This is a genomic window from Shewanella sp. SP1S2-4, from assembly GCF_031932075.1.
Classification (GTDB): domain Bacteria; phylum Pseudomonadota; class Gammaproteobacteria; order Enterobacterales; family Shewanellaceae; genus Shewanella; species Shewanella baltica.
In genome coordinates this window covers 344,806-402,476 of record NZ_JAUOET010000001.1, presented here as the reverse complement: position 1 = coordinate 402,476, position 57,671 = coordinate 344,806, and the positions used below count along the sequence as shown (strand labels likewise).

50 protein-coding genes (2 of these 50 only partly in view) are annotated in these 57,671 nt (G+C 46.4%); 27 read left to right on the top strand and 23 right to left on the bottom strand.

Annotation, left to right across the window (positions count from 1 at the left end; all coding sequences use genetic code 11):
- Positions 1-120: the end of a putative RNA methyltransferase gene (locus tag Q4Q52_RS01790; RefSeq protein WP_311989689.1), read on the top strand. Its footprint begins 723 nt before the window's first position; 120 of the gene's 843 nt are visible here — the last part of the coding sequence; the start codon falls outside the window, past its left edge; the stop codon is at positions 118-120.
- 622 nt (positions 121-742) lie between these two features.
- On the opposite strand, the gene Q4Q52_RS01785 is transcribed toward Q4Q52_RS01790, so the two are convergent.
- Both Q4Q52_RS01785 and Q4Q52_RS01780 read right to left on the bottom strand, forming a co-directional pair.
- A complete protein-coding gene (locus tag Q4Q52_RS01785) occupies positions 743-1,009 on the bottom strand; it encodes an Lpp/OprI family alanine-zipper lipoprotein (protein ID WP_006080732.1) in 267 nt (88 codons plus the stop codon).
- A 233-nt stretch (positions 1,010-1,242) separates the two neighbouring features.
- Complete coding sequence (locus Q4Q52_RS01780; protein ID WP_311989688.1) at positions 1,243-2,493, bottom strand: multifunctional CCA addition/repair protein; 1,251 nt, start codon at positions 2,491-2,493, stop codon at positions 1,243-1,245.
- Positions 2,494-2,671: 178 nt separating this feature from the next.
- On the opposite strand from Q4Q52_RS01780, the gene Q4Q52_RS01775 reads away from it, so the two are divergent.
- Positions 2,672-4,345: an AAA family ATPase gene (locus tag Q4Q52_RS01775; RefSeq protein ID WP_311989687.1), complete on the top strand. Its 1,674-nt coding sequence runs from the start codon at positions 2,672-2,674 to the stop codon at positions 4,343-4,345.
- Complete coding sequence (locus tag Q4Q52_RS01770) at positions 4,345-5,445, top strand: general secretion pathway protein GspB (protein ID WP_311989686.1); 1,101 nt, start codon at positions 4,345-4,347, stop codon at positions 5,443-5,445. Before Q4Q52_RS01775 ends, Q4Q52_RS01770 begins: the two co-directional genes overlap by 1 nt.
- A 147-nt stretch (positions 5,446-5,592) precedes the next feature.
- Here the strand turns inward: Q4Q52_RS01770 and nhaD are convergent, their stop codons facing one another.
- Positions 5,593-6,840 (bottom strand): sodium:proton antiporter NhaD, encoded by a 1,248-nt coding sequence (gene nhaD, locus Q4Q52_RS01765; protein WP_311989685.1) that lies wholly within the window; start codon positions 6,838-6,840, stop codon positions 5,593-5,595.
- 552 nt (positions 6,841-7,392) lie between these two features.
- Here nhaD and Q4Q52_RS01760 point away from each other — a divergent pair.
- Positions 7,393-7,590: a hypothetical protein gene (locus tag Q4Q52_RS01760; RefSeq protein ID WP_311989684.1), complete on the top strand. Its 198-nt coding sequence runs from the start codon at positions 7,393-7,395 to the stop codon at positions 7,588-7,590.
- 110 nt (positions 7,591-7,700) lie between these two features.
- Here the strand turns inward: Q4Q52_RS01760 and hemL are convergent, their stop codons facing one another.
- The 3 genes from hemL to Q4Q52_RS01745 all read right to left on the bottom strand — a co-directional run bounded on the left by hemL (position 7,701) and on the right by Q4Q52_RS01745 (position 12,040).
- The gene (hemL, locus tag Q4Q52_RS01755; protein ID WP_311989683.1) at positions 7,701-8,993 is read right to left on the bottom strand and encodes a glutamate-1-semialdehyde 2,1-aminomutase; all 1,293 of its coding nucleotides are present in this window, start codon (positions 8,991-8,993) and stop codon (positions 7,701-7,703) included.
- 26 nt (positions 8,994-9,019) lie between these two features.
- Positions 9,020-10,039, bottom strand: coding sequence for an aspartate carbamoyltransferase (locus Q4Q52_RS01750; RefSeq protein WP_113940696.1), 1,020 nt, complete (start codon positions 10,037-10,039; stop codon positions 9,020-9,022).
- Between the two features lie 276 nt (positions 10,040-10,315).
- On the bottom strand, positions 10,316-12,040 hold the full coding sequence (locus Q4Q52_RS01745; RefSeq protein WP_006080740.1) for a chloride channel protein: 1,725 nt from the start codon (positions 12,038-12,040) through the stop codon (positions 10,316-10,318).
- Positions 12,041-12,114: 74 nt separating this feature from the next.
- Between Q4Q52_RS01745 and Q4Q52_RS01740 the strand changes: the two genes are divergently transcribed.
- Positions 12,115-12,918 carry a DUF6776 family protein gene (locus Q4Q52_RS01740; protein WP_011846148.1) on the top strand — a complete coding sequence of 268 codons (804 nt, stop codon included), beginning with the start codon at positions 12,115-12,117 and terminating at the stop codon, positions 12,916-12,918.
- Positions 12,911-13,261: an iron-sulfur cluster insertion protein ErpA gene (erpA, locus tag Q4Q52_RS01735; protein WP_006080742.1), complete on the top strand. Its 351-nt coding sequence runs from the start codon at positions 12,911-12,913 to the stop codon at positions 13,259-13,261. Before Q4Q52_RS01740 ends, erpA begins: the two co-directional genes overlap by 8 nt.
- 128 nt (positions 13,262-13,389) lie before the next feature.
- On the opposite strand, the gene Q4Q52_RS01730 is transcribed toward erpA, so the two are convergent.
- The 3 genes from Q4Q52_RS01730 to aqpZ all read right to left on the bottom strand — a co-directional run bounded on the left by Q4Q52_RS01730 (position 13,390) and on the right by aqpZ (position 15,104).
- The gene (locus Q4Q52_RS01730) at positions 13,390-13,839 is read right to left on the bottom strand and encodes a hypothetical protein (RefSeq protein WP_311989682.1); all 450 of its coding nucleotides are present in this window, start codon (positions 13,837-13,839) and stop codon (positions 13,390-13,392) included.
- A gap of 25 nt (positions 13,840-13,864) precedes the next feature.
- A complete protein-coding gene (locus Q4Q52_RS01725) occupies positions 13,865-14,245 on the bottom strand; it encodes a DUF2750 domain-containing protein (protein WP_006080744.1) in 381 nt (126 codons plus the stop codon).
- 163 nt (positions 14,246-14,408) lie between these two features.
- Positions 14,409-15,104, bottom strand: coding sequence for an aquaporin Z (aqpZ, locus tag Q4Q52_RS01720; protein WP_006080745.1), 696 nt, complete (start codon positions 15,102-15,104; stop codon positions 14,409-14,411).
- 677 nt (positions 15,105-15,781) lie between these two features.
- On the opposite strand from aqpZ, the gene Q4Q52_RS01715 reads away from it, so the two are divergent.
- Positions 15,782-18,805, top strand: coding sequence for a TonB-dependent receptor domain-containing protein (locus Q4Q52_RS01715; RefSeq protein WP_311989681.1), 3,024 nt, complete (start codon positions 15,782-15,784; stop codon positions 18,803-18,805).
- A gap of 658 nt (positions 18,806-19,463) precedes the next feature.
- On the opposite strand, the gene Q4Q52_RS01710 is transcribed toward Q4Q52_RS01715, so the two are convergent.
- Positions 19,464-21,866, bottom strand: a complete 2,403-nt coding sequence (locus tag Q4Q52_RS01710) for a prolyl oligopeptidase family serine peptidase (protein WP_311989680.1) — start codon at positions 21,864-21,866, stop codon at positions 19,464-19,466.
- Positions 21,867-22,174: 308 nt separating this feature from the next.
- On the opposite strand from Q4Q52_RS01710, the gene Q4Q52_RS01705 reads away from it, so the two are divergent.
- A complete protein-coding gene (locus Q4Q52_RS01705) occupies positions 22,175-24,325 on the top strand; it encodes a winged helix-turn-helix domain-containing protein (RefSeq protein WP_311989679.1) in 2,151 nt (716 codons plus the stop codon).
- 13 nt (positions 24,326-24,338) lie between these two features.
- Here the strand turns inward: Q4Q52_RS01705 and Q4Q52_RS01700 are convergent, their stop codons facing one another.
- Complete coding sequence (locus Q4Q52_RS01700) at positions 24,339-25,448, bottom strand: anhydro-N-acetylmuramic acid kinase (RefSeq protein ID WP_311989678.1); 1,110 nt, start codon at positions 25,446-25,448, stop codon at positions 24,339-24,341.
- A gap of 20 nt (positions 25,449-25,468) precedes the next feature.
- Positions 25,469-26,875: a peptidoglycan DD-metalloendopeptidase family protein gene (locus Q4Q52_RS01695; RefSeq protein ID WP_311989677.1), complete on the bottom strand. Its 1,407-nt coding sequence runs from the start codon at positions 26,873-26,875 to the stop codon at positions 25,469-25,471.
- A 126-nt stretch (positions 26,876-27,001) separates the two neighbouring features.
- Here Q4Q52_RS01695 and tyrS point away from each other — a divergent pair, with 126 nt between their 5' ends.
- The gene (gene tyrS / locus Q4Q52_RS01690; RefSeq protein WP_311989676.1) at positions 27,002-28,195 is read left to right on the top strand and encodes a tyrosine--tRNA ligase; all 1,194 of its coding nucleotides are present in this window, start codon (positions 27,002-27,004) and stop codon (positions 28,193-28,195) included.
- Positions 28,196-28,286: 91 nt separating this feature from the next.
- On the opposite strand, the gene Q4Q52_RS01685 is transcribed toward tyrS, so the two are convergent.
- The 8 genes from Q4Q52_RS01685 to gltB all read right to left on the bottom strand — a co-directional run bounded on the left by Q4Q52_RS01685 (position 28,287) and on the right by gltB (position 38,319).
- Complete coding sequence (locus Q4Q52_RS01685) at positions 28,287-28,715, bottom strand: hypothetical protein (RefSeq protein WP_006085051.1); 429 nt, start codon at positions 28,713-28,715, stop codon at positions 28,287-28,289.
- Positions 28,716-28,841: 126 nt separating this feature from the next.
- Positions 28,842-29,333 carry a nuclear transport factor 2 family protein gene (locus Q4Q52_RS01680; RefSeq protein WP_006080750.1) on the bottom strand — a complete coding sequence of 164 codons (492 nt, stop codon included), beginning with the start codon at positions 29,331-29,333 and terminating at the stop codon, positions 28,842-28,844.
- 1 nt (position 29,334) lies between these two features.
- Positions 29,335-29,961 carry a trimeric intracellular cation channel family protein gene (locus Q4Q52_RS01675; RefSeq protein WP_006080751.1) on the bottom strand — a complete coding sequence of 209 codons (627 nt, stop codon included), beginning with the start codon at positions 29,959-29,961 and terminating at the stop codon, positions 29,335-29,337.
- Positions 29,958-30,335, bottom strand: a complete 378-nt coding sequence (locus tag Q4Q52_RS01670) for a DUF2721 domain-containing protein (RefSeq protein WP_311989732.1) — start codon at positions 30,333-30,335, stop codon at positions 29,958-29,960. The genes Q4Q52_RS01675 and Q4Q52_RS01670 overlap by 4 nt, the downstream gene beginning before the upstream one ends.
- A 56-nt stretch (positions 30,336-30,391) precedes the next feature.
- On the bottom strand, positions 30,392-31,381 hold the full coding sequence (locus Q4Q52_RS01665) for a cobalamin biosynthesis protein (RefSeq protein ID WP_311989675.1): 990 nt from the start codon (positions 31,379-31,381) through the stop codon (positions 30,392-30,394).
- A gap of 22 nt (positions 31,382-31,403) precedes the next feature.
- A complete protein-coding gene (locus Q4Q52_RS01660) occupies positions 31,404-32,114 on the bottom strand; it encodes a 5'-methylthioadenosine/adenosylhomocysteine nucleosidase (RefSeq protein ID WP_259582913.1) in 711 nt (236 codons plus the stop codon).
- Positions 32,115-32,457: 343 nt separating this feature from the next.
- Positions 32,458-33,864: an FAD-dependent oxidoreductase gene (locus Q4Q52_RS01655; protein WP_311989674.1), complete on the bottom strand. Its 1,407-nt coding sequence runs from the start codon at positions 33,862-33,864 to the stop codon at positions 32,458-32,460.
- 6 nt (positions 33,865-33,870) lie between these two features.
- Positions 33,871-38,319, bottom strand: a complete 4,449-nt coding sequence (gene gltB / locus Q4Q52_RS01650; protein ID WP_311989673.1) for a glutamate synthase large subunit — start codon at positions 38,317-38,319, stop codon at positions 33,871-33,873.
- A 588-nt stretch (positions 38,320-38,907) separates the two neighbouring features.
- On the opposite strand from gltB, the gene Q4Q52_RS01645 reads away from it, so the two are divergent.
- From Q4Q52_RS01645 to oxyR, 3 genes are all read left to right on the top strand, one after another.
- Positions 38,908-39,837 (top strand): TIGR01212 family radical SAM protein, encoded by a 930-nt coding sequence (locus Q4Q52_RS01645; protein WP_311989672.1) that lies wholly within the window; start codon positions 38,908-38,910, stop codon positions 39,835-39,837.
- 204 nt (positions 39,838-40,041) lie between these two features.
- Positions 40,042-40,407, top strand: coding sequence for an Hpt domain-containing protein (locus Q4Q52_RS01640; protein ID WP_006080758.1), 366 nt, complete (start codon positions 40,042-40,044; stop codon positions 40,405-40,407).
- 286 nt (positions 40,408-40,693) lie between these two features.
- Positions 40,694-41,605: a hydrogen peroxide-inducible genes transcriptional activator OxyR gene (oxyR, locus tag Q4Q52_RS01635; protein ID WP_087486463.1), complete on the top strand. Its 912-nt coding sequence runs from the start codon at positions 40,694-40,696 to the stop codon at positions 41,603-41,605.
- Between the two features lie 73 nt (positions 41,606-41,678).
- Here the strand turns inward: oxyR and Q4Q52_RS01630 are convergent, their stop codons facing one another.
- The gene (locus Q4Q52_RS01630) at positions 41,679-42,746 is read right to left on the bottom strand and encodes an adenylate/guanylate cyclase domain-containing protein (RefSeq protein ID WP_006080760.1); all 1,068 of its coding nucleotides are present in this window, start codon (positions 42,744-42,746) and stop codon (positions 41,679-41,681) included.
- A gap of 122 nt (positions 42,747-42,868) precedes the next feature.
- Positions 42,869-43,540, bottom strand: coding sequence for a DNA mismatch repair endonuclease MutH (gene mutH, locus Q4Q52_RS01625; RefSeq protein WP_107402370.1), 672 nt, complete (start codon positions 43,538-43,540; stop codon positions 42,869-42,871).
- Positions 43,541-44,230: 690 nt separating this feature from the next.
- On the opposite strand from mutH, the gene rppH reads away from it, so the two are divergent.
- The 10 genes from rppH to Q4Q52_RS01575 all read left to right on the top strand — a co-directional run bounded on the left by rppH (position 44,231) and on the right by Q4Q52_RS01575 (position 52,928).
- Complete coding sequence (rppH, locus tag Q4Q52_RS01620; protein ID WP_006080762.1) at positions 44,231-44,755, top strand: RNA pyrophosphohydrolase; 525 nt, start codon at positions 44,231-44,233, stop codon at positions 44,753-44,755.
- A 23-nt stretch (positions 44,756-44,778) separates the two neighbouring features.
- Complete coding sequence (gene ptsP / locus Q4Q52_RS01615; protein WP_311989671.1) at positions 44,779-47,013, top strand: phosphoenolpyruvate--protein phosphotransferase; 2,235 nt, start codon at positions 44,779-44,781, stop codon at positions 47,011-47,013.
- Positions 47,014-47,072: 59 nt separating this feature from the next.
- Positions 47,073-47,873, top strand: coding sequence for a sulfite exporter TauE/SafE family protein (locus Q4Q52_RS01610; protein ID WP_311989670.1), 801 nt, complete (start codon positions 47,073-47,075; stop codon positions 47,871-47,873).
- A 42-nt stretch (positions 47,874-47,915) separates the two neighbouring features.
- Entirely contained in the window at positions 47,916-48,725 is an 810-nt protein-coding gene (lgt, locus tag Q4Q52_RS01605; RefSeq protein WP_311989669.1) for a prolipoprotein diacylglyceryl transferase, read from the top strand.
- The gene (thyA, locus tag Q4Q52_RS01600; protein ID WP_259566324.1) at positions 48,722-49,516 is read left to right on the top strand and encodes a thymidylate synthase; all 795 of its coding nucleotides are present in this window, start codon (positions 48,722-48,724) and stop codon (positions 49,514-49,516) included. The genes lgt and thyA overlap by 4 nt, the downstream gene beginning before the upstream one ends.
- 117 nt (positions 49,517-49,633) lie before the next feature.
- Positions 49,634-50,803: a Na+/H+ antiporter NhaA gene (nhaA, locus tag Q4Q52_RS01595; protein WP_106649846.1), complete on the top strand. Its 1,170-nt coding sequence runs from the start codon at positions 49,634-49,636 to the stop codon at positions 50,801-50,803.
- Between the two features lie 2 nt (positions 50,804-50,805).
- Positions 50,806-51,192: a hypothetical protein gene (locus tag Q4Q52_RS01590; protein WP_311989668.1), complete on the top strand. Its 387-nt coding sequence runs from the start codon at positions 50,806-50,808 to the stop codon at positions 51,190-51,192.
- A gap of 72 nt (positions 51,193-51,264) precedes the next feature.
- Positions 51,265-52,173 (top strand): transcriptional activator NhaR, encoded by a 909-nt coding sequence (nhaR, locus tag Q4Q52_RS01585; protein ID WP_311989667.1) that lies wholly within the window; start codon positions 51,265-51,267, stop codon positions 52,171-52,173.
- 85 nt (positions 52,174-52,258) lie between these two features.
- Positions 52,259-52,507: a succinate dehydrogenase assembly factor 2 gene (locus Q4Q52_RS01580; protein ID WP_106649849.1), complete on the top strand. Its 249-nt coding sequence runs from the start codon at positions 52,259-52,261 to the stop codon at positions 52,505-52,507.
- Positions 52,488-52,928, top strand: a complete 441-nt coding sequence (locus tag Q4Q52_RS01575; protein WP_259573931.1) for a protein YgfX — start codon at positions 52,488-52,490, stop codon at positions 52,926-52,928. Before Q4Q52_RS01580 ends, Q4Q52_RS01575 begins: the two co-directional genes overlap by 20 nt.
- A gap of 51 nt (positions 52,929-52,979) precedes the next feature.
- On the opposite strand, the gene nadB is transcribed toward Q4Q52_RS01575, so the two are convergent.
- Positions 52,980-54,593, bottom strand: coding sequence for an L-aspartate oxidase (gene nadB / locus Q4Q52_RS01570; protein ID WP_168823426.1), 1,614 nt, complete (start codon positions 54,591-54,593; stop codon positions 52,980-52,982).
- A gap of 189 nt (positions 54,594-54,782) precedes the next feature.
- Here nadB and rpoE point away from each other — a divergent pair, with 189 nt between their 5' ends.
- The 5 genes from rpoE to lepA all read left to right on the top strand — a co-directional run.
- Entirely contained in the window at positions 54,783-55,361 is a 579-nt protein-coding gene (rpoE, locus tag Q4Q52_RS01565) for an RNA polymerase sigma factor RpoE (protein ID WP_106649852.1), read from the top strand.
- A 41-nt stretch (positions 55,362-55,402) separates the two neighbouring features.
- Positions 55,403-56,017, top strand: a complete 615-nt coding sequence (locus Q4Q52_RS01560; RefSeq protein ID WP_107946833.1) for a sigma-E factor negative regulatory protein — start codon at positions 55,403-55,405, stop codon at positions 56,015-56,017.
- Between the two features lie 12 nt (positions 56,018-56,029).
- Positions 56,030-56,962, top strand: coding sequence for a MucB/RseB C-terminal domain-containing protein (locus Q4Q52_RS01555; RefSeq protein WP_311989666.1), 933 nt, complete (start codon positions 56,030-56,032; stop codon positions 56,960-56,962).
- A 10-nt stretch (positions 56,963-56,972) separates the two neighbouring features.
- Complete coding sequence (locus tag Q4Q52_RS01550; RefSeq protein WP_220776558.1) at positions 56,973-57,443, top strand: SoxR reducing system RseC family protein; 471 nt, start codon at positions 56,973-56,975, stop codon at positions 57,441-57,443.
- A gap of 169 nt (positions 57,444-57,612) precedes the next feature.
- Positions 57,613-57,671: the 5' end (the start) of a translation elongation factor 4 gene (gene lepA, locus Q4Q52_RS01545; protein WP_220592334.1), read on the top strand. It continues 1,732 nt past the right edge of the window; the window shows 59 of its 1,791 coding nt (coding positions 1-59); its start codon is at positions 57,613-57,615; its stop codon lies off the right edge, out of view.

Here is a 57,671-nt window from a genome sequence, read left to right as displayed (position 1 = left end):
CCTTATGCGTGGCGTGCAAATGACAAGATGAAGCACGATATTCAAGCTAATCATTTTGAGTCGTTGGAAATTGACTATGTATTAGTCTTAGCACATAAACGCGTGGTTGAATCGGTATAGGTTAAAACCTGCAGTTGATGCGGTTAATTTTAAGCCAATTCATAGGCTTAGTTCGATGGTTTTTAGATGCTTTAAAAGGCTATATTACTCAAGTCTATGATTCTGTTTGACGTTTTTATGTTGTTTTTATGTTGTATGGGCCGGAGTTGTTATTATTTTTAACTTTAGGCCTATTTGTTCTGTGACAAATACAACCTTCTTATTGCCTTTGTTTCCCATGTAGCCTCGGTTTTTGTCAATAGCTTTTCTTTAAAAGAGAAATATTATTATTTTATAAAAAACCATTTTTAAGATAAACGAGACTGACTTTTAAGAATACTTAAAAGTTTAAATGAGAAGCTTAGATTAATAACGAAGGTTTTAATTAAAAGACGAATGGGATCCGTTTATACAGGCGCATACAAAAGTTAACTTTTTAAGGAGATTGGGGGGGGAATCTTTAAAGATGCGTTTGGAGATTTAAAGTCAATTTAGCGTTTTGGTATTAGTAGATTGGTAATCTTGAGTATCAATACCTTGAATAACAGGCATAAAAAAAGGCTTAGATTGATGTGCTTAACGCTTTCATCTTTCTTAAGCCTTTTGTCTTAACTTACTAAATAGTAAGCTAAATTACCTTTCATTACTTCTTGTAACGAGAAGCAACGTTGTCTAAACGGTCGTTTGCGCGTTTAGCTTCTGCTTGTGCGTCCATAGATGCTGCTTTTGCATCTTTAACGTCTGCAGACAGTTTGCTTTGCTCTGATTTCAGAGAACCAACATCAGCTGACAATTGATCAACTTTGTTGCCCAGAGTTGCAACGCTTTCTTCCAGAGCAGTAGTGTTCGCGCAACCACCTAGTAGGGCAGTCATTGCTAAACCAGCAATCATCAGTACTTTTTTGTTCATTGTAAAAAATCCCTTAAAATAGGTTGGATTTGAATGTTTCGTTACTTTGTAAGCGAAACTGCCTAATTATGACATAGCTATTTTAATTTGCTACGAATATTAATGTGTTTAACCACTATAGGCATATAAATTTTTTTTAAAAGCTTTTTTTATAAGTTATATCGACATTTCTAATCGTAAAGGAGGGTATTTTTCACTATAAAGTGATGCGGCACTTACAAAGTCTTTACAAATTATCGTCCATCCTTCCCCAATGTAGTTTGCATTTTTTGTTTAAACTGACTGACCGCTTCTATCCGACGTAAATTTAACGCCTGCTTTATCTCTGCGCCTTGGAAACCTGCGGCAATAATGGCGGCAATATCGACATTATTGGCGGCAAGGAAGCATTGAGTTAAATATTCACCCTGAGGGTAGGGGGTGTTTTCAAATCCTGTGCGACCACGCATATCGGCGGTGCAGGCTAATATAAGCTGCGTTAATCGCTCTGGCTTACGCCAAAAGTCAGCTTTATCGAATATTTTTACGATCGTTTCGGCTCTAAGCTCGAAGGCCTGATGAACGTTCTGATGTTGGTCACTGACCAGTAAGGCCAGATCGCGGGTTTCGTTCGGCACTCGTAAGCGGGTGCAGAGCGCTTTTATCAGCGGCAAGCCCTTTTGGCCGTGACCGTGATGTTTAGGTAAATGCGCTTTTGGACTGAGGGCTTTTCCTAAATCATGTACGAGAGCGGCAAACCGAACGCTTTTGTCCTCTGTCAGAAGCGCAGCTTGGGCGAGCACCATTAAAGTATGCACACCAGTATCAATTTCAGGATGCCATTTTTCTGGTTGAGGAACGCCAAATAAGGCAAATATCTCGGGAAAGAGCACTTCAAGGGCGCCACATTGGTGCAGGACCTCAAAAAAGATCTCTGGGTGAGGTCCGCCTAAACTTTTATCGACTTCTTGCCAGACTCGCTCCGCTGTTAACGCATTAAGTTCATCGCTTGCGCTAATTTGGCGCATCAGTGCCAGAGTTTCTGCGGCAATGTGAAATCCTAAGGCATGAAACCTTGCGGCAAAGCGGGCGACACGCAATACGCGAAGCGGATCTTCAACGAAAGCATCCGACACATGGCGCAATAGGCGCGCGTTAAGATCCTCAATGCCATTAAAAGGATCGTATAAATTGCCCTTTTCATCTTGGGCGATAGCATTGATGGTCAGATCTCGGCGCAACAAGTCTTGTTCTAGAGTCACATCGGGACTGGCATGGCAGCTAAAACCACCATAACCCAGTCCAATTTTTCGTTCTGTTCGGGCTAACGCATATTCTTGTTGGTTTTTAGGATGCAGAAATACTGGGAAATCTTTACCGACTTGGCGGTATCCCAGTTGCAACATTTGTTCTGGAGTCGCACCAACGACAAGGTAATCTTTGTCCTTGATAGGGAGATTGAGCAGGCTGTCACGCACAGCACCGCCGACGAGATATATTTTCACAGGCAAGATTCGGCTAATGTGTCATAAACATAGCTTATCATGCCCAATAAGGTGATAGATAAAGTCGTCGCGAGATATTTGCGCACTTATGTGTCACATTGATGTTGCGGATATTTTGACAATAACATTGGGACGCTTTAACGTGGGGCGTTATTTTTAAATTAGGATGATTGGTGGTATGTACAAGGCCTTTTACGGACTCAGCGATAACCCTTTTTCGATTGCACCCAATCCCCATTATTTGTTTTTGAGTGATAGGCACAGAGAGGCGTTGGCCCATTTAACCTACGGGTTAGGGGAAACGGGCGGCTTTGTGTTGCTAACAGGGGAAGTTGGTACGGGTAAAACGACGGTATCTCGCTGTTTACTTGGGCAATTGCCCGATAATACCGACACCGCATTTATCCTTAATCCATCGCTTACAGAGCTCGAGTTGCTCGCCACGCTTTGCGATGAACTTAAGATTGCCTACGGCGACAATCCCACACTCAAGCAGTTAACCGATCACTTGAGTCGGTTTTTATTGGATAATCACAGCAAAGGTCGTAATACCGTGCTCATCATCGATGAAGCGCAGCATTTACGCCCTGAGGTATTGGAGCAATTGCGGCTTCTGACTAATTTGGAGACGGACACTAAGAAGTTACTGCAGGTCATTTTAATCGGTCAGCCAGAATTACAGCTGTTATTGAAGCGCCAAGAGCTGCGCCAGTTAGCCCAGCGGATCACCGCTCGCTACCACTTATTACCGCTAAATGAAGATGAAATCGCCCTCTATGTGTTGCATCGTTTGCAAGTTGCGGGACGATTTGAACCTTTGTTTACCCGCAAAGCCGTTAAGGTCTTGCAAAAGTACAGTGGCGGCATCCCTCGATTAATTAACCTCTTATGTGAACGTTCCTTGATGGCGGGCTATGCGCAATCGCGGGTACCCATAGATCATCATATGGTGCGGCAAGCTGCGGCTGAAGTATTAGGTGAAGAGGAGCCAACTCAGAATCGATATCTTTGGCCGACAGCGACCGCTGCGGCGTTATTTGTCGCTTTTGGTGTTTCCTATTGGCTATTTACCGACAAGCCTGTCAATGCCGCGTCAGCGTCTACTAGGGTCCTTGAGTCAAGGTCAGCAAATGTTGCTCCTTTAAACATGCAAACTTTGAGCGCGACCGAAGAAACGAGCAAGTTAGTGCAAGCCGTAGATCAGCAAAGCAGTCAGGTGTCGATTCCAGATCCTAGCCAGCGTTTACTTAATGATGCGATTAATCAGAGTCGCGATATCGATACCGCCTTTGCGGGTTTGTTTAGCGTGTGGGGCAAAGTACCCTATAAAGGCTTAACCGCCTGTCAGTCCGCGGTTGAGCAAGGATTGTCTTGTTATCAGCAGCAAGGTAACTGGATGTCACTGACTCGGCTTAATTATCCGGCTGTAGTGTATTTGGTTGATGACAACCAACAGGATTTTTATGGCGCTGTGATTGCAGTTGATGGTGAGCAGTTGCTGATGCAGCTTGGTGAACAACAACTTTGGGTTGATAGAGCTTGGTTTAATCAACATTTCAGTGGCACCTTCGAAATCCTATGGCAAGCCCCTAATTTGCCTATGATGGATATCAGTCAAAAATCGAGTCCAGGTCAACTGCAATGGTTAGAGAATGCCTTAGCCCATGTGAATAATCGCAATACTCGCAGGGTCAATCAATTCGATGTGCAACTGGAAAATGATCTTAAAAGCTTCCAAAGTCAGCATGGCTTAAAAGCCGATGGTATTGCCGGAAATCAGACATTAGTGAGATTAAATTTGTATTTAAGTCAGCAAGGTCCACGTTTAACCGATAATGGGGCGCGCAGCTGATGTCCATTTTACTCGATGCCGTGACCCGTAATAAACAACAGCAACAGTCGCCTTTACCCGATGCAGTGATGACGCCAAGGGCGAATTACCCACAGCCACGTAAATCTGGCGTGCCGATAGGCAAGCTGTCCTTACTTGTCGTCGCAGTCGCCGCCGGAATTGGCGTCGCTTGGGGATTAAGTGTTTGGGACCAAACTCGACATATTTCAACCGAGCATGCTTCAACTAATAATGTGGCAGTGGCAAAGGTATTGCCACCAACTGCATCTTCATTACCAGCTTCGACAGTGGCTAAAAGTGAGCTTCAGACTGTCTCGACAGAATCGGTTGCTCAGCCGCAATCTGAGGGCAGTGCTAATACAAGTGTTCGACTCGCAGGAAAAGTGGCGCTGCCTCGGGCACAGACTTTGCCCGAGTTAACTGCATCATCGCAATATCAGGGTGGGGCGGTAGCAAACTCACCTCAGGCTTCTAGCGCGAATAGGAACAGCAATGCGACTAACAGCAATACATCTAACAACAGTGACCCTAGCTATAGTGATTCCAGCTACGGAGACTATATGGCAACGTCTGCCCAAGTGGATGCGGCAAGTCGTGAAGTTGCCTCTATGCCTGCGGACACGCAAACACAGCAAACTATGATGTTAGGTGCTAATGCCAATGAGTCGGGTCTTGCGAGCTTGGAGGCGCTGCGTCAGCAAGTGAGTGCTGCGGCGGAAGATGTCGGTTTAGAGACCAACAAAAGTCGCGATGAAGATAAGTTAGTGGCTTCCTTTCAAAATGCGTTAAAGGATGTGGAATACACCAATGCGGCGGAGACAAATGTCACTGAAGCAAAATTAGATCCTATCCCTAAGACAGCTGTGGATGATATCCCTAAATACGGCCAACTACCTGCTGGGCTGCAATTGCAAGTGCCTGAATTTAATATTGTCGCCCATGTTTATTCCAGCGATCCGACCCAAAGGTGGCTGAATGTGGACGGTGCAGAGTTACAGGAAGGGGATATGATTGCGGGTAAGCTGAAAATTATCTCCATTCGTCCACGTGACATAGTGTTAGATATTCAAGGCACTCAGTTTAAAGTACCTGCAATCTAACCAGGTTATACGAAATTGACTCTGGCACTATGAGCAATGCTTGCGGTTATTTGTGCTAGCCATAGCTAAAAATGTGCTAGCCATAGCTAAAGAGTAAAAATGAAAAAGGCGCCCTAGGCGCCTTTTTTGATCTTATTGAATCTCTACTTAATTATACAGTCTGTAGGCTAAGAATAGGGTCAATGCGTAACCGACGCTGTAGCAAAGGAAAAGTGCTGGAACGTATTTCAAATAACTCACAAACGTTAGCTCTTTTACTTTACTCATGGCCACAATACCCGATGCTGAACCGATAATCAGCAGTGAACCACCCACACCGACGCTATAGGTCAAGCCAAGCCATTCAGGGGTATTTAGCACTGGGCTTGCTTTTAACAATGCCGCTGTTAATGGCACGTTATCAATCAAGGCTGAACCCATACCTGTGACGAAGTTAGAGATGTTGGGATTAAACATAGTATAAGCTTCGGTCAGCATGTCTAAGGTGCCGATTTCTTTAAGCATACCCACGAGCAGTAAAATACCTAAGAAGAACAACAGGGTGTCGTATTCAACTTGGCGAATATACTCAAGGATTTTAATTTCTTCTTTATCGCTACGCGTGGTATGGCCAATCAGGAACATGATTGACAGACCTGTTAGGAAGGTCAGCACTGGCGGGATGCCAAACAATATGTTCAGTAACATGGTCATCAAAATCGTGCAGAAGAACACGAGGGCAATCATCACATCAACGGTTTGATAGGTGTGCTTGATGGGCGTCGTGCTCACCACGCCTTCGGCTTTAAGTGAGAACAGGGTTGCCAACAAAATCACGCTCACGGCCGATGGGATAAACAACATCAGCAGTTCAGACATATGCACATGGCCACCTAAGAAGATCATCAATGTTGTCACATCGCCAGTGATCAAAGCGACACCGCCTGAGTTCACTGCGAAGATAATCAACACTGCCATTCTGCGGCGCATTTGTTTGTCGAGTTTAAAGGTGGTTAATAAACCTAATGACACTAACGTCGCAGTGACGTTATCACAAAATGCCGAGAGCACGAGTGCAAACAGGGCAACTTGGATCATCAACATGCGCACCGACACTTTCTGCGGGAACAGCTTTTGCACCATGATTTGGATCATGCCTTTAGCGTTCAAATACGCGACGAAGGTCATGGTCGACATCAGAAAGAGCCAGAGTGTGGCAATTTCGAGCAAATTTTCATTGAGTTGATGGGCAACGAGTTTCTCGTGGGCCGGTTCTCCAGCAGCCATAAACAGCGCTACCCAAGAAATACAGCCAAAGAATAAGGTGGTTTTTGCTTTATTAAGGTGGGTCACTTCTTCGAAAATAATACTGAGCAATGCGAACACGGCCAGTATGATGAGAAAGGTATTTAACATAACTGCAATTCCAACTGCTGTTTTAATGTCGTAGGGCGACTTGAGTCAACCTAAAGATTGAGCATATCAAGGCTGAATTAAGCCAGCCGTGTTAGCGCGTGCGGATCAGAACATAATGGGCTAAAGAACGCAACTGTTAGCTGTGACTCAATTTGCTGCTGCTTTGTGATGTTGATCTCATGCTTTTTGGTAGTAAACTGGTTTTATATATCTAAAAATTCATATTTATCAGTTTTATTAACTGTATTGTTTGATTTGATTACTAGGTTAAAAGTGAGATCTACGATTAAAGTCTAAGCAGTCAGTTTGTCGATCCTTCAATTAATTTTTGTTCAGCAAGATATTCATGAATGCTGCGGCCTGAGTAGTGTTGCGTTTCCACACTTTCCTTTGTAATTGACCTCTAATGGCTTAATCGATTAGCGTGTCACAAAAATGTCTTTGCCAAAATCTTGACTGGATATAAAGTGAGCGCTATCTTGTGGCTGTTTTCTTATCTAGGCACAGTATGTTGTGTTAACACCGGATGTTGTGTTTTTGGAGTAGAGGTAAATGACATTTGTTATTCGGAGCCTTTTGCTTTTGGGCTCAGTGGTTTGGTTAACGTATTCTGGCAAGCAGCTAATTGCGCTGGGCGTGATGAGTCAGCCTGAGCTCGCCATTGAGCATATCAATTTGACCATACAGTTCGTTGTAGCGGTGATCATATTTAAATCGGCTTTAGGTTCTAAAAAGTCTGATAGCTACTAACGACAAACAAAGCTAACTGGATCATAAAGCTAGCTAAATCTCAGTAAAACCAAGGGACGCTATTGCGTCCCTTGGTTATTTTTAAGGTGCAGTAACCCTAAAATCTAGGTTTAGCTTGCCGCTTTCATGCTCGCTAATACACGGTCAGCCGCTTCTAAGGTCAAGCGCAGTTCTTCTTCGCCATGGGCCATAGACAAGAAACCAGCTTCATAGGCGCTCGGTGCCAAGTACACGCCTTCATCTAACATGCCGTGGTAGAAAGTACGGAACTGCTCGATATTGCATTTTGTGACTTGGTCGAAACGGGTGATCTCCGCTTGTTCTGTGAAGAAGAAACCGAACATGCCGCCAACATAGTTGATCGCCATTGGAATACCGTGCTTGTCAGCCGCCGCTTTAAAACCTTCGGCGATACGTTTGGTTTTCGCGCTCAACTCTTCGTATAGACCTGCTTCACATAGGGCGTCCATTTGCGCTAGACCAGCAGACATCGCAATGGGGTTACCCGATAACGTGCCCGCTTGGTAAACCGGACCCGTAGGCGCGATAAACTGCATCACATCTTTACGACCACCGAAGGCACCCACTGGCATACCGCCACCAATCACTTTACCAAGCGTGGTTAAGTCTGGTGTGACGCCGTAGTAACCTTGAGCGCCGCTTTGTGATACGCGGAACCCTGTCATCACTTCATCGATAATCAACAGCGCACCAAACTCATCACAAATATCACGCAGACCTTGAAGGAAACCTGGGATAGGTGGAATACAGTTCATGTTGCCAGCAACGGGCTCGATGATGATGCAAGAAATGTCAGTTGGATACTGCTCGAACAGGGTTCTGACAGAATCTAAGTCGTTATACACAGCCGTTAAGGTGTGCTTGGCGAAATCTTCTGGAATACCGGGTGAGCTAGGTTGGCCTAAGGTTAGAGCACCAGAACCTGCCTTAACTAACAGGCAATCCGCATGGCCGTGGTAACAACCTTCGAATTTTAAGATCTTGTCACGATTAGTAAAACCGCGTGCTAAACGAATGGCGCTCATAGTGGCTTCAGTACCTGAACTCACCATGCGCACTTGCTCGATAGAAGGCACCATAGAGATGACTTTCTCGGCCATTTGCACTTCAAGTTCTGTTGGCGCACCAAAAGACAAACCATTCTCTACAGCCGCTAATACCGCTGCACGGATTTTAGGGTGGTTGTGGCCGAGGATCATCGGGCCCCAAGAACCGACATAGTCGATATAAGCTTTGCCATCGGCATCGTAAATATAAGCGCCGTTTGCTTTTTCAATAAACAGGGGCGAACCGCCTACACCATTAAATGCACGAACCGGAGAGTTAACGCCGCCGGGGATGGTTTTTTTAGCCTGTTCAAATAGCGCTTCGGAACGGGTCATGTTTAGTCCTTAAAGTCTGTAGCCAATTAGCGATCGGCTTTACGTGAATACCAATTAACCGGACACTCATATTTTTCGAGTTGATTATCAACGCCGAGTGTCAATGCAAACAAAGCCATGCGAATTAACAGCCCATTATCCGCCTGTCTGAAAATAGCAAGATTGGGATGGCTATTTAAATCATTATCTAACTCATTGGCTTGCGCACGTGAATCCCTTGGAAGCGGATGCATAATGACTGTGTTAGATTTGCAATGCTGAGTGTAAATACTGCGATTTAAGCGGAACTTGCCGCGATACTTATTAGCTTCTTCCTGTGAAGGGAAGCGTTCTTCCTGAATGCGAGTGAGATACAGAATATCTGCTTTATCTAAATGGCCTTCAAGCTGGTCGGTTATTTTGATGCTATGGCCAGCATTTTCAATGTCGGAGATCACATAATCAGGCATCGCTAATTCAGCAGGTGAAATCAGTGTGAAACTGATGTTCTTATACATGCAGAGTAAGCGTGACAGTGAATGCACTGTACGGCCAAATTTTAAGTCGCCGACCATAGCGATATGCATGCCATCGATACCGCGGCCAGCACACTTGAGTTCTTTTTGGATAGTGTATAAATCGAGTAGAGCTTGGGTCGGATGCTCGTTCGAACCATCGCCGCCGTTGATCACAGGGACGCGGCTACCTTCAGCAAACTCTTTTACTGAATAAGAGTCAGGATGGCGCATGGCAATCACATCAGAATAAGTAGATAACACCCGCGCCGTATCGTACAGGGACTCACCCTTAGATAAAGACGATGACGCCATACCTGTGGTTTCACGCACATGGCCGCCGAGCAAGTTAAAGGCACAGCCAAAACTCACGCGGGTACGGGTACTGGGTTCGAAAAACAGGTTACCTAAAATGGCGCCATCGAGCACATTATTGCGCTTCTCTCGAAGTGCATAGGGCATCATGCGGCTAGCGACATTAAAAATAGTTTGGATTGAGTCAAGATCTAACTGGTTTACGGAGAGGATATGGGATCCTTCGAACTGATTCATCAGCCTGTTTTCCAATTTGCTAGGGGGCATTTTAAGCTGCGGTATCGCGCTTATCTGCCCTGATGTTATGTAGGGTGGCTGAGGCGCGATTGTAGCAGAAGCACAGGGGCAACGAAATAGCCACATTGCCACTGTGTTAGATTTTTGCGATGAAGCCCAAAGCTTTTAATCTGCCGCCTTAGGTTTGGTATCAAGGTTTGGCATCGATATTAGGTTTTGCATCACTATCAGATTTTAAATTGATATCAGGTTTTAAATCGATGTTATTAATTGGCACTAGGCTTGGCCTAAGCGAATTTCCTGTTGCAGGTTCGACCAACTGATCACTCCGACCACGTTATCGGGCGTATCTTGATAGATAAACACCTCACCGCTGCGCTTGGGTGACAAGAGTAAATAGGCTTCATTGAGCGTAGTGCTGTCGCTTAAGCCTTGCATGGGATGGCGCGATAGTGTGGTACTGTCATCGTAGGATTGCATTTCAAGGCTGAGCATTTCGATAACGCCATCGGCATTGCGAACCAGCACAGGTCGACCTTCGGCGCGTTTAAGCACTTCGAGTAACAATTCATCGTTGTTATTGACGATAACAAAGCGTTTATCCATCAAGGCCCGCACGCCTTTTTTCTGCAGCGCTAAATTCACTGGTGCAACTTTATAGCCTAGCCCCATGATTTCTAATTGTTTAAAGAAAATAGAGTTAGTCTTAAAGCCTTGATAGGCAATCAAAAATGCGGGAATAGTCACAAACATCGCCGGCAGGATAATACTGGCATCATTGGTCATTTCTAGCAGGGCGACTAACGCCGCCAGCGGCGCGCTTAAGCACACGCCCATCATGGCCGTCATGCCGATCACAGTGTAAAGCCCTACATAAGGGGCGATTGACGGGAATAAGATGGCGCTGATCAGCGCCAAAATCGCGCCGAGCAGCGCGCCGATACCATAGAGTGGACCAATCAAACCGCCGGGGATACCTAAGCCAATCGCCGCAATAGTGGCAATGATTTTGGCAAATAATAGGGCGATTAACAGCAATAGGCTTGGATGTTGACTAATGGCTTCGCTAATGGCGAGATCGCCCGTACCAAGGGCTTGCGGTAATACTAGACCGATTAGTGTGGTGACGCTGCCCGCCAATAATAGTCGGTAGATGAGTGGCCAGTTTTGCCCCGTCGCGGTGACTTTTAAGAGTGAGTAATTAAACAGCGCCGCAGCGCAGCCCAATACTACGCCGCCGATGGCGAGAATAGGGTAGTGATCTAAGGGAATGTGGATCACTTGAATACGGTCAAATTCGTGCACATTACCAAACACTAATTGGCTTGAAACCGCGCCACAAATCGCGGAGAGCATAATCGGGAAGAAGTAATGGACTTTATATTCGCGGACAATCACTTCGAGAACAAAAATCACTGCCGCCAAAGGCGCGTTAAAGGTCGCGGCAATCCCTGCGGCAATGCCACTGGCGCACATAATGCGCACACTGTTATCGGGAAGATTGAATTTTTCGGCGAGAAAACTGGCACTGACAGCGCCCAGATGAATAGCAGGACCTTCACGGCCGACGGAGAAATTGGTGCCGAGGGCGAATAGTGCTTGAAAAAATTGCCCTACGGCAGATTGCAGCGGAATTTTACCGTAGTGCAGTTTAACTCTATGTAACACATAGGCTATTCCCATACGCTTATAACGTTTGGAGCCTAGCTTAGCCACAATCCAAATTAATATTGCGCCTAAAAGTGGTAACAGGGCTCGCCAGTCGGCGACGTTCCCCGTAAAATCCAGCGCCTGTATTTGGGTGTAATGATTGGCCCAAACGAGCAAGAGTCGAAACAGCAAGATCACGCAGGATGCGAAAATGGCAAACAGCAGTGCCAGTATGCACAGTTGTGCACTGATCCTCGCTTGGGATAAATGGTCACGTAGCTCATTGGTTAAATACTTTTTGGCTGTGACTATGGCATGTTGAATAGCGACTTTATTTATCGTTAATTGCACTGCATTGGCCTGAGTTGTATTGTATCGAACTCGTTCTTGAGTTGATTGTATTTTATATAAGGGGCTGTTACCTAATGCCAAATTATCATCGTTGGCTAGATCGGCTGCAAGTGATGGATCTCAAGTATCGTCCATCTTCAGTGTATTTATCGCTTTTAGTGTTAGTTTCTATTCTTTTTGGGGCTTGGATAAGTTTTCTGCTACTAAGCAGTGATGAGCCCGTGGTTAAACACATCAGCAGCAAAGCCCAACGTTTGAGTGCTGAATTAGAAACACAGACCCAATTGCTAGCGACCCGAAATTTAGAGCTGTCCGTCGAGCGTGAGGCTAACGCCCAAATGCAAGATATGTTTGGCCAGCAGATGAAAAAGCAAAAAGAATTGGAACATGAGCTGGCGTTTTACCGTAGCATTATGACACCGGATGATAATGCCGAAGGTGTCGCCATCCACGGACTTGAAATGACGCCGGGCGTTTTAGCTGATGAGTATAATCTCAAACTGGTATTAACTCAGCTGCAAAAGCGCAAGCAAGCGATTCAAGGTCGAGTCGAATTGACATTAATTGGCGTGCAGGAGGGTAAATCCGTTAGCTTGAGTGTGAACAAACTCACGGGTTCTAAGTTGGAATTTGATTTTCGCTATTTTCAGGTCATAGATACCAAGGTCACTGTTCCTGCAGGCTTTAGTTTACAGCAAGTGAAAGTCAAAGTGCTGGTGCCTTCGAGCCGCTGGACCAAGAATTCGCAGACAGAACATGTCTATAGTGCCCCTGAGTTATTACAGGGTGAAAAAGAACCACGGGTAATACTTGAACAAAACAGTCAGGTAAAGGATAATTTGCCCCAGAAAACTGATGTAAGAGGTAGTAATGACTGATCAAGCTGATACAGCAATGCCAATCCAATTTACCGATGCGGCAGCCGCTAAGGTGAAAGGTTTGCTGGAAGAAGAGCAAAATCCTGCACTTAAGCTACGAGTCTATGTGACTGGTGGTGGTTGTTCTGGATTTCAGTACGGCTTTACCTTTGATGAAAAGGTCAATGACGGCGATTTTACGATAGAAAAACAAGGCGTTCTCTTGGTTGTCGATCCTATGAGCCTACAATATTTAGTCGGTGGTGAAGTGGATTACACTTCAGGACTCGAAGGTTCTCGCTTCTTCGTGAAAAACCCTAACGCAACCACGACCTGTGGCTGTGGTGCCAGTTTCTCTGTATAAAGATTGTCTCTGTGTAAAGAGTTTCTCTATAAAGACTGCTCACTTAGCGCTTTTAAGGTGTGAAGTGAGAGCAAAAAAGCCGTCGCAATGACGGCTTTTTGTTGGGCAAAATTCAGTATGCTATGAACTTAACTCATGATGTTCAGGTTAAGCTTAGGTTTAAACCACGCTTTTACCTTTTTATCAAAAGCGATCCAGACTTGCAGTAATGACAAGATGATTAACGCGATAAAAATCACATAGTCAGGCAGTTTACCCTGCCATTCACCTAAATGCACCGTCGTTGGGCCTACCACTAAATTGCCGGGATCGTACATGATCACTGGCAGCATGCTAATCAAGCCAAGCTGCACGACTGTGTAGCCACGCAGCATAATAAGCGCCGCCTTTTGTCGACCAATAATGGCAATCACCATCAAGAGTGTCAGTAGACAAAATAACACGCCTTGTTTAGCGACTAAGCCACTCACGGACGCAACAACATACACTAGCAGCAGGGCAATCAGTCGTTTGGGTAAACGTGAACTCACGGCCGCGTCAGCCTTAGGTGTCGGTATCGCCGATTCTTGCTCGCTCATAGACATTCTCGCTTAGCGATTGAGATTAATGGCTTTGCTTAGGCGCTAATCGTTGATCTAACTCATAAGGTGGGATAACCACACCTAAATCATCTAATACTGGGAACACGGCAACGAACAGGTCGTCATCTTCCATGCCTGGCACCCATCTTTCGTGAAATTCATCGAATGGGATCGCTAATGTTTGGCAATCGCTCCATTCATCCACAGCCCAAGATTCAGCCGCTTCTTCGGTTGGCCACATTGGAATGCAATCTTCTTCTTCAGTGGTCAGCATTACGCAACCGTCTTGGTCTTGTAATGTCCAAAGAACTTTATGTTCTTTGACTTGCTCAACGAGGTAATCGTAACGGGCTTCTGGTGTCATTGCTGCTGTCTCAGCGAGGGTTTTAACAGTCTTGCTCATGAAAAATATCTCTTTTGCTTGAATAGGGCGAAGCCTGTTGTGTCTCTAATGTAAAAACCTAGGGCACAGCAAATTCACCAGTTGGCTAAATGGTAACATTAGAGCGGGATTAGAAAAAGAACAACAGCGCCAAGAGGGCGCTGTTGTGTTAGATCTTCGATGTTTATTCTGCCGCGCGGAAGTAGCGATAGATAAAGCCTGCCAAAATGGCGCCGACAATCGGGGCTACCCAGAATAACCAGAGCTGCGATACCGCCCAGTCACCGACAAATAACGCAGGACCTGTACTGCGAGCAGGATTTACCGAAGTATTGGACACTGGAATACTGATAAGGTGGATCAAGGTTAAGCCTAGACCTATGGCAATCGGGGCAAACCCTTTTGGCGCGCGTTCATCGGTGGCACCTAAAATAATGATCAAAAAGAACAGTGTCATAACGATTTCGCAAATCATGACCGACAGCATGCTGTAGCCACCCGGTGAATGTTCACCAAAACCGTTAGAGGCAAATCCACCCGCAAGTGAAAATCCTTCCTGACCAGAAGCAATAAGATACAAGATACCCGCGCCTGCAATCCCGCCCGCGACTTGGGCTATGATATAGGGCAATAATTCTGCCGCTGGAAAACGTCCGCCAGCCCAAAGGCCGAATGACACCGCTGGGTTAAGGTGGCAACCTGAAATATGGCCAATCGCAAAGGCCATAGTGAGAACTGTTAAGCCAAATGCGAGCGCGACACCGAGTAAGCCTATGCCCACCTCGGGAAATGCAGCGGCAATTACCGCACTGCCACAGCCTCCAAGGACTAACCATAAGGTGCCAAGAAATTCCGCCGCCATTTTTTGTGACATATTCATTGATTGATTTCCTATTTAGTCGATTTATGTCTGTGTGGCTTTTGACGCCATTACATAAACCCTTGTTTATCTCGCTGGTTAAGTTTAGCTAGATAAATAACCATTCCCTTAATTAAAGTTTTGCACGCCCAGATTGTTCATGCCAAAGCTGGCCATCACAATCAGAGTGTTGTGTCTTTACTGCTTAGTTAACAATCACTTTAGTTCGTTTACATGGCATAACTGTGATCAAGCATAGATGGGTTTTCATATTGTGCATTTTTGATCATGGCTTATTGCGTCAATGAGCGGATTTTCTGGGGTATTAGCCATTTTTGTTTTTTTACCTGCATAGATTGTATAGATGGCAACCTGGTGATTGAGGGATTGCTTTTCCCTCACCTCTTGCGTATCAAGCCGTTGAGTTATTCTTATAAGTTATTGAAAATAAATAAATAGATATTTAATAGATATAAAACGGGGAAATAAACGAGGGGTATTTCGTTGTCGCTCATTACTAGGCAAAGTAAAAGGGTTGAGTTACTTGAATGTTAATTATGTGTTTCTGTGTTGCTAGCCATGATTAGACCAAAGTCCTTGAAGAAAAATCGCTGACTAAGGCTTTTGGATTAATTCAAGTAACAGTGCCAAACAACAACAAAAATGGTTTGCGATGTCTCAAAGTGAAGGTGGGAAGGATGAAGAAGAAACTATTGACCCTAGCAATACAAGCATCAATGTTTGGTATTGTTCCTTCGGTAGCATGGGCTGCCGAACCGATAGAAGTGAAAGCAGTTAAGGAAAATGCGACTCGAACTGAAACCGCAGCCGCAGATAAAAATGATGGCATAGAAAAGGTCACTGTAACGGGGTCGCGGATTAAGCGAGATAGTTTTTCATTAAGTACGCCTTTACAGGGCTTAGATGCCAAGGATATTGCCGATAGCGGTATTGGCTCATTGGCGGATATTTTAGTTGACCAAATTCCGGCCTTGGCCGAAGGGGTTAGCAGCACCAATAGCCAATCGAGTGTGCAAAATACCGGCCTATCAACCATTGACCTACGTAACTTAGGTACGGATCGTACTTTAACCCTGATTGATGGTCGTCGGGTTGTTTCTAACAGTTACAGTGGTAACTACGTCAGTTTAAGTACGATTCCGGCGGCGATGGTCGATAAGGTCGAAATCATTACCGGTGGGGCGTCGGCTGTGTATGGTTCCGATGCGATTGCGGGTGTGGTCAATATTATCACCCAGCAAAACAAGACTGGGTTTGAGATTAATGCCCGTGGTGGTGAAACGACAGAAGGTGGTGGCCGAGAAACCACAGTTGATGCTGGCTATGGTGCTGATTTTAATAGTGATAAAGGTTACATTTACGCCAGTGCTACCTATGATAAACAGCATGGGTTATTCGCCACAGACAGGGAGCGAGCCCTGTATGAATCAAACTTTGCCTACGATCTAAAGCAAATGTGCAATGCCATGAACACAGTCGATGGTGATAAGTGTATGCGCGATATCACTCCTGACGATTGGCGATCACGCAGCAACGACATCGTTGGCGGCCGCTTTAACTCTGATGCTTGGTGGTACGACGGCACTGAACTTAAAGCTGGCTTTAAAGAAGGGCGTGATGGTTATAACGGCTTTACCACGGGTTTATTAAAAGTTCCTGAGGATACTTTAGCTGCTGCAGTCAAAGTAAACTATGACCTTAGTGAAAGTGTGCGCGCAAATGCGCAAGTGCAATTTAGCCGTAACACCGCGTTTCGTCGTACCGATGCTGAAGGTCAAGACTATAACGATGCTGAGTTGTACATCGATCCCATCACCGGATTACCAGGGAAAATTTCTGCGGGCAGTATTTCACCGAATAATCCTTATGTACCAGCAGAGATCGCCGCGACAGCGGGTAAGAGTATTAGTTGGGATCGTCGTTTCGAAGAAGTAGGGCCTGTTGAAAGTGATAACGAGCGTACTACGCTGCGTACTTGGGCGGGTTTACAGGGAGATTTGTTTGAAACTTGGACCTGGGATGCGTCAGTAGGTTATGGTCAGTTCGAACAGCGTCAACGCCGTAGCAATGAGATCAGCATTCGTCGCCTGAAATATGCGCTCGATGCCGAATATGCAGCCGATGGTGTGACTATTCAATGTGCCAGCGAAGAAGCCAGAGCTGAAGGCTGTGTGCCCGTCAATATCTTTGGAGAAGGCTCAATCAGCAAAGAAGGGGCGGACTATATCCGCGCCAATCCCTACATCAACACCGATATCACTCAATTCAATGCATTAGGATTTATTTCTGGCGAGTTGTTTGAGCTACCTGCGGGTGGCGTGCAATCGGCATTCGGTATGGAGTATCGCCGTGATACGCAGGCTGTGGATACCGATAAGACGATGCGTGGCGATGCGATCACCTTTAACGACGTTCCTCCCTTCGAAGGTGATGTCACCGTATGGGAAGCCTTTGGTGAGGCGAATCTACCCTTGTTAAGGGATATGAGCTTCGCTAATAAGCTGGATGTGGATGTGTCCTTGCGTCTTGCGGATTACAGTCAGAAAAACATTGATTTAATGTCGAGCTACCGTACCGGCATACTGTGGGAACCCATTGCCAACTATGCTTTACGAGCAAACTACTCACGTTCACAACGTGCGCCGAATATCACTGAACTTATCTCTCCACCCCGTGGTGATTACGACAGTATTCGCGATATTTGTAATGGTGTAACGGCAACCTCAACAGGCGCTGGGCATGATAGCTGCCGTCTCGATCCTGGTATTGCAGCGGCCATTGCTAGCACTGGCATTTTCAAAGCGGTAAGTGGTTCAAAGTATTCTCCTAACGCGGGTAATGAAAACCTGACCGAAGAAACCGCGGATACCTATACCTTAGGCTTTACCATGGCGCCAGCCTTCCTTGAAGGTTTTAACCTAGCGGTTGATTACTACGATATTAAAGTTGCTGATGCGATTGGTTCATTAAGCAATGAGGATATTCTGGCTGAGTGTTATAACTCGAGTAATCCCTATGGAGCTGATAATGAGTACTGTCAGGCTATCACTCGCGATACTGAGGGCCAAATCACCCAGATTATTCAGCAGGAACGGAACCTGAATGACATCGTTACTCGTGGTATCGATTTCGCTATGGCCTACGAGTGGCAATTGGACGGATACGGTGAACTCAGCTTAAAAACCAACTGGACTCATGTATTGGAATACAGTTCAAGCTACTATAACGTCGATGGTTTAGTTGAAGATGATTATGTTGGTGAACTTTCCAGCGGGATTTTTGAAGACCGAGGCACGCTTTCATTAAGCTGGAGTAACGATGATTGGCGTGTGCGTTGGAGCGCGAAGTATAAGAGCGCTATGGTTGATAGTCACGATAGAGTTGAAGAATGGAATGTGGAGAAAGCCAAGAACCAGGCCAAACTCGATGCAGGTGATGCCAGTGCAGTTGCAAACCCTGAAACGCCAGCCTTCCTGTTCTATGGCTCGTATATTACCCATGATTTATCAGTGTCTTACACCATGGACGTGAGTCAGGCTGAATTACGTTTATATGGTGGTGTACGTAATATTTTCGACAACCAAGGACCTTGGGTGGCTGATGGTGGCGACTTAATTGAAACTGGTAATGGTAACTACAGCAGTGCCTACGGCGGTGGTGTAGGGCGTTATGCCTACCTAGGTGCAGAGCTTAAGTTCTAAAGGTCAGTTAACTTAAGTTGGTTAAACCGCATGTGGCTCCCTGCATGCGGTTTTTTTATTGGCAATTAAATGGCTTAAGCAAGAAAGGAACAGTTGTTGGCTATGGTTCCTTCAGATAGTTATACCAATCACATTAAATCTCTAATCAGTTCAGAGCCTCACTGGCATTTCAACCCAAGGCGCATTGACGCAGAAATGGTTATTCCCTTTTAAGTCAATGCAACACCGGAGTGGGATGCCTGTGTGGCTCCCAAAGGGCGGCTGATGTTCACTGTATGGCAACGCGATTTATACTGCGTTTAAGGCTTTCGACAGAGCACCACTATGCCTTCAAGCCTTCGCCTTGTCTAAAGCGCGTTGAATTTCCGCTGAATGAACAGATATTTAATTCGATTGGTATTAAGCGGTTTTAACGGGGAGTTTACGCAAAAGTTTTAGCTAAGCGAGTTCGGCAGGTCAGCTAAGTTGGGGCTGGGGGCAAAATGGTGTAGGTTCAACAATACACTTTAAGCTAATGTTTTTACAGGCTTGATGGTATGAACTGATATTACCCTTAGCGGCGAGTATGTATGCCGCTAGGGTATCGTTGGGAGCTATCTTGGCAATATGTTAAGCGGTAATGCGAACTTATCGATTCATTACAGCATTGAATGACAAGTTACTTGGAGGGTAAATTCGCCTTTAAGAACTGGCTTTGTTCCCATAATAAGTGTTCTAAGGACTCCTTAGCTGTATAACTGTGTCCTTCAAAGGGAAGGACGACTAATCTCGCTTTGCCGCCCCCCCCTTGAATCGCATCAAACAGGCGCTCAGATTGCAGCGGGAATGTACCTGAATTTTGATCCATTTCGCCATGCATAAGCAGTAAAGGCGATTTGATCTTATCCGCATAATTAAATGGTGACATTTGCTGATAAATATCATTAGCTTGCCAGTAGGTGCGTTCTTCATTTTGAAAACCGAATGGCGTTAGGCTGCGATTATAAGCCCCACTACGGGCGATACCTGCGTAGAATAAATCCGTATGGGCTAGCAGATTTGCCACCATAAAGGCCCCGTAGGAATGACCGCCAACGGCAATTTGCTTGCGATCGGCAATACCTAAATCGACTAAGGTATCGACAGCCGCCTGTGCGTTGGCAATAAGTTGCTCGCGAAAGGTGTCATTGGGCTCTTTACCTTCTTGGGCGATGATAGGCATAGAGACTTTATCAAATACTGCAAAGCCTTCGGCCACCAAAGGAATTGGGCTTCTTGGGCTGATGGTGGGATATTGGTTGGCGCTAAAGCTAATTTGGCCGGCAACATCGGGATCGTTAAATTCTCGCGGATAAGCCCACATCAACACGGGTAAGGTGCCTTGCTTTTTGCTGTAATTAGCGGGTAGGTAGAGCGTTCCCGATAAGGGCACTCCATCGGCTCTTTTGTAGGTGATCAACTGCTTCTGCATCCCCCGGTACGCACTCAGTTCATCGGCCTGTTGGTAGAGCACACTTTCTTTTGCACCATCGATTAAGACAAGGCTCGGTGGTTCAGTCGGACTTTCACGGTTGATAATCAGTTGTAAAGGTTCAAGATTGAGCACATAGCGCACCGACTCTAATCGCTGGGTTGCTGATTGCCAAAGCAGTGACGATTCACCCGTCAGTAATGAAGTACGCTTTAAAAAAGGCTTGTCCCCCTGTGGCGATGCCCCTTGGCCGTAGTGAATAAGCCCTGTAGTTTGCGCCTGCTGCACGCGGAACACATGCCCTTTGCCTTGGGTATATTCTCTGGAGAATGTTCCAAGCTCTTGATATTTATCGCGCAGATTACGCTCGTTCAACGTTTGTAGGCTACTTTCTCCAAGGCGGGTGTCTAGGCTACTCAGTCGCAGTAACTGTGCTTTGCTATTGCGCTGGGTCACTAAGGCGATGTTGTTCTCCGCCCAGTCGATATCGATGATCCGCCAAGGCGTTTTGGCGATGAGTTTGGCCTTTTGGGTAAAGGGGGCATCGAGTTGCCATAGACTGTCCCGTAGCGGCGCCTCCTGCTGGCTATCGCCCTGATCTTGAGCCTCGGTAAAGGCTAAGGTTGCGCTGCGCCCTTGAACCCAATGGAACTGGCGTGGGCCTGGGAGCACAGAGTCTCTTCCTTGGGGCTTAGATTCTCCACTCTGGCTTTGGTGCAGTTGCGTTATGCGTTGGCCATCAAGATTATAAATCTCTGTTAAGGTTGGAAAATCATAATACTTTACTTGGGTTGAGAAGGGCGCGGTGAGCTGATGGGTTAAAATATAGCGCCCATCGGGTGACACCGAAAAATCCTCAAAAATACCCGGCGCGGCGATAGTTGTCAGCTTGCCATCTAAATCCACTCGGGCCAATTGACTGGTCGTCAGTTGGCTAAAGCGTTGTTTGTCAGCGCTGGTTTTCAATAAGTCCTGATAGGTGCGCTGCGGGCTTTGTTTGCCCGAGGTTTCCTTGGTTTTCGGTGCGTAAACGGCCTGAGCCATGCTTGCGTTGGCATTGGAGGCTACCACAAAGCGAGCGAGCAGACTGTTATTGTTAGCCCACTGATAATCAAGGCTAATCGTTCCATTCAATCGGTTGTCTGATAGGCGCTTGTGGCTATCTTGAGCGAGGTTGTAAACATATAAGTAACCGCCCTCTGGCGTTAGGCTCACATAGGACAGATAGCGACTGTCGGGGGATAACTGCAGCTCAGTAATATCATGGCCGCCGGGCAAGCTAATCATTCGCTGCTGATTGTTTTGAATATTAATTAGCCTGAGTTGGTGGTAGCGTTTGCTAATACGGCTGGGTAAATATTGATCTGCTGCGATACGTAACCCCGCGAGTTTCTGCTCTGGTATGGCCAACGTAGTAATACTGGGAGCCGAAATAGGGCTGAGCAATGCTAACCATTGGTGATCGTTTGAAAGCCGTGTCGTGAGGCTGGTACTGTGGTTAATGGTTTGCTGCAATGCAGAGGAAGGTTTTTGGTAGTCTTGTGCTAAGGTCTGTGGGGTAAAAATTGGACATAACATCATCCCGATGCAAATCAAGGCTAAACGAAGCATGTTTGGGTCCCTAACAAAGTGCATAACTCCCGCACAGATAATTTGTAACAGGAGTAAGACGTTGACGCATAAGTTTTTATTGGTCATACAGTTGTAAGCAATCTGTTGCTTTGTCGCAACCCGCCTCGACTCGATTCTATATTGTTTAAATCTCTATTTTAGATTTTATACGAGCTAATATTTTGAATTTTATATAGTTAGTTTAATTCATTCGTTTGCTAACTGGGCTAAGTCTTAGGTAGTATCTAACCGAATGATGCACTCATTACCCTAACCATAAAAAGATCAATAACTCAGGTGTGAGAAAAATGAAGGATAAGAATAAGTTGAGTTTTTGCTTAGGAAGTTGTCGCATTGACCCTTCCGATAACTCAATTTCATTTCAAACGCAGGCGGATGAAACGTCCCAACATGAAGCCGCTAAGGTGTCACTTCAACCTAAGTTTATTGAAGTGCTTAGCTATCTTGCCTTGCGTCATCCTAATGTGGTGACCCGTGATGAGTTGATCGAAAAAGTGTGGGAGGGCAATGTTTACGTAGGAACTAAGGCACTCACTAATGCGATTTGGCATTTACGGCAGCAATTGTCGCCACTCGAACAGGATGGTGGTGTGATTGAAACCGTGCGTAAGGCTGGGTACCGCCTCTTATTGCCCCCTGTCTACGACATTTCTGATGACACCGACATCGATAAACTCCAAATCACTGAGGCGAAGTTACAGCATACGATGCGACGACTGCATTTTATGGTGATATTGATGGGGGCGGTCATCGTGACTGTTGGTCTATTGATTGGCGTGCACCTGTACCAAGATAAACAGCGGATGACAGAGACCCAAATGACAGTGCTGACCAGAGATCCGGGATCGGAGCGTTATCCTAGGTTATCCCACGATAGGCGTTGGTTAGTGTATGGTGCGAGTCGTCCTGGCGTTACTTCTAGTCTGTATCTTAAAGATTTTAAACGTGAAGACATCCCCGCCCGTCAGTTAACGCCTTCCACATCGGCAGAGCTTCGCGCAGTGTGGAGTTTAGATGACACTAAGTTGTTTTTTGCCTCCCGAACTCAGGGAACTGGAGAGTGCCAAATTACTCAGTTAACCCTTGCAACCAATGAAACCCTCGCCTTAGCGCCTTGCTCGACCGATATGGCGGCAATAGATATTTCTGCTGACGGCCAATATCTTGCGTATGTCTCCTCCCTTGAGGCGGGTAAGGAGGGTGGTATCTACCGTTTGTCTTTGGTGCAACCTTACGCTAAGGCTGAAAGATTATCCTGCGAAGTGCACTGTAACTATGAAGACCGAGATTTAGCCTTCAGTCCTGATGGTCGTTGGCTGGCAATAGCGAGACGCTTTAGTAATATCTCGGAAGATATTTTTATTCGGGATTTAGCCAGTGCCAGTGAGAAACGCTTAACCCACGGACTAGAAGATATTCGCGGCTTGAGTTGGACGCCTGATAGCCAGTCGCTGGTTTTTGCCACCGAAGATTCCGGCAGTCGCAACGGTTTTACTATCGATATTGCAACCACGCATATTCAATCTCTCGATGTGGAGGGAATGAGTTATCCCAGCAGTGTATCAGAGGAAGGTGAGCTTGTTTATCACCAGTATCGTCGTCAATTCCAAATGGCGTATTTTTCCCTTGGGGAGTCGGTATCTGGCAGTTTGTTTCCGCTCCTGTATTCTAGTATCAGCCACCGAAATCCCGATTATTCCCCCGAGGCGAAACGGATAGTATTTGTCTCTAGTGAGACTGGCTATAACGAGATTTGGGCGTCAGATATAAACGGCAAAAAACTTGAGCAACATACTCATCTCAAGTCGCGCGTAGCTTACCCGCGTTGGTCTCCCGATGGCTCTAAAATAGCTTTTATCGCCCCCGATGATCGCAATGAAGGTAATCGCATTTTTATTTTAGATTTAGCCAATAAAAACATTACTGCCTTAGCCTCGAGTTATCACAATCACGGTCGCCCCAGTTGGAATTGGCAGGGCACTGCCGTATTAGCATCGACTAGCGATGGCATCACGGAGTTTTATTTAGATAACAGTACACCAAAAGTGATCAGTCCTCTGACTATGGCTGTGGGATTTGCGAAATCGGCTAACGAATTTGTATTTAGCCGTTATGGGGTGAATGGACTCTGGCAGATTGATCTAACGCAGCCTGAGCAGGTTCGAGAGTTAATCCCTAGCAAAGTATTCCGTGCAGGTAATAACTGGGTGCTTACGGCAAACGGGGTGTATTTTAAATCGAGTAATGGTAACGAGCAGCGACTGAATTTTTGGGAGGCGAGCAATCAACAGCTGACATCACTCCTAAGGGTTCCCCGTTCGAGCTTAAGCGGTTTTGGCTCTATGACGTATATCCCAGAGTCAAACCGCTTAGTGATGACGCTCGATGGCTTCCCACAACGGGATATCATCTTGCTTAAGCATAAGTTACTTAAATAAGTTGCTTTAAGGATTACTTAGCGCTAAATCTTCCGCCGAGTACAGCTTCGCGGGAGGCGCCTGTGACAGCTGGGAGGTTGGCGGGTAAGCCTAAGTGGTTACGCATGGCGAGCCACGCGAAGGCGATGCCTTCGGCCCACTTAGGGTCGACGCCAAGGGCCGAGGTAGTATCCAGCTTATAACCTGGTAATAAGGCGGCAAGACGTTGCATCAGTTGGCCGTTGAACGCGCCACCACCACAGACGAACAATTCCCCTTCATTGGATAGTTTAATAATGTCTTGGGCTATGCTGTGGCAGGTTAAATCCAATAACGTCGATTGGATATCTTCTTCATCTAAATGATTAAAAGGCGATAATTGCTGTTCTAACCAAGCTTGGTTAAATAGCTCTCGCCCAGTGCTTTTAGGGTAAGCAAGGGAGAAATACGGGTGCGAAAGCAGTTGCGTTAACAGGCCTTGGTCGGTTTTGCCCGATGCCGCCCATTCGCCATCTCTATCGAAGGGCTCACTTTTCACCTGCTGGATCCAAGCATCTATCAAGGTATTGCCAGGTCCCGTGTCGAAGCCCAGCACTTGGTCACTGTTGCCCGGTAAATAAGTAATGTTGGCTATGCCGCCAATATTTAAAATGATGCGTTTCTTGCCAACTTCAGCAAAAGTCTGCTGGTGGAATGCGGGCACTAAGGGCGCGCCTTGGCCACCTAGGGCAATATCTTTACGGCGAAAATCGGCAATCACATCAATACCGGTTTCAGTTGCTATAGTGTTTGGATCGCCAATTTGCAGGGTAAAACCCACTTCAAGGTTTGGCATGTGGCGCACGGTTTGGCCGTGGCTTCCAACGGCGATAACCTCTTCTTTGGCAATGGCGCATTTGGTCAGCAGGTTATTGACTGCTAAGGCAAACAGTTGACCTACATTACGGTCTAAACGGCCGAGGCGGTTAATTTCATCTGTACTGGGTAAGCAAAGGCGCTGTAGGCCTTTGAGCAAATGGCTCGGTATGGCTTCGGTATGGCTGGCGATAAGCTGCGGCTGCGTGCCTGAAAAGTCGACCAATACGGCATCGACACCGTCCATGCTGGTGCCTGACATAAGTCCAATATAATAAGCGTTTTTCATTGGGAGGAATCCGTCCGTCGTTATTGCATTGCCAATTGCGTTTGCTTGTTTTGCGAAAGTGTAGTCATCAATTGCTGACTAAGTGCATCGAATTGATTTTTTTCTTTTCTCGCAATCGATTCGGCTTTAGGTAGCGTTATGGTTCTTGGGTTGCGGTGGACGCCATTGACGATAAATTCGTAATGTAAATGTGCACCCGTGACGCGCCCCGTTTTACCTAAAGTACCTATGATTTGCCCTTGCTTAACGCTGGCTCCTTTGCTGACGTTGCGCTTAGTGAGGTGAAGATATTTGGTGGTATAGGTATCGTTGTGTTTGATAAACACATAGTTACCGTTGAATTGATTGTAGCCCGCCTCTATGACGCGTCCGCTACCCGCCGCTTTAATGGGTGTGCCAATGGCGGCGACGTAGTCCACACCGCGATGGGCTTTGACTTGGCCCGTTACTGGATGCAAACGTCTTGGATTGAAATTTGAGCTGACATATTTAAAATCGACTGGTGAGCGCAAGAAGGCTTTACGCATGCTAGTGCCATTCTCGGAATAATAGTTACCGTCGGTATAGCGAATGGCAGTATAGCGCTCATCTTGGTTTACAAATTCTGCTGCTAAGATATTGCCGTTACGCAAAAATTCGCCATCGGCATATTCTTGCTCATAAATAATGGCAAAGCTGTCGCCTTCGCGTAAATCTAAGGCAAAGTCGATGTCCCAGCCAAATACGGTCGATAATTGCATGATCTGATTTGCACTCATGCCTGCATCGACGGCAGCGTTCCAGAAGTTGCTCTTAATCTTAGCGCTGGTGAAATGGCTGCGAATTTCCACATCCTTCTCGGATATTTTTTCTTGGTATTGATTTTGATTCTTGGTGATGATGAGCGTCGAAATCGCATTCACGCGATAACGTACTTCGGTCAAATCGCCATTTATATCTTTCGAAATCACGATTTCTTCGCCCGGCATAATCTTAAGTAAATTTTGCTTGGCTAAGGGGAGTTGGGTGATCTCATACACGTCTTTACTGGTTAACCCTGCGCGATCAAATACCGCGGCTAAGGTATCACCATTTTTCACGTTAAAATGCTCGACATCCCTGTGATGGGCACTCTCTAAGGATTCTGTAGCTGGGTTATTGGCATCACCCGCTGCAAGCGCGTCGGTTGACGATAATGGCGCAGCATTGGTGGCCGCATTGTCTGTTTGGCCCTCTAATAACTCAGGACGTTCAGGCGAGCGAAAGGCTAAAGGCACATCATAACGGGTGTTGATTTGAGCTTGGTCATCTATGCTGGTGGTTTGTCTTGAAGCTTGCGCTTCTTCAGAAGGTAGTAGCATGGTTATCATAGTGATAACTGAAAGAATGCTGAGGAGAATTTGATGCTTTTTAGGCAACAATTTAAATAACGTTATAACCTTTCCCATTGACGCCGATACCGATAACCAGAGACTTAAATAATCCTGTTAGTGTACACACTTTCAATTGTGGTGGCTAACAAGTAACATAAGTCTCTTCATTTTATGATCATGGCCTTAGGAGTCCCTGCCGAGATGGCTGATTTAGACCAAGTATTAGCAGAAATTAGACGTGGTACCGATGAGATTTTACTCGAAGCGGATCTGCTGGAAAAACTCAAAGAAGGACGTCCACTCCGTATTAAGTTAGGCGCCGATCCTACCGCTCCGGACATCCATCTTGGACACACAGTAATCTTAAATAAACTAAGGTTATTCCAAGAGTTAGGTCATGAAGTCATTTTCTTGATCGGTGACTTTACCGGTATGGTGGGTGATCCAAGCGGAAAAAACAGTACGCGTCCACCGCTAACCCGTGAGCAAGTATTAGCGAACGCAGAAACCTATAAAGAACAGGTTTATAAGATACTTGATCCGATTAAAACCCGTATCGAATTTAACTCAAGCTGGTTAGAGCCATTGGGTGCGGCGGGGATGATCCGCCTTGCTTCTAAGCAAACTGTGGCTCGTATGATGGAGCGCGATGACTTTAAGAAGCGTTATGCCTCGGGCCAATCTATTGCTATCCATGAGTTTATGTATCCTTTACTGCAAGGTTATGACTCAGTTGCGCTGCAGGCCGATGTTGAGCTGGGTGGTACAGATCAAAAGTTCAACCTGTTAATGGGCCGTGAACTGCAAAAAGCGGAAGGCCAAAAGCCACAAGCTGTGATCATGATGCCGCTGCTCGAAGGTTTAGACGGCGTGAAGAAAATGTCTAAGTCGGCACACAACTATATTGGCGTGAGCGAACCTGCCAACGAAATGTTTGGCAAGCTGATGTCGATTTCGGACGACTTAATGTGGCGCTACTTTGAGCTGTTGTCATTCCGTCCACTGGCTGAAATTGAGCAGTTTAAGCAAGATGTGGCCAATGGGTCTAACCCACGCGACATTAAAATCGCCTTGGCGAAGGAAATCATCACACGTTTCCACGATGAAGCGTCTGCAGAAAGCGCACACCAAGCCTTTGTTGATCGCGCTAAGGGCATGATCCCTGACGATATCGACGCTGTCGAGTTAGTGGCGGGTGAAGGTCTGGCGATTGCTAATCTGTTGAAAGACGCTGATTTAGTGGCATCGACTTCAGAAGCCATGCGAATGATCAAGCAAGGCGCGGTGAAGATGGACGGCGAAAAGCTAGACGATAGCCGTATGACTTTGTCTGCTGGTACTGTTGCGGTATTCCAAGTCGGTAAACGTAAGTTTGCCAAAGTGACTTTGGTTTAAGCCATTGTCTGTTAAATGAAAAAGTCGTTAAACGAACAAAAAGAGCGCCTTAGGGCGCTCTTTGTTTTTAAGTCTGTTTCACCCCAGCAGATTAAGGCGCTGTGTTGGCCTCGTGCTCGGCGATATTACATCTGTCGGTGCCAAAGTGTTGCCCACCACTGCATTTCCACGCCAGTTGCGCCGAACTCACCTGCCATTGTTTAGCATTCTGCTTCAAGGAAATAATCAACAGCATTTGTGGATGTTGCTTGGAGAGCTCGCTCACCTGGTAGGTCAAAATGCTGTCTTTATTGGTTTGGGTTCGCACTAAGGTAAATTTGTTGCCTGCGTATTGGCTGCTGATCTGACTTGGGTCTTCCGACCAGGGTTGATGTTGTGCCTGAGCGACACGCAGTTGCTGATTAAAATGACTGACTGGCTGAACGGCGTAGGACACAATTATGGGCTGTAAGGCCTGTGCTTTGGGAGCCAGCATTAAGCCATTAAGGGCGAGTAGGGCTATCAATCCAAAAAACTTCATACAAACCTCATTGAAACGAAACGACTCAGTCAACCTATCGAAGGCGAAACACTCAGTGGTATTGACTCATTGTTAGTTTCGACCCGTTTTTAGGGATCAAGTTTCAAAGACAGCTAAATTTTGTGACTACTGCATCGCTAATTGGTCAGACATGGTCTGGTAATCGATAAGATCCACATGCTCAGTCACCCTATGGTTGAGCATATCGAGTTTAAGACTCGTGACGCCAGGAATGGCGATATCGATGATTTTACCAGGTTTGCCGAATTGCTCGCCCGGCCCTTTGAAGTGATAGTTACCTATCATGACTACCAAAGAGCCGGCGTTATACATATGTTCTATGTTGAAGTCGTACTCGAGTACGCCCTCATGGGCGCGCTCGAGAAAGTCGATGATAAAGCGGCCGCCAGTGTATTTACGGTTGGCGGTTTTGTCGAAGAAGACGCTTTCACGGTTATAGAATTTTCTGAGTGTCTTGTAGTCGTGTTCGGTTAGCGCATTCATGTACTTGACGGCTAACTGCTGTTCTTGTGGCATTTCACCTGAGTTGGCTTGCGCCGCTGCAGGATTGAGGGCTGGAACAAAAATGAGGCACAAAATAAGACACAATATTCGCAAACTATTCCCTCTTGGTTTTGAGATCAAAGGCCGGTAACGACAGATGCCACTTGATGGCGCTTAAGCGGATAAATAGGGCACTGGTCATCGCCAGAAACAGCGCCGTTTTCTCGCCCATACCGTAGGCTAAACTCACGGTATAGCCGATACCACCAATGATTGAAGCTGTGGCATAGACTTCTGTACGTAACACCATAGGAACTTGTCTGCACAGTAAGTCTCGAATAATGCCTCCTCCCACGCCTGTGATCAAGCCCATAACCACGGCAATCATGCCACTTAAGCCCATATTGAGGGCTTTTTCGGCACCAATCACAGTAAACAAGGCTAATCCAAAGGCATCGGCGACCGGCAAAATGTATTCGGGCACCTTACGAGGTCGACGCACTAACAGCAAACAGGCGAGCACAGTTGCGAGGATCACTATGATGTAATTGGGATCGCGGATCCAAAACACAGGCGTTGCGCCAATCAAGGCATCCCGAATACTGCCACCGCCCACAGCGGTGACCGAGGCGAGCACTATGACACCAAAGGGGTCCATTCTATGACGCCCTGCGGCGAGTGCGCCAGATAGCGCAAATACAGCGGTACCCCATAAATCAAAAAAGTAGATCCACTGGCTCATTTACTCATCTCTTTGATATGGATATTTAATGCGTCAACAGAGATGCGAATTTCAATTACAGATAAAATCAGTGAATAGAGCAGCAGTAGCAGGCTAGCGCCGAAGATCACTGAGCCGGTTTTATTAAAGCCGATATAAATGAAAATCATGCACAGTACGCACAGGGCAAAGCTCGATACGCCCGCTTCTTGCATACGACGAATAATGGAAATGCGTTGACTCAGGTTTTTGATTTGATCTTTATGAACGGGTTTCTCACCACTGCTTAAGCTCCGTATTAATGCCGCGAGGGCAAAAAAACGATTAGTATAAGCTAATAGTAACAATGAGATAGCAGGAAATAACAACGCAGGTGTTGTTAATGAAACATGCATGTTTTCGAGCAAGATAGTCAGCCTTTAACTTCACGTTGAGATAATGCGGCATCATATCACAGGCTTTGTAACCAACGTAAACTTGCCCATAACAAGGGCAGTATAATGATAAAGCTAAACCAGATAGCACAGGCACGTGAGGTCAGCTTGATTGCAGGCGTGATGTCATCACTGGTTGGCTGCGGACCATAACCTAGTTTGTCCACATTAATACGCACGCCAGCAAACTTCTGTGGTCCACCGAGTTCGATTCTCAAAATACTGGCCACGAGATTCACACTGAGAACATAACCTCGAATAGCGTGATGATTTTTAGGGGCTCTAAAAAGTTTTGCAAACGCCTTAGGCCCGCCTTGAATGGCGAGCGACAGGCTCCACAACCAAGCCGGAATCGCCAGCAAGATAATGGATACACCATTCACAGTACTGCAAAAATGTTGATACTTTGGTTGAATGGGCGGCCAGCTTAATTCGAGTTGTTTGAGCATGCGCACCGCCAACACTAGCGGTGCTCCAGCAATAGCGAAAAAGAAAATGGTCGATGCTGTGCCGTAAATAGGCGCTGTGGCGAGTTTTTCTATGGTGGCTTTGGCTAGGCCGATTTCCGACAAACTATCGGTATCGCGCAGCACCCAAGGCTGTAACAGCTTTTTTGCGCTGGCATTGTCTCCACGTTTTAAGGCCTTAGCGATTTCATCGGCAACTTGGCTAAACCCTGCATCGGTTAAACACAGATAAAGCACTAAAAATTCGAAAAACCATGGAAAGGCGGCCAGTTCGAGCAAAAAGGTGATAATGGCCCAAAACGGGAACAGTAACAGCAACATAGCTAAAAAGCCTGCTGTGGCTTGTTGGCTTGGAGATCGTTCAGGGCGATTCACTTTGGCTGCGAGTTGCTTGGCTAAATGGCTAAACCAAATAAGCGGCTGCATTTCCCGTGGCAATGGTGCTAAGCGCGCCAATAACAAAGCAAAAAAAAGTACCAAAAAGCCTTCAAACAAAGCGCCATCTATCTCGACAAGTTGTTGATAAAAAGAGGTGTGCATTCGGTACTTTCCGCTTAAGTGATTATTTTACTGAGTCAGGATTCAGTTGCTCAAGTAGCAGCATCACCATCAACGCCGAGTGGTAACCCGCTTTGACAATATAAGAATCAAAATCCACTGGCGAGTCATTGTTGGCGTTATCCGATAAAGAGCGGATAACCACAAATGGCACACCAAACTGATGACAAACTTGAGCAATTGCCGCGCCTTCCATCTCACAGGCGGCCATAGTCGGGAAGTTTTTGAGCATGGCTTGGGTGCGAACAGGATCGCAAATAAAGCTGTCGCCAGTACAGATCAACCCTTCAATCGCTTTGACTTCACCCAGCTGAGCAATGGCCTTGTTGGCAGCTTCAACTAAATGTGCGGCTGGGATAAACGCAGCGGGTTGCTGTGCCATTTGGCCAATTTCATAACCAAAGGCGGTGACATCCACATCATGGTGACGCACTTCAGAAGAAATCACGATATCACCAATGGCCAACGTATCGACAAAACCACCGGCAGAACCTGTGTTGATCACCGCATCCGGCGCATATTTTTCGATGAGCAGTGTGGTCGCAATACTTGCGGCGACTTTACCTATGCCTGAACGAGTCACGACTACGTCTTTACCTGCGAGAGTACCTGCAATAAATTCAATACCAGCAATGGTTTGCGATGTCGCATTTGTCATGGCGGCGATCAGGTGAGCGACTTCTGGCTCCATTGCGCCAATAATTCCAATTTTCATGGGAGACCTTTTTGATTCAACACTTAAGAGTGGGACAAGGGAATGCTGGCTAACTATACCACACAGTTTTATGCAGTCGTTATGGTGAGATTGGGATTGCTTGATAATGGCGCGGTAAAACGCGGGAGGGTTAACTGAAAAGTACGCTCATAAGATGCGCGCTTTTATTTATTTCATCTGTCTATTTTACTTATCTATTTATCCATCAACCGATGGCGACAAATCACAAACAAATGGCTGGACTTGTTTGACTAAGTCCAGCCATTGCAAAGCTTGTTAAATGACAGCGGAAAAACAGTTTTTCAGCGATAAAACTAACACATTGGCGTTTAATCTATAGCGCTTAGTCCAAGTAATTAAGAATACCTTGGGCGGCATCGCGACCTTCGGCAATGGCTGTCACGACTAAATCAGAACCGCGCACCATATCACCACCGGCAAACACTTTCGGGTTGGTGGTTTGGAAAGGATTTTCGTCTAACTTACTCGCTTTAACACGGCCCCATTGATCGAGCTCGATACCATGCTCGGCAAACCAAGGTGCTGGGCTAGGTTGGAAACCAAAGGCAATAATAATCGCATCGGCTTCGAGCAACTGTTCGCTCCCCGCAATCGCTTCGGCGCGTTGACGCCCGCTTGCATCGGCCTTGCCCATGGCGGTTTCAACGCATTCAATGCCGATCACTTTGCCATCTTGGGTCTTAATCGCCACAGGTTGACGGTTAAACAGGAAGTTAACGCCTTCCTCCCGCGCATTTTGCACTTCGCGACGTGAGCCCGGCATGTTGGCCTCATCACGGCGGTAAGCACAGACTACGCTGCTGGCACCTTGTCTGACGGCTGTGCGCACGCAATCCATCGCGGTATCACCACCGCCTAATACCACGACACGTTTACCTTCAAGGTTCAGGTAGGGCGTTTGCGCATCTTGCGTGCCCATTAAATGATGGGTGTTACCAATCAAATAGGGCAGGGCTTGGTATACGCCTTGGGCATCTTCACCCTCAAGGCCGGCTTTCATCGCGGTATAGGTGCCCATACCAAGGAATACGGCATCGTATTCTTCGAGCAGTTTAGTAAATGGGATATCTTTACCGACAGTAACCCCGAGTTTGAACTCAATGCCCATGCCTTCTAATACACTACGACGGGTCGCCATGACGGCCTTGTCGAGTTTAAAAGACGGAATACCGTAGGTGAGTAGGCCACCAATTTGTGGATATTTATCAAAGACCACGGCTTTAACACCGTTGCGAGACAAAATATCCGCGCAGCCCAAACCTGCAGGACCTGCGCCGACAATCGCTACTCGTTCAGCGCGCGGCGTGACCTTGCTCATATCGGGGCGCCAGCCTTGGGCGATTGCTGTATCGGTAATGTATTTTTCGACATTACCGATAGTGACAGCGCCAAAGTCGTCGTTAAGGGTACAAGCGCCTTCACAGAGTCTGTCCTGTGGACAAACACGGCCGCAGATTTCGGGCAGAGTGTTGGTCTCATGCACTAAATCCGCCGCTTCCATGATGCGACCTTGCTCCGCTAGCTTGAGCCAGTTAGGAATATAATTGTGTAGCGGACATTTCCACTCACAATAAGGATTGCCGCAATCTAAACAGCGATCCGCTTGCTGTGCCACTTCAGGCTGAGCAAAAGGCTGATAAATCTCAATAAACTGAGTCGCACGTTTAGCCGCAGGGTGTTTGGAGGGGTCTTTGCGACCCACTTCAATAAATTGAAAATCGTTACTCATGCGCCATTACCCCGCTTTTACAACTAATTCTGGGCTCGATTTCTCTAACTTGAGTAGATCGGCCACGGCAATATTTTTAGGTTTTACTAATACGAAGCAATCTAACCAGTTACCAAAATCACTTAAGATCATCTTGGCATGTTCACTGCCCGTTTCGGCCACGTGGGCTTCAATCAGACCTTTCAAATGTTGTTGATGAATAGGTGATTCGAGTTTTTGAGTATCGACAAGCTCAGTGTTCACACGGCGATTGAAGCGGCCGAATTGATCGAATACATAGGCAAAACCACCTGTCATACCTGCGCCGAAGTTCACCCCTGTTTTACCAAGGACAACCACAATACCGCTGGTCATGTATTCACAGCCGTTATCACCGAGCCCTTCGACCACAGCAATTGCTCCTGAGTTACGGACAGCAAAACGCTCGCCCGCTTGACCTGCGGCGAAGAACTTGCCGCCTGTCGCGCCGTAAAGGCAGGTGTTACCGACAATGGCGCTGCGTTCACTCTGGAACGGGCTGCCAATAGGCGGATAAATCACTATTTGGCCGCCAGACATACCTTTACCGACATAGTCGTTGGCATCGCCGCAGAGTTTTAACTCAAGGCCTGGGCTGTTCCACACGCCAAAGCTTTGGCCGGCACTGCCGTTAAAGCTCAGTTTGACCGGCGCTTTGGTGCCTTTCACGCCGAGCGTGCTCGCGATATAGCCTGACAAGGTCGCGCCAACGGAGCGGTCGGTGTTGTTGATGCTATAAGCGGCATCGAAACACTCGCCCTTATCGACAGCGCTTTGGCACTCGTTTAATAAATGTTGGTTAAGCAGTCCTAAATCCGCTGGTGGATTGGTTTCTTGCCAAGTGCGTGACGAGGTTGCTGGCACCTTAGGTTGATACAAAATCGGTGACAGATCTAAGCCTTGTTGCTTAGCGGTTTGGCCTTCGAGGGCATATAACCATTCGCTGCGACCGACTAAATCTTCAAACTTGCTCACCCCTAAGGTTGCCATCCATTCACGGACTTCCTCGGCGACAAACTCAAAGTAAGTCATTACTCGCTCTGGCAGACCATGGTAATGGTTGTCACGCAGGTTTTTATCTTGCGTCGCCACGCCTGTCGCGCAGTTGTTCAAGTGGCAAATACGCAGGTATTTACAACCTAGGGCGATCATAGGCACAGTACCAAAACCAAAGCTCTCAGCGCCTAACAACGCGGCTTTAATTACATCGGTACCGGTTTTTAAACCACCATCGACTTGCAGGCGAATTTTATGGCGTAGACCGTTTTCCACGAGCGATTGATGCACTTCGGCTAAACCTAGCTCCCACGGACTCCCCGCATACTTTACTGAGGTGATTGGGCTGGCGCCTGTGCCGCCGTCATACCCTGAAATGGTGATCATATCCGCATAGGCTTTAGCTACGCCGGTGGCGATCGTGCCCACGCCGGGTTCAGACACAAGTTTGACTGAAATCAGCGCTTTCGTGTTGATTTGCTTCAAGTCGAAAATCAGCTGGGCTAAATCTTCGATAGAGTAAATATCGTGGTGCGGCGGCGGTGAAATCAAGGTTACACCAGGGCGAGCATGACGCAGTCCGGCGATTTCAACGCTGACTTTATGGCCGGGTAACTGGCCACCTTCACCGGGTTTTGCCCCTTGGGCGACTTTAATCTGCAACACATCGGCATTGACTAAGTAGTGCGCCGTAACGCCAAAGCGCGCCGAGGCTATCTGTTTAATCGCAGAGTTGCGTTCAGTATTAAAGCGGCGAGCATCCTCACCACCTTCACCTGAGTTCGAGCGGCCGCCTAAGCGGTTCATTGCAATAGCCAGCGCTTCATGGGCTTCGGGGCTGAGGGCGCCGATACTCATGGCCGCGCTGTCAAAGCGTGAATATAGACCTGATGCAGCTTCCACATCGGCGACATCAAGCGATGCTTGCGCGCCCTTAATACCGATTAAGTCACGCAGTGTCGCCACGGGACGATTGTCGACGAGCTCGGCGAATTTTTTATAGCTCGCGAAGTCTTTGTCAATCAATGACGCTTGCAAGGTGTTGACTACATCAGGGTTGAAGCAGTGATACTCACCCCCTTCAACGTATTTTAGTAGGCCGCCTTGTGGTAATGGCACATGGGCTCGGTAGGCCGCTTTGTGCAGAATCGCTTGGTCTTGGGCGATTTCAGCAAAGCCTGCACCCTCGATGCGGCTGATCACACCTTTAAAACACAGGTCGATCACTTCGCTGGCAATGCCTATGGCTTCAAATTGTTGACTGCAACGATAAGAGCCGACAGTGCTGATGCCCATTTTGGACATGATCTTACGCAAGCCTTTTTCGATGCCGTAGCGGAAGTTCAACATCAATGCTGTGGTGTCGGTTAACTGGTGACGTTTCGCCAGTTCAGAGATTGATTCATACACTAAGTACGGATAAATCGCGGTGGCACCAAAGCCAAGTAATACGGCAAAGTGATGTGGATCTCGCGCCGATGCGGTTTCAACAATAATGTTGGTGTCACAGCGCAGGCTCTTATTTACCAGCATTTGTTGCACAGAACCGACCGCCATGGCCGCAGGGATCACTTGTGCCGTTTTACCTATGGCTCTATCCGAAAGGATCAACAAAGTCGTGCCGCTGCGGGCTAAACGCTCGGCTTCGGCTGTGATGCGGCGAATGGCACTTTCTAATCCTTCCTGTGGTTCGTAATTCAAATCGACAATGTTGGCGCGGTAGTAAGTACTATCTAATCCCAGTAACTGATTAAAATCACTGAATAATAAGATAGGTGAGTTGAACATGACGCGGTAGGCATTACCCGTCGTTTCATTAAAGAGGTTCTGCTCACGGCCAATACAAGTGGTCAAGGACATAACGTGTTTTTCACGTAATGGGTCTATGGGTGGGTTAGTCACTTGAGCGAATTTTTGCCTAAAATAGTCATACAGTGAACGTGACTTTTTCGACAATACCGCCATAGGCGTATCGTCGCCCATAGAACCTGTGGCTTCTTCGCCTTGTTTTGCCAGTACCCAAATGACTTGCTCTAATTCTTCACGGGTATAGCCAAATTGTTTTTGGTATTGCAGCAAAAGCTCAGGGCTTAACTCGCTGGCACCATGTTGTTCAGAGGCTAAATCTTCCGCTGGCGTTAAAGTACGGCTGTTCTTCGCCATCCACTCTTTGTAAGGGTGGCGACGTTTCAAGTCGTTATCAATTTCAAAGGATTGGTACAGGCGGCCGTTCAAGGTATCGAGTACCAGCAGCTCACCAGGCCCAACTCGGCCTTTTTCAATCACTTCATCGGCGGCGTAATCCCAAATGCCGACTTCGGAGGCCAAGGTCAAAATACGATCTTTTGTGATCACATAACGCGATGGACGCAGACCATTACGGTCAACTGCGCAGGCGGCATGGCGACCGTTGGTCATCACAATACCTGCCGGACCATCCCAAGGCTCCATGTGCATGGAGTTAAAGTCGTAGAAGGCTTTTAACTCGTCATCCATTTCTGGATTACTTTGCCAAGCAGGCGGGATCAATAGACGCATGGCACGGTATAAGTCCATGCCACCGGATAACAGCATTTCCAGCATGTTATCTAAGGAAGAAGAATCTGAGCCTGTTTCATTCACAAAGGGAGCGGCCTGCTGCAAATCTGGCAGTAGTGGTGAATTAAACTTATAGGCGCGGGCGCGGGCCCATTGACGGTTACCCGTAATCGTATTGATTTCGCCGTTATGGGCTAAATATCTAAACGGCTGAGCTAATGGCCATTTAGGAGAAGTATTCGTTGAGAAACGTTGATGGAATAGGCAGATAGAGCTTTTTAAGCGAATGTCCGCGAGATCGGGATAAAACGCGGGCAAGTCTACAGGCATCATTAAGCCTTTATAGACGATAACTTGGCCAGACAAACTCGCGACATAGAAGTCTTTGTCATCGGTGATCTGCTGCTCTAAACGGCGACGCGCCATATAAAGGCGGCGTTCCAAGTCTTTTTCACGCCAGCCAATAGGGGCGTTGATCAGCACTTGGTAGATTTGTGGCAGGCTAGCCTTGCCGATTTCACCTAATACATCTGGATTGACCGGCACTTTGCGCCAGCCTGCAATACTTAAGGTTTCACGCTCGAGTTCGCGCTCAAGAATAAACTTAGCTTGGTCAGCCAGTTCATCATCTTGACTTAAAAACAGCATACCTACTGCAAATTTACGGCTCAAATGCCAATCATTTTCCGCGGCAATCGCTTCAAAAAATTGCACTGGCAATTGCATTAATAAGCCACAGCCGTCGCCAGTGCGACCGTCGGAGGCAATGCCACCGCGGTGCTTCATACGATCTAGACCATGGATTGCCGTGCGCACTATACGATGACTGGCTTCGCCATCCATCTGTGCTATCAACCCAAAACCACAATTGTCCCGCTCAAAACTGGGATGATATAAGCTCATACAAAAACCTCCCTAGACCTCAACTGATTACTACTCGGGGAGAAAATGTAAAGACTTTCTATAGATATGCACCCGAACCACCCAAATTAGCCTGAGATTCAATAAAGGTCAAACCAAAAATTTGCATAAAACATGGGTATTAATTCATGTTTTATACACAAATCACAATTGCTTTACGTTAACGTCAACAGCAAAAAGTGCTGTATAACATTATGAATAAAAAGAATTTTAAAAATGAGGAAACTGTGGATTTACCAAAATGTAACATTCGGGTGGGATTGTTTTTGATTTAGAAATAGTGATTTTTATTGCAAACACAGTAATTAAATAAAAAATTATAATTGTTGAATTATTATTCATTATCAGTGTGAGCAAGATCTCAGTGGTTAGTGTGTTAATTTGAGGATGCGCACATTTATGACAATAAGGGTATGAGTCAGGCGGGAATTTGATGTAGCGCCAAGAAACCACTCGCTACCTTGTTTACACTAAGCTTTTTCTTCTATTTGTTCACGTATTTTCTTTTCTATTTGTGATTTTATCTTGGTTATTCTCAATGAAGCGATATGAAATTTGGTGGGTGCTCTGATGGGGCTTGATGCATATGTGAACACCTTTGGTGCCGTTTGCAAGGCGCGATATGGTACCCGACTAAGAAAACTCACCATAGATGCCAAGTTTACCTGCCCTAACCGTGATGGCACCTTGGGGCGTGGAGGTTGTACTTTCTGCAATGTGGCGTCATTTAGCCACCAAACTGCTGATGTGCTGAGTATTACCGAGCAGCTCGAACAGGGTAAGAGTCGTTATCGTGAGGCGAAACCTCAGGTGCAAGCCGATAAATTTATAGCGTATTTTCAGGCTTACACTAGCACTTATGATGAGTATCAGGTGTTAATGGCTAAGTACGATGAAGCCGTTAAAGATGGCGAGATAGTGGGTCTGTGTGTAGGAACTCGTCCCGATTGTGTGCCAGATAATGTACTGGATTTACTGGCAAGTTATCAGGCAAACGGCGTTGATGTGTGGTTAGAACTTGGGTTGCAAACCGCTAAAGATGAAACGCTGCGCAAGATCAATCGTGGCCATGATTTCGGTTGTTATTGCGACACAGTGTCGAGGGCGAGAGCTCGCGGTCTTAAGGTGTGCACTCATCTTATTCTTGGCTTGCCCGATGAAATCCATAGCGATTATATGGCGACCTTAGCGGCGGTATTGCAGCAGGGCGTTGATGGCTTGAAGCTGCATCCTTTGCATGTCGTCGAAGGTAGCACTATGGCCAAGGCGTGGCGAAGTGGGCGCTTACCTTTACTGAGTCTTGAAGATTATGCTCGCAGTGTTGGTGAGATGATCCGCCATACACCCGCGGAAGTGATTTTCCACCGCGTCACCGCTTATGCGAAAAAACCTATGCTATTAGCACCAGATTGGTGTGCCTATCGATGGGATGGATTGGTGGCAATTGTGGATAATTTACAGCTTTATGGTGGACAAGGGCACGTATTAGCGCAACGATAAAGGTAAGTTAGTGGGATACATTTCCTCCTTAAATGCTATGTCGTCGCTATTATTTTGTAAGTGTTTACTTACGACTATTAGTTTGTTTTTTGTTAATTTTAATCTGAATTTGACCATGGATATCGCTATAAGTTGCACAGACAATTTTAGTGGGTATCATGTGATAAATTCGTTTTAAGCATTGGACCACTTAAGGGAGGCCTCATGGCCACAGTTGAATTAGAAGTAATCCTAGATCTCAATACTCTCGAACAGTACTGTAGCGCCATTGGTGCCGGTACTTTACTTAAGAGTGTGGTGTTATTTGAGCAGTTAATGCCTGAATATGTAGGAAATCTAGTGAAGGCTAACGACGCTGCAGACAGAGATACCTTATGTTCAGAAGCGCATAAATTTAAAGGTGCCGCAGGTTCGGTAGGTTTAAAACGCATTCAGCAAATCGCCCAGTTATTACAACATGGTGAAGAGCCAAGATGGGATGCTGAACACGGCGCTTGGGTTGCTGAGATCGTCGAACATGCGAGTGCGGATCTACAACAGTTAAAGTTGTTCCTCCAAGCTAAAGCATAAGATATTGATACGCTAAGGCGCAGCAATAACGTCTGTTGTTGCGCCCAATTGAGTGAATGATTGCGTTAGATTGTTGCGTTAGTTTACGGCTGAGTTTGTTGCCTTTTACGTTTCCCCGCGAGTGCTTTTCTCCTCTTTGTTTGTTACTCCCACTTAAGTTTTACAGCTAATCGGTTGAATGTCGATTCGGCTCACACTCTTGAAATCTAATGCCGCGTTATTGGCTTTCAGTTATGCTAGAGTAGATTTAATTTCTTAATTCATAACCTTAATGGCAATCGAGAAAATGAAAAGTTTACCTAGCTTAAAAAACTTATTCTATCTGGTGAATCTCCATCAAGAGCAGAATTTTAACCGCGCGGCTAAGGTGTGTTTTGTCAGCCAATCGACGCTTTCGAGTGGGATCCAAAACTTAGAAGAGCAGTTAGGGCATCAGTTGATTGAGCGAGACCATAAGTCGTTTATGTTTACCGCTATTGGTGAAGAAGTGGTGCAGCGCGCCCGTAAAATTCTCACCGATGTGGATGATTTGGTTGAATTGGTGAAAAACCAAGGCGAGCCGATGACAGGCGATATTCGTTTAGGGTGTATTCCTACGATTGCGCCTTTCCTATTGAGCCGTGTTATTCGCCAATGCCAGCAATCTTATCCTGCAATGAGTTTATTACTGAAAGAAGATACCACTGAGCGTTTGTTGGATGCCTTAGGTAAGGGTGAGCTGGATTTATTGATCCTTGCTTTGCCTGTAGATACCAGCGGTTATCACAGTATGAAAGTGGGTAAAGATCCATTCAAAATGGTGATCCATAAGGATTTAGCCGGAGAAATCCATCAGCCGATCGATTACCAAGCCTTGCCAGACGAGAGTATTTTCCTGCTGCAAAGCGAGCATTGCATTACAGGGCATGCCATCACAGCCTGTCAGCTTGGGGATAGCGCAAAAGTCAATCCGTTTGCCGCCACCAGTTTGCATACCTTAGTGCAGATGGTGAACAGTAAGCTGGGCACCACATTCCTGCCGCAAATGGCAATCGATGCGGGTATTTTGAATGACACAGATTTGGTGGTGATGACGCCGCCGGGTGAAGCGCCATACCGTGATATCGGCCTTGTCTGGCGTCAAACGACCAGTCGGATCTTAACCTTCCGCACCTTAGGTTTAATGATCCAAAAGTTATTAACCAAAGAAGAACAATAAGCTGGCTGCAACAGCACAAAGTGTCACTGCAAAAAAGTGTTAATCCAACTCAACGCTTAAATATGATGAGAAATTAAAGTGGGGAAACGCCAAACACTTCGATGGAGTGTTGTTTCCCTTTGAGTTTAACTGGACCTAGATTCGATAGGTGATATTGCGTGTTGGGATTATCTAAACGTCCCGCGAGTGCGCCCGAGATCAACATGCGTTGCCCCAAGGGATTACACTGATCTTGCAGTCTCGCTAGGGTATTGAGTACATCGCTAAAGAAACTAATCTCCTGTTTCTGCACGCCAACAACCGCTGCTACGACTTGGCCACAATGGGCCGCAGCTTTAAACTTAGGCACAAAGCCATAGTGTTCTTCAAAGTAACGTCTTTGCCAATTAAGCTGCTGACTAAATTCAAAATAGATATTCATGCAGCGGTCGTGGACAATCCCTTCTTCTAAAGGCCAGTGGATCAACACGGCATCGCCCATATAGCGATAAATCTCGGCTTCGTTGTTGGTCACAGTATCCGACAGCAAACTAAAGCTATCTTGGATCAAGCGACTAAAACGGTAATCCCCAAGTGATTCGGCGTGTGTGGTCGAGGCGACCATGTCTAAGTAAAGGAATAATCGCTGCTCGTACCTTGGCTTATGGTATTTACCGAGGCCAATGTTGAGCAGAATACGTGGGCCGACTAACAGCGCCATTTGCTCGACGAAGGCTAAACTGACTCGCACGACCACCAGATAGACGATCAATGCTTGGAATGAAGGACTGTAGAGAATGTGCGCCGTCAGCATTTGTCTTAGGGTCGACATGTGATTTTCGATGGCCCACATATTCAAAAATTGGGTCATGTAAGCTAATGTTGTCGCTCCCAGTAATAAAAACAAGCCTTTAAAGATGACAGAAAACACATAGGGGAGGCGATTGATAGCACTGAAATCAGCAATAACGTTCGACATCCAATGCAGGCTGCCAAAAATTATCCCCATATAGATAGCAAGTGTCGCGAGATCAGCCGAACCTACCGCCCATTGGGGCAGTTCTGGTGATTGGGCATATCGAAAAAACACGAATGCAGCCATGGCAATCGCCCAAGCTAAAATCGCAAAAAGGAGTTTTTTCGCTTGTCTACGTGCTCTCACTGCGTGATGGGTATCCGAATACGGCTGTGATTTCAGAATGCCGTAGTTTATAGAAAAGAGTCACCTTAGTGCCAGTGAAATTTGTGATCTGGATCAATCTAAGTCTATATCGTCACTAAATATTAACCAAAAACCTTATTAAGTATCATGGCGGTGAAACTGGTCTTTAAATAAAAACCCCTAGGGTTGGTCATTTTGAGGCTGCCATCTTCGGCAATGCTTTGCGTTAATGCTTTACTGTTGGCGGCTTTGGGACGTAATTGCAGTACTTCGCCGTGGCGTGCGGTGAGTTTTTCGACTTTGCCGAGGGCGATAAGCTCCATGATCTCTTCCCAATCCTGTTGCAGCAATTGCAACTCCTGTGGATCAGGCTCCCACAATATTGGGGTGCCAATACGGCGCTCACCCACAGGAATATGCCTCTCACCTTCAACGGGTACCCAAAGGACTCGCTGTAACTTATGGCAGACTAAGCTATTTTGCCAGGTTAACCCTTGGATATTCGACAGCGGCGCCACGCAGACATAAGTGGTCTCCAATGGTCGTCCCTGTGAATCGATGGGGATAGTTTTAAGCTCGACACCTAAATGCAGAAAATCTTGCTCGGGTTTAGAGCCTGCCGTCGCGCCCAGTTCCATTTCGATTAACTGGCCGACCCAGCCTTTATCCCGCTTAAGATCCTTGGGGACACTTAGGCCTCTTTGGGCTGCAATTTGCGCCAAACTCACGCCAGCCATCATATGGGCGCGTTCGAGTAGCTCAGGGAGATTTTCGGGGGGAATAATTCGATTCATGGCTGGATTTTACTTAAAAATAACCGCTTAGCAATGGCGGTCAAAAAATGAACTCCGCAATTTGAGTAAACTTGTACCGAATGTTTTTATTCTAAGTATCTGATTTTAAATTTCATATCCGAGTTACTCCCCGTTTTGCAAAAAAGTGTTCAAAGTTACTCTCTGCTTTCCCTTGCGTTCCCCACACACTTATCCACAGATATTATGGATAACTCAGTAAAATGCGTCCCTTAACCTAATAAAAACCCCAAGTCAATGCGAATAAAGGGCATTTATTCTGGCTTTTGTGGACAGTTGTGGACACTATTTGTGTATAAAGTTGTGTAGTGTTGTGAGAACTATAGAAATACCTCTGGCTGGTTAAATAATGAGCTTTATTGTTTTTTTTGCCATTTTAAAATGAAGGTATCTATTTAAGTTGTTGAATTTAATTTTAATTAAGTTTTAACTCTAAATTATTTAAATGGCGGTAAACAGATGTTTTTTGAGCGTTATAACAAGTTCACCTGAGTTTCAAACAGAGATATCCACAGAAAATGTGGATATCCCCGCATTTCATCCCCTAGCTTTGTTGATAAATGTCTTTTAAGTGTGATTTTATCCAATGTCTAGGGTGAAATAGAGGTTTGCTGAGAGACTAGCTTTATGAAACAATCAGTTTATTAAAATTTAATGTGATTTGGAGTCCATGTGATTGATAGCGACGGCTTTCGCGCAAATGTGGGCATTATAATTTGTAACAGATATGGCCAAGTCATGTGGGCCAGACGCTTCGGTCAACACTCATGGCAATTTCCTCAAGGTGGTGTCGATGATGGCGAGACAGCAGAAGAGGCAATGTACCGTGAGTTATATGAAGAAGTGGGCCTAAGACCCGAACACGTGCATATCCTAACCTCGACCCGTTCTTGGTTACGCTATCGTTTGCCAAAGCGTTTAGTCAGGCAAGACAGTAAACCTGTGTGTATTGGGCAAAAACAAAAGTGGTTTCTGTTACAACTGAAAAGCCAAGATAGTGCGATTAATTTAAGTTCCTCTGGGCATCCTGAATTTGACGATTGGCGCTGGGTAAGTTATTGGTATCCTGTGCGGCAAGTCGTGTCATTTAAGCGTGATGTTTATCGTAAGGTGATGAAAGAGTTTGCGGTAACGGCATTGTCATTCCAGACCCTAGAAATACCTAGGAAACGGGGAAGGCAAAAAACAACGGGCTGATTTTCAAAAGAGGATTGAAAACAGTGTTAAATACGCTTAGGGATATTACTCAGGCTGTGGCATCTGCCCACAGTTTGGAAACCGCACTAGAAGTCTTAGTCTCATCGACTAAAGCGGCGATGGAAACCCAATGTTGCTCCATCTATATCCTAGAAGAGCAAGAACTGGTGTTATCTGCAACCGACGGTCTTGAAAAAAGCGCCGTTGGTCGGGTACGTATGCCGCTGACCGAAGGTTTAGTGGGACTTGCTGCCCAGCGAGAAGAGGCCGTTAACCTAGCGGATGCGAGGCTTCACCCCAGATTTAAACTTTTCCCTGAAGTTGCCGAAGAAGAATACCGTGCCTTTTTAGCTGTACCTATCATCTACCAGAAAGCCGTGGTCGGGGTGATAGTGGTACAGCAGGCGAGTGCCCGTCAATTCAGTGAAGGCGAAGAGGCCTTCCTGATGACGCTCGCCGCCCAGTTAGCGATGGCGGTGCGCGGTTTAAAACAAAAAGCTCAAGTCAGTTCCCACCACCAACAAATTCTATTTCAAGGTACGTCGGCGTCGAATGGTATCGCCATTGCCTATGCTTTTGTGCTTGGTGGAGAAATTCCCCTTGAGCAGCCCGACGTGCGCTCTGACGATATTGCCTATGAATCGAGCCGTTTAACAACGGCTATGGTGCGCTGTAAAGAAGCGATTGGCGCTTTATCTCAGCGGTTTGATCGTGAGCAAGATGACGAAGTAGTCTCTATTTTCAATGCATTACAGCTATTACTTGATGACGCCAGTTTAGGGGGGGAATACGCCCGTGAGGTGCAATTAGGTTGGGCTGCTGAAACGGCGGTGAGCCGAGTGTCCTTGCGTTACATTCAGCAATTTTTGGCGATGGAAGATCCTTATCTTAAGGAGCGAGCAAGCGATATCCGCGACTTAGGCCAAAAAGTATTACGCCAGCTGATTGAGCCAGAGCGTTTAGAGCTTGAACCCGATAAACCTGTTATTTTAATTACCCGCGAAGCCGATGCGACTATGTTGGCTGAGTTTCCAAGACAGAAACTCGCGGGGATTGTCACTGAGCTTGGCGGGGTAAACTCCCATGCCGCTATTTTAGCCCGCGCCTTAGGTGTGCCGGCCATTACTGGTGTAGAACAACTGTTATCCGCCAATATTGACCAAAAGCTCTTAGTGGTAAACGCAAGTCGTGGCCAGCTATTGGTATCGCCATCCCCTGCTATTGTCGGCGAGTATCGCAGCTTAATTTCGGCGCAAAAAGCGCTGCAACGCCAGTATGCTCAAGAATTAGCACTGCCTTCTGTTACCCTCGACGGCTCACGTATTCGTTTGTATTTAAATGCGGGCTTACTCAGCGGCGTGGCTTCGGAAATTGCCGAAGGTGCCGACGGGATTGGACTATATCGCACCGAAATCCCTTTTATGCTGCAACAACGTTTTCCGAGTGAATCTGAGCAAGTGAAAGTGTATCAACAGGTCTTGTCGGCGGCCTCTGGTCGACCTGTGGTGATGCGCACTTTGGATGTTGGCGGTGATAAACCTTTGCCGTATTTCCCGATTAAAGAAGACAATCCTTTCCTTGGTTGGCGTGGGATCCGTTTGTCGCTGGATCATCCTGAGTTATTTTTGGTGCAGTTACGGGCCATGTTGCAGGCAGGTGGCGATGGTAAGCAATTAAGTATTTTACTGCCCATGGTCAGTAACTTAGATGAAATCGATCAATCCTTAGAATATCTGCAGCAAGCCTATGTTGAACTTAAGAACGATGTAAACAGCAACATAGTGATGCCACGCATCGGCATTATGCTCGAAGTGCCGGCTATGTTGTATCAATTGGATGATGTGGCAAAACGGGTGGATTTTGTCTCCGTTGGCAGTAATGACTTAACCCAGTATTTGCTTGCGGTTGACCGTAACAATCCGCGGGTGAGCTCATTATTCGACAGTTATCATCCGGGAATACTGCGGGCTTTGCATCAGGCTCACTTAGATTGTCGATATCATAAGCTTGATATCAGTATTTGTGGCGAGTTAGCGGGCGAGCCTATGGGCGCCATTTTGTTGGTGGCCATGGGATACGATCAATTGAGTATGAATCAGGGCAGTTTAGCGCGGATCAATTATCTATTGCGCCGTGTCGCACGGGCCGATTTAGATCAATTGCTCGCTCAAGCCTTGAGCCTATCAAACGGCTTTCAAGTGCGGGAGCTGGTTAAAGAATATTTAAACCAGCAAGGTCTCTCAACAATTCTTAATTAACTAATGTCGTCTTTTGCTTTAAGCTAAGGCCCTCAATTTATCACGCTGTAGGTACTCGTGTGGATAGTTTGTTGTCGGTGTTTTTTATTTGCTTAGCTTTAGGCGCATTTGTCGGCTTTATGGCAGGGTTATTAGGTATCGGTGGCGGCTTGATTGTAGTGCCTGCGCTGCTTTATATTCTGCCTTCCGTTGGGATTACTTCTGCCCAATTACCCCATATTGCGATTGCCACTTCGCTGGCGGCCATTATTCTCACTTCTATCTCATCGACGCGAGCGCACCATAAGCGTGGAAATATTCCTTGGGATTTATTCAAGACTATGTTGCCTGGGATTATTCTTGGAGCATTAACCTCAGGTTTTATTGCCGAACGTATCTCCGCTGCCGCTTTGCAGCAGGGCTTTGCGATATTTGTGGTGTTGATGTCGATTCAGATGGCGTATCCCTTTAAAGCTGAATCGAATCGTGAGCTACCCAGCGCGCCGATATTATTTGTTGTGGCCGCGTTAGTTGCGATGATCGCAGGACTGATGGGCATAGGCGGCGGGGTATTGTTAGTGCCGTTTTTAACCTTCTTTGGCTTGCAGATGCGTTACGCCGTTGGTTTTTCGGCGGCGACGGGCTTGTTGATCTCCCTCTCGGGCAGTTTAGGCTATATCATCGCGGGCTTTAATGCGCCCGAGTTGCCCTACGGCACCTTAGGTTTTATCTATTTACCCGCCTTGTTTGGTTTAGTGATCACTTCTGTCCTGATGGCGCCCGTTGGCGTGAAAGCGGCAAGCACTTGGCCAACATCGGTACTTAAAAAGATATTTGCACTGTTATTGCTGTGTGTCGGCCTTAAATTAATTCTGACCTAGTTTTTATGTTTACCTCTATTTGAGGCTGCTAATGGATGTGTTATGGCGTTGAGTTTCCCCAATATCGATCCCGTGATCGTATCATTTGGACCCTTTAATCTGTTTGGACAAACCTTTGAACCTGCACTGCGTTGGTATGGTTTTACCTATTTAGTCGGATTTGTTGCGGCTATGTGGTTGCTCAATCGACAAGCTGACCGCTCCTGTGGCGTATGGTCGCGGGAGCAAGTGTCAGATTTACTCTTTTATGGTTTTCTTGGGGTGATATTGGGCGGGCGTGTCGGTTATGTGCTTTTTTATCATTTCGATTATTTCCTCGCCAGCCCTATGTATTTGTTTAAAATCTCCGAAGGCGGCATGTCCTTCCATGGAGGTTTGATGGGCGTGATAGCGGCGATGATTTATATCGCGTTGAAACAAAAGCGCACCTTCTTTGCGGTCGCCGATATGGTGGCACCTGTGGTGCCTATCGGTTTAGGCGCAGGACGTATTGGTAACTTTATTAATGGTGAACTCTGGGGCAGAACCACAGACGTGCCATGGGGAATGGTATTTCCAACAGGAGGACCCGAACCGCGTCATCCTTCCCAGTTGTACCAATTTGCACTTGAAGGTGTGGCGCTATTCCTATTACTTTACTGGTTTAGTAAACGTACCGATAAAGTCGGTGCCGTCTCTGGTATGTTCTTAGTTGGTTACGGTATTTTCCGTATTATGGTTGAAACGGTGAGACAACCCGATGCACAGTTGGGACTCTACTGGGGATTGATGACTATGGGGCAGATACTGTCTATCCCTATGGTGTTAATCGGTTTGTACTTGATTTTTCGTAAGCAAGGTAAGCAGCAATGAAACAGTATTTAGACTTAATGAAGCACATCTTAGCCGAAGGTGTGGATAAATCGGATCGCACAGGTACGGGGACTCGCTCTGTATTTGGCTATCAAATGCGCTTCGATTTGAGCAAAGGTTTTCCTTTGGTAAGCACCAAGAAATGCCACATGCGCTCTATCATCCACGAATTGCTGTGGTTCCTGAAGGGTGAAACTAACGTTGCCTATTTACGCGAAAACAAGGTCAGTATTTGGGATGAATGGGCCGATGAAAATGGCGATTTAGGGCCGGTTTATGGTGCCCAGTGGCGCAGCTGGCCAACCCAGAGTGGCGATGCTATCGATCAGATTTCACAAGTTATTGCCCAGATAAAATCTCAGCCTGATTCTCGCCGCCTTATCGTTTCTGCGTGGAACGTGGGCGAGCTGGATAAAATGGCCTTGGCGCCGTGCCATGCGTTTTTCCAGTTTTATGTGGCTGATGGTAAATTATCTTGTCAGCTGTATCAGCGCAGCTGTGATGTGTTTCTAGGTTTACCATTTAACATTGCCAGTTATGCTTTGTTGACTATGATGGTGGCCCAGCAATGTGACTTGGCCTTAGGTGATTTCGTGTGGACCGGTGGTGATACCCATTTATATTCAAACCATATGGAACAAACGGCATTGCAGTTAAGTCGTGAGCCAATGCCATTGCCAACCATGACGATTTTACGTAAACCTGAATCAATTTTTGATTATCAATTCGACGATTTCGAGCTAACAAACTACGCTCCACATCCCCATATCAAAGCACCTGTCGCCGTGTAACGTGCATTTTTTCGACCAATACCTCGGAATAACCGAGGTGTTAGGTCGAAACTTACGATTATATTTGTTGTTACAATTCGTCTACACTCAATTCATTATGATTTTTAGGAGTGCACGATGGAAAAAGCAATTAGAAATTTTCTGAGCCAAGAATCGGCTGGCGGTATCCTATTATTGGTTGCTGTTGCCTTAGCTATGCTGATGGCCAATTCCCCTTTATCTGGACTTTATCAAGGCTTTTTAGGCACTGACGTACAAGTTAAAATTGGCGAGCTCGATATTCATAAGCCGCTAATTCTGTGGATCAACGATGGCCTGATGGCTGTATTCTTTTTACTTATTGGTTTAGAAGTTAAACGTGAGTTACTCGAAGGTGCCTTATCGAGTGTTGCTCAAGCCTCTCTGCCTACCTTTGCAGCCATTGGCGGCATGTTAGTCCCTGCTGGGGTGTACTTACTGTTTAACTATGGCGATCCTGTCACGCAAGCGGGCTGGGCGATTCCTGCCGCGACGGATATTGCGTTTGCTTTAGGTATTATGGCGCTGCTTGGGAGCCGCGTTCCCGTTTCGCTGAAAGTCTTCTTACTTGCTTTAGCGATTATCGATGACTTAGGTGTCATAGTGATTATCGCGCTGTTCTACAGCACCGACCTGTCAACCATCAGTTTAGTGATTGCCAGTTTAGCGATTGCGGGCTTGGTTGGGTTAAACCGCAAAGGGGTCACCTCACTTTTACCTTATGGCATTTTAGGATTAATCCTTTGGGTCGCCGTACTTAAGTCTGGAGTGCATGCGACTCTGGCTGGCGTCATCATCGCTTTCTGTATTCCATTACGGGCAAAGGATGGCAGCTCACCTTCGGAAGGCTTAGAGCACAGTTTGCACCCTTGGAGCACCTTCTTCATTCTGCCAGTGTTCGCTTTTGCCAATGCGGGGGTTTATGTCGGTAATATGAATTTGGAGACGTTAATTTCTCCTGTCCCCGTTGGTATTGCACTGGGCCTGATGTTAGGCAAGCCTATTGGTGTGATGGTGTTTAGCTATATTGCGGTGAAACTCAAACTGGCTCAGTTACCCGATGGCGTAAGTTGGAAGCAAATTGCCCCTGTCGCGGCCATGTGCGGTATTGGTTTTACTATGTCCATGTTTATTGCGTCGTTAGCCTTTGAACATGCAGATCCTATGTACGGTGACTTAGCGCGCCTCGGAACCTTAATCGGTTCGATTATGGCGGCGTTAGTCGGGTATTTCTGGTTATCAAAAGTGTTACCTAATAAAGGAGTATAACTATGATAAAGTTGAAATTAATGGGAATGGCAACACTCTTATGTCTATCGACAGCCGCAATGGCATCACAAATAGCGGCCTGTAATCAGGATGCGAACTCTCAGACTTGCCAAAGCTATCTTGAAGGGATAGTGGATGGCGCTCTGATGTTTAAATCTGATTCCTTAGGGGCGAGATTAGAAACCAATGGTTATGAATCGAGGGCGCTTAAATACCGTGGTGGTAAACGTTTCCAAGAGGCAAATCGGACCTATTGCGCTGAACGTATTCCTGAACGTCATGTTTTAGTCTCAGGTGTCACTGAAGCGGTAAGTCTGGGTAATGCGACTGATTTGGAGCAATTACAAGGCATAGTCACTAACTTGCTTGATTGCCAGCGTTTGCAATAAACTGATTTATAACAATAGGTTTTTATCCCTCAGCGCCTTGGGCGTATGAGGGACGATTCACACTGGATGAGCATGCTGCATTTGAATTACAACCACCTGTATTATTTTTGGATGATTAAGAAAAAGGGTTCGGTTGCTAAGGCGGCCGAAGCCCTCTGTTTAACGCCGCAAACGATAACGGGGCAAATTCGTGCCCTAGAAGACAGGTTGAACGGTCGTTTATTCAAGCGAGTAGGGCGGACACTGGAAGCCACTGAGTTAGGTGAGTTAGTATTTCGCTACGCAGATAAGATGTTTAGTCTTAGCTATGAAATGCTCGATTTACTTAACTATCAAAAAGATGATGCCATGCTTTTTGAAGTAGGGATCGCCGATGCTTTGTCTAAAGCCTTAGTCAGTCGTGTCTTATTATCCGTCGTCCCCAATGACAGCTCTATGCATTTAGCTTGCTATGAGGCGACTCACGAAAGCTTAATGGCACGTTTGCGCGAGCATAAATTGGATATGATCCTCTCCGATTGCGCCGGAGAATCACTTAAGTATCCTGAAATCTTATCTAAAAAATTGGGCGAGTGTGGTGTGAGTTTTTTCTCCGCTGATACTTATAGCGCTGATTTTCCTGCTTGTTTAGAGCAAGGCCAGCTATTGATCCCCGGCCGCAGAACTTCGCTTGGACAGCAATTATATCGCTGGTTTGATGAGCAAAATCTTAAAGTCAGTATCTTGGGTGAGTTCGACGATGCGGCCATGATGAAGGCCTTTGGTTACCTTAAACGGGGGATTTTTGTCACGCCGTCGATTTATCGCCAAGAAGTGATTTCCCATGGGATGAATTTGCTCGGTGAAACCACCGATGTGAAAGAGGAATACCATGTGATGTTTGCCGAGCGTATGATCCAACACCCTGCGGTAAAGCGTTTGTTGGACACAGATTTCAGCGATCTCTTTGCGGGACGCGATATGCAAGTAAAACAATGCTAATTTTGTGAGCCAATGTTAAGGGTTAATCGACACTTTAGTCACTGAACTGATAGACTAATGCCAAATCTGTGTTGGGAGAAATACCTTGGAATTAATGAACATCGCAAGGGTTCGCTGGGCATGCCGCCGCGGGATGCTGGAATTAGATGTCTTGTTTCAACCTTTTGTTGAAAACTTCTATCAAGAAATGTCTGATGAAGATAAAACCGTGTTTATCCGTTTGTTAGAATGTGAAGATCCTGAATTGTTTGCTTGGTTTATGGGCCATGAAGTGTGTCCTGACACTGAACTGGCTCGTATGATAGTAAAAGTCCGTGGAAGACCGGCACCATAGTTTCAGTGTAAAAGCCTCCTTCGACCAGCGACTTTCGTTGGTCGTTTTTATTTGTGTCTGTTCTAGCTCATTTTTGTTCTGGCCTCAAAGTGATAATTTCGCCTTATCCCTGCTTAAATATCTGTTTATCGCGCTGGTTTGTATCTTCTTGCTGTCGCAGTTGTGGCGACTGCAGCAGTGGCGTTTAGATTTTGTGCTGAGTGATAAAGGTGAGGGACGTTTATCAACGGGGGAGCACTTTCAGGTATTAAAGCGCACTTGGGTGACACCCTTTGTATGTTTGATGTATATCGAAGTGGATACTCAGTTGCGGCTCTTGATGGTTTGGGCGGATATGTTAGACGATACTGACTATCGGCATTTATGTCGGCTGTTACTGCGGGCTAAAATAAAACATACTAAACCTCATAACGAGGTTTAGTCTGTTTTCAGCAAGCCAAATAAGAACCTAAGCCTATAAACACATAAGCAGTTACTTTTCTGGTAGTAAAATTGTTGGGCGCGGCGCGTCTAATTTCTCAGGGTGATCGATATTAAAATGCAAACCACGGCTTTCTTTACGCTCCATGGCACAGCGAATAATCAACTCGGCCACTTGCACTAAGTTACGTAATTCGAGCAAGTTATTGCTGACTCTGAAGTTACTGTAATACTCTTGAATTTCTTGCTGTAACATCAGGCAGCGGCGTAGTGCTCGTTCCAGACGTTTATCCGAGCGCACAATCCCAACGTAGTCCCACATGAATAACCGCAGTTCGTGCCAGTTATGGGCGATGACCACTTCTTCGTCCGAGTTAGAGACTTTACTTTCATCCCATGCGGGAATTTGTCCCGGGATTTGAATTTTATGCAGTTGGCTTTCTATGTCCTGTGATGCCGCACGGGCAAACACTAAACATTCGAGTAGCGAGTTACTCGCAAGACGATTGGCGCCATGTAAACCGGTATAGGCGACTTCACCAATGGCATAGAGGCCGTTGAGATCCGTTTGACCGTGCATATCTGTCATCACGCCACCGCAGGTGTAGTGAGCCGCAGGCACGACAGGGATAGCATCTTTAGTGATATCAATCCCCAGCTCTAAGCAGCGGCTATAGATGGTCGGGAAATGCTTCATCACAAAGTCAGCATCTTTATGGCTGATATCCAGATACACACAATCGGCACCCAGACGTTTCATCTCATAGTCGATAGCGCGAGCAACAATGTCACGTGGGGCGAGTTCAGCACGTTCATCAAAGTCCGGCATAAAACGGCTGCCGTCAGGACGACGCAGATACGCCCCTTCACCACGCAGGGCTTCGGTGAGTAAGAAGTTGCGCGCATCGGCATGGTACAAACACGTCGGATGGAATTGGTTGAACTCCATATTCGCCACTCGGCAACCTGCACGCCACGCCATGGCAATACCATCGCCGCTAGCGACATCGGGGTTAGAGGTATATTGATAAACTTTAGAACTACCGCCGGTCGCTAACGCAACAAACTTGGCCTTAACGGTTTCGACGTGTTCTTCGTTGCGATTCCACACATAAGCGCCCAACACTCGATTTCCTGGGCGATTTAACTTACGGGTGGTGATAAGGTCGATGGCGTTATAGCGTTCTAAAACTTGGATATTGGGGTGGGCGAGTGCACGCTCTTGTAGCGTGGTTTGCACTTCTTTGCCTGTGGCATCGGCAGCGTGCAAAATACGTCTGTGGCTATGGCCGCCTTCACGGGTTAAATGGTAAGGTGCATCTTTTGCATTGCCGTCTGTGGTTTCTTCTTTATCGAAGGCGACGCCACATTCGATCAGCCATTGCATTGCACTCTTAGCATTTTCAGCGGTAAAGGTGACGACGTCTTTGTCGCATAAACCCGCACCTGCAATTAATGTGTCTGCAACATGGGATTCGATAGTGTCACTTTCGTCGAAGACGGAGGCGATACCGCCTTGGGCGTAGTAAGTCGACCCTTCCGAGAGTGGGCCTTTTGAAAGCAGAATTACTTTTGCTTTTTCAGCAAGATGCAAAGCTAGTGTCAGACCTGCGGCACCGCTACCTATGACTAATATGTCAGATTGGTGTTCAACTACTTGTTTCATCGGGTATCATGATGTGACTTGAGAGTGCCATCTATGGTAAACCAACTCACGGATTATGGGTACTTTCCTTTTAACCTTACTTTTTTTATATAATTTCAGAACTTTTTCAAAGTACGCGAGTCTACTTAAGTGAATATGATTCGAGCGACTGAGAAATCAGCATTTTAGATTTAGGAGAAGTCGGCTCGGATGAGTGGACAATTAAGTGATCAACAATTAGTTGAGCGCGTACAACAAGGTGATAAAAACGCTTTTAACCTGTTAGTGCTTAAATATCAAAGTAAAGTCATTAGCTTGATATCCCGTTATGTACGGAACCAAGCGGACGTTGCCGATGTCGCACAGGAAGCGTTTATCAAAGCTTATCGAGCTTTGCCAAACTTTCGCGGTGAAAGTGCATTTTATACTTGGTTGTACCGCATCGCAGTAAACACTGCGAAGAATTATCTCGTATCACAGGGGCGTAGAGCGCCCGCGAATGATGTTGATGCTGAAGATGCCGAATATTATGAAGGTAGTGATGCGCTGAAGGAGTTCGCCTCCCCAGAACGGCTCATGTTATCGGATGAAATCAAAAAAGTGATTTTCGATACCTTAGAGACACTGCCTGAAGAATTACGAATGGCTATCTCGTTGCGTGAACTCGATGGTATGAGTTACGAAGATATCGCCATAGTCATGGATTGCCCCGTAGGGACCGTAAGATCGCGTATCTTCCGAGCTCGAGAAGCAATCGATAAAAAGCTCCAGCCGTTGCTGGAAGCCTAAATTCTTATTTTAAGAACCCCTTATATTTAGACAGGTGAAAAATGGATAAATTAGGTCAAGAATGGGTATCTGCCGCAGTCGATGGAGAGACTGATGCGCAGACCATGGCAGAGTTATCTGCTGATACACATTCACATGATAAATGGCATAACTATCATATGATAGGCGATGCCATGCGTGGCGAATTGCCACAGAATATTGTGTTAGATCTTTCTGCTAGCATTGCTGCCGCCATTGAGCTTGAGCCTGCGATAGTTGCACCTAAGCATCAGGCGTCACCTGTTACGCCGCAAATTGCCGCCAATGCGCAGCAAAGCCGCGTCGTACCTTTGTTTAAGCAATTTGGTCAATATGCCATTGCTGCGACAGTTGCCATGTTTGCGATTGTGGGTGTGCAGAATTACAATCAGAGCGCCGATGATGCCGCGTCACCATCGCCCGTTTTGATAACCAGGCCGTTGATTGGTAGCGCATCACCTGTGAGCTTACAAACGGGGCCAGTTCAACAGAACCAAGGCTATACCAATGATCAGGTGAACGAGCAGCGTCGCCGAATTAATACTTATATCCAAGATCATATGTTGCAACAACGATTGAATACCGGTGCGGTTGTAGAGGACAATACCGAGGTCGTACCCGTTCCGGTCAATCAATAACGAGGAGTTAGCTTGCGTCTAATCCTGTTGGCTTTATTAGCCTTGGTCTTTCCTGCTATGGCGCAGGAAGATATGCCTGCCAAAGTTTGGCTCGAGAAAATGAGTCAGGCCTTACGAGAGAAAGAGTTTAAAGCATCGATTATTCAACTTCAGGCCGATCATATTCGGCCTTTGGTTTACCTGCACGGTAAGGTGAATAATCAAGAAGTTGCCTTTCTAGAATACCTTAACGGTCCACCCAAAAATGCTGTGCGTGTTGGCAATCGTGTTACCTTTATTGAGCACGACGAGCCTGCATACAGTATTGTTTCTAATCATATTCAAGGTGTTTGGCCTGCCGCTTTTTCTGCCAATATGGCGGATTTAGAAGTGGGTTATCAGTTTGTGCTTGGTGGTCGCACCCGTATTGCTGGGCGCCCGGGGCAAATGATCCGCCTGTTGCCCAATGATGAATTCCGTTATGGCTTTCAAATTTGGCTCGATATGGAAACCTTTCTGCCGCTGCGATACGACATGCTGACTCAAGATAAGCAATTACTTGAGCAGATCATGGTGATTGAACTTATCGAATTCAGCGAGCCGCCAGCCATTTTGCAAGAGGCCTATAAGCAAGAGTGGCCAGCGGTAATCGATCAGGCCGAGCGCCAAGACGGCCAAAATTGGCAATTTGCTTGGTTACCCGCGGGCTTTACTGTGGTAGTGCGCGACCACCATAGATTAATTGGCAGTCACGAAGCGGTGGAATACATAGCACTGACCGATGGACTGGCAAATATTTCAGTTTATGTTGCGCGAGCTGGGGCGAGTCCATTGCCCGAAGAATTAATTACTCGTAACGGCTTGTCGCTAGTTTCAGAAAAAGTCGGTAATGCCGAAGTGGTTGCAGTCGGTAAAGTGCCGACACAAACCCTAGCACGCATTGCTAAAAGTCTGACGCTAGAGTAGGACGCCGATTATGATGGAAGAAATTGCCAGAGTCGTCGCCAGTGATAGCCAAGGCTGGTTGACGGTTGAAGTCGAACTTAAGAGTACCTGCAAGAGCTGCAGTAACAGCGAGTCTTGCGGGACCTCTGCTGTGGCTCAGGCTTTTTCCTCGAAAACTCAGCAATTTTCGATCCAGAGTGACCGCCGCTGCGAGGCGGGTGAGTTACTAAAATTAGGACTTCCCGAGAGCGTGATCCTCAAAGCGGCGGCATTAATCTATTTAATGCCGCTGTTTGGTTTGTTTGTTGGCGCAGCATTAGGACAATTTTTAGGCCAGTTACTTGAGTTTAATCCTAACCTAGGTGCCATGGGCTTTGCGGCCGTTGGTGCCTTGCTTGCATGGTCTTTTGGTAAGCAACAGGCCAAACGCTTAGAAGTCGATGCTCAACCTGTGATTTTGGCCTATTTGGGTATGAGCATCAATTTGCAAGAATTAACTTAATAATTTCAGTGCCTTATTTTTAATTAAAAAACAGCTAACTGCGGTTTTGGGCGTTGTTTTATCTGTCTGTCTTAAGTCGGAGTGAATGTGATTGGTATTGAAACCGCAATCAGGTACAATTTCGCTCCTTTGAACCGTATCCATTTTCAGTATTAGTCATTGCAGCATAATGAAACAAATTAGAAACTTCTCAATTATTGCCCATATCGACCATGGTAAATCGACGCT

Excerpts from the sequence above, each read along its gene's own strand:
- Q4Q52_RS01785 (WP_006080732.1), bottom strand. The coding sequence starts at position 1,009 with ATGAACAAAAAAGTACTGATGATTGCTGGTTTAGCAATGACTGCCCTA.
- Q4Q52_RS01775 (WP_311989687.1), top strand. The coding sequence starts at position 2,672 with ATGTACAAGGCCTTTTACGGACTCAGCGATAACCCTTTTTCGATTGCA.
- Q4Q52_RS01770 (WP_311989686.1), top strand. The coding sequence starts at position 4,345 with ATGTCCATTTTACTCGATGCCGTGACCCGTAATAAACAACAGCAACAG.
- nhaD (WP_311989685.1), bottom strand. The coding sequence starts at position 6,840 with ATGTTAAATACCTTTCTCATCATACTGGCCGTGTTCGCATTGCTCAGT.
- Q4Q52_RS01760 (WP_311989684.1), top strand. The coding sequence starts at position 7,393 with ATGACATTTGTTATTCGGAGCCTTTTGCTTTTGGGCTCAGTGGTTTGG.
- hemL (WP_311989683.1), bottom strand. The coding sequence starts at position 8,993 with ATGACCCGTTCCGAAGCGCTATTTGAACAGGCTAAAAAAACCATCCCC.
- Q4Q52_RS01750 (WP_113940696.1), bottom strand. The coding sequence starts at position 10,039 with ATGAATCAGTTCGAAGGATCCCATATCCTCTCCGTAAACCAGTTAGAT.
- Q4Q52_RS01740 (WP_011846148.1), top strand. The coding sequence starts at position 12,115 with ATGCCAAATTATCATCGTTGGCTAGATCGGCTGCAAGTGATGGATCTC.
- erpA (WP_006080742.1), top strand. The coding sequence starts at position 12,911 with ATGACTGATCAAGCTGATACAGCAATGCCAATCCAATTTACCGATGCG.
- Q4Q52_RS01730 (WP_311989682.1), bottom strand. The coding sequence starts at position 13,839 with ATGAGCGAGCAAGAATCGGCGATACCGACACCTAAGGCTGACGCGGCC.
- Q4Q52_RS01725 (WP_006080744.1), bottom strand. The coding sequence starts at position 14,245 with ATGAGCAAGACTGTTAAAACCCTCGCTGAGACAGCAGCAATGACACCA.
- aqpZ (WP_006080745.1), bottom strand. The coding sequence starts at position 15,104 with ATGAATATGTCACAAAAAATGGCGGCGGAATTTCTTGGCACCTTATGG.
- Q4Q52_RS01715 (WP_311989681.1), top strand. The coding sequence starts at position 15,782 with ATGAAGAAGAAACTATTGACCCTAGCAATACAAGCATCAATGTTTGGT.
- Q4Q52_RS01710 (WP_311989680.1), bottom strand. The coding sequence starts at position 21,866 with ATGCTTCGTTTAGCCTTGATTTGCATCGGGATGATGTTATGTCCAATT.
- Q4Q52_RS01705 (WP_311989679.1), top strand. The coding sequence starts at position 22,175 with ATGAAGGATAAGAATAAGTTGAGTTTTTGCTTAGGAAGTTGTCGCATT.
- Q4Q52_RS01700 (WP_311989678.1), bottom strand. The coding sequence starts at position 25,448 with ATGAAAAACGCTTATTATATTGGACTTATGTCAGGCACCAGCATGGAC.
- Q4Q52_RS01695 (WP_311989677.1), bottom strand. The coding sequence starts at position 26,875 with ATGGGAAAGGTTATAACGTTATTTAAATTGTTGCCTAAAAAGCATCAA.
- tyrS (WP_311989676.1), top strand. The coding sequence starts at position 27,002 with ATGGCTGATTTAGACCAAGTATTAGCAGAAATTAGACGTGGTACCGAT.
- Q4Q52_RS01685 (WP_006085051.1), bottom strand. The coding sequence starts at position 28,715 with ATGAAGTTTTTTGGATTGATAGCCCTACTCGCCCTTAATGGCTTAATG.
- Q4Q52_RS01675 (WP_006080751.1), bottom strand. The coding sequence starts at position 29,961 with ATGAGCCAGTGGATCTACTTTTTTGATTTATGGGGTACCGCTGTATTT.
- Q4Q52_RS01670 (WP_311989732.1), bottom strand. The coding sequence starts at position 30,335 with ATGCATGTTTCATTAACAACACCTGCGTTGTTATTTCCTGCTATCTCA.
- Q4Q52_RS01665 (WP_311989675.1), bottom strand. The coding sequence starts at position 31,381 with ATGCACACCTCTTTTTATCAACAACTTGTCGAGATAGATGGCGCTTTG.
- Q4Q52_RS01660 (WP_259582913.1), bottom strand. The coding sequence starts at position 32,114 with ATGAAAATTGGAATTATTGGCGCAATGGAGCCAGAAGTCGCTCACCTG.
- Q4Q52_RS01655 (WP_311989674.1), bottom strand. The coding sequence starts at position 33,864 with ATGAGTAACGATTTTCAATTTATTGAAGTGGGTCGCAAAGACCCCTCC.
- gltB (WP_311989673.1), bottom strand. The coding sequence starts at position 38,319 with ATGAGCTTATATCATCCCAGTTTTGAGCGGGACAATTGTGGTTTTGGG.
- Q4Q52_RS01645 (WP_311989672.1), top strand. The coding sequence starts at position 38,908 with ATGGGGCTTGATGCATATGTGAACACCTTTGGTGCCGTTTGCAAGGCG.
- Q4Q52_RS01640 (WP_006080758.1), top strand. The coding sequence starts at position 40,042 with ATGGCCACAGTTGAATTAGAAGTAATCCTAGATCTCAATACTCTCGAA.
- oxyR (WP_087486463.1), top strand. The coding sequence starts at position 40,694 with ATGAAAAGTTTACCTAGCTTAAAAAACTTATTCTATCTGGTGAATCTC.
- mutH (WP_107402370.1), bottom strand. The coding sequence starts at position 43,540 with ATGAATCGAATTATTCCCCCCGAAAATCTCCCTGAGCTACTCGAACGC.
- lgt (WP_311989669.1), top strand. The coding sequence starts at position 47,916 with ATGGCGTTGAGTTTCCCCAATATCGATCCCGTGATCGTATCATTTGGA.
- thyA (WP_259566324.1), top strand. The coding sequence starts at position 48,722 with ATGAAACAGTATTTAGACTTAATGAAGCACATCTTAGCCGAAGGTGTG.
- nhaA (WP_106649846.1), top strand. The coding sequence starts at position 49,634 with ATGGAAAAAGCAATTAGAAATTTTCTGAGCCAAGAATCGGCTGGCGGT.
- Q4Q52_RS01590 (WP_311989668.1), top strand. The coding sequence starts at position 50,806 with ATGATAAAGTTGAAATTAATGGGAATGGCAACACTCTTATGTCTATCG.
- nhaR (WP_311989667.1), top strand. The coding sequence starts at position 51,265 with ATGCTGCATTTGAATTACAACCACCTGTATTATTTTTGGATGATTAAG.
- nadB (WP_168823426.1), bottom strand. The coding sequence starts at position 54,593 with ATGAAACAAGTAGTTGAACACCAATCTGACATATTAGTCATAGGTAGC.
- rpoE (WP_106649852.1), top strand. The coding sequence starts at position 54,783 with ATGAGTGGACAATTAAGTGATCAACAATTAGTTGAGCGCGTACAACAA.
- Q4Q52_RS01560 (WP_107946833.1), top strand. The coding sequence starts at position 55,403 with ATGGATAAATTAGGTCAAGAATGGGTATCTGCCGCAGTCGATGGAGAG.
- Q4Q52_RS01550 (WP_220776558.1), top strand. The coding sequence starts at position 56,973 with ATGATGGAAGAAATTGCCAGAGTCGTCGCCAGTGATAGCCAAGGCTGG.